Origin of the sequence: Flavobacterium sp. (genome assembly GCF_031422135.1) — a bacterium.
Classification (GTDB): domain Bacteria; phylum Bacteroidota; class Bacteroidia; order Flavobacteriales; family Flavobacteriaceae; genus Flavobacterium.
Genome location: NZ_JANOQD010000115.1, coordinates 1 through 56,569 on the forward strand (window position 1 = coordinate 1; position 56,569 = coordinate 56,569).

Annotated in this window: 45 protein-coding genes; 25 read left to right on the forward strand and 20 right to left on the reverse strand. The window is 33.2% G+C overall.

Annotated elements, in window-relative coordinates; genetic code table 11:
- A partial coding sequence (locus tag RMO70_RS14775; RefSeq protein ID WP_310557253.1) for a class I tRNA ligase family protein occupies positions 1–139 on the reverse strand: 139 nt, incomplete at its 3' end.
- A 439-nt stretch (positions 140–578) separates the two neighbouring features.
- Between RMO70_RS14775 and RMO70_RS14780 the strand changes: the two genes are divergently transcribed.
- Both RMO70_RS14780 and RMO70_RS14785 read left to right on the forward strand, forming a co-directional pair.
- Positions 579–1,535 (forward strand): LD-carboxypeptidase, encoded by a 957-nt coding sequence (locus RMO70_RS14780; protein ID WP_409025094.1) that lies wholly within the window; start codon positions 579–581, stop codon positions 1,533–1,535.
- A 39-nt stretch (positions 1,536–1,574) separates the two neighbouring features.
- Positions 1,575–1,934, forward strand: a complete 360-nt coding sequence (locus RMO70_RS14785) for a YraN family protein (RefSeq protein ID WP_310557210.1) — start codon at positions 1,575–1,577, stop codon at positions 1,932–1,934.
- Between the two features lie 56 nt (positions 1,935–1,990).
- Here RMO70_RS14785 and RMO70_RS14790 read toward each other — a convergent pair whose 3' ends face one another.
- The gene (locus RMO70_RS14790; protein ID WP_310557211.1) at positions 1,991–2,356 is read right to left on the reverse strand and encodes a helix-turn-helix transcriptional regulator; all 366 of its coding nucleotides are present in this window, start codon (positions 2,354–2,356) and stop codon (positions 1,991–1,993) included.
- A gap of 106 nt (positions 2,357–2,462) precedes the next feature.
- Between RMO70_RS14790 and RMO70_RS14795 the strand changes: the two genes are divergently transcribed.
- The 4 genes from RMO70_RS14795 to RMO70_RS14810 all read left to right on the forward strand — a co-directional run bounded on the left by RMO70_RS14795 (position 2,463) and on the right by RMO70_RS14810 (position 7,050).
- Positions 2,463–2,696: a hypothetical protein gene (locus tag RMO70_RS14795; RefSeq protein ID WP_310557212.1), complete on the forward strand. Its 234-nt coding sequence runs from the start codon at positions 2,463–2,465 to the stop codon at positions 2,694–2,696.
- A 106-nt stretch (positions 2,697–2,802) separates the two neighbouring features.
- Positions 2,803–3,588, forward strand: a complete 786-nt coding sequence (locus RMO70_RS14800) for a GLPGLI family protein (protein WP_310557213.1) — start codon at positions 2,803–2,805, stop codon at positions 3,586–3,588.
- Positions 3,589–3,649: 61 nt separating this feature from the next.
- Positions 3,650–4,435 (forward strand): GLPGLI family protein, encoded by a 786-nt coding sequence (locus RMO70_RS14805; protein WP_310557214.1) that lies wholly within the window; start codon positions 3,650–3,652, stop codon positions 4,433–4,435.
- On the forward strand, positions 4,435–7,050 hold the full coding sequence (locus RMO70_RS14810; RefSeq protein WP_310557215.1) for a carboxypeptidase-like regulatory domain-containing protein: 2,616 nt from the start codon (positions 4,435–4,437) through the stop codon (positions 7,048–7,050). Before RMO70_RS14805 ends, RMO70_RS14810 begins: the two co-directional genes overlap by 1 nt.
- On the opposite strand, the gene mfd is transcribed toward RMO70_RS14810, so the two are convergent.
- The 3 genes from mfd to RMO70_RS14825 form a co-directional block, all read right to left on the reverse strand.
- Positions 7,047–10,334 (reverse strand): transcription-repair coupling factor, encoded by a 3,288-nt coding sequence (gene mfd / locus RMO70_RS14815; RefSeq protein WP_409025095.1) that lies wholly within the window; start codon positions 10,332–10,334, stop codon positions 7,047–7,049. The two genes, RMO70_RS14810 and mfd, sit on opposite strands and share 4 nt — an antisense overlap.
- A 155-nt stretch (positions 10,335–10,489) precedes the next feature.
- Positions 10,490–12,169, reverse strand: coding sequence for a T9SS sorting signal type C domain-containing protein (locus RMO70_RS14820; protein WP_310557217.1), 1,680 nt, complete (start codon positions 12,167–12,169; stop codon positions 10,490–10,492).
- Between the two features lie 21 nt (positions 12,170–12,190).
- Entirely contained in the window at positions 12,191–12,802 is a 612-nt protein-coding gene (locus RMO70_RS14825) for a hypothetical protein (protein WP_310557218.1), read from the reverse strand.
- Positions 12,803–12,929: 127 nt separating this feature from the next.
- Between RMO70_RS14825 and RMO70_RS14830 the strand changes: the two genes are divergently transcribed.
- Positions 12,930–13,883 (forward strand): L-threonine 3-dehydrogenase, encoded by a 954-nt coding sequence (locus RMO70_RS14830; protein WP_310557219.1) that lies wholly within the window; start codon positions 12,930–12,932, stop codon positions 13,881–13,883.
- Positions 13,884–13,900: 17 nt separating this feature from the next.
- Here RMO70_RS14830 and RMO70_RS14835 read toward each other — a convergent pair whose 3' ends face one another.
- Positions 13,901–14,392, reverse strand: coding sequence for a nuclear transport factor 2 family protein (locus RMO70_RS14835; protein ID WP_310557220.1), 492 nt, complete (start codon positions 14,390–14,392; stop codon positions 13,901–13,903).
- Positions 14,393–14,517: 125 nt separating this feature from the next.
- Here RMO70_RS14835 and RMO70_RS14840 point away from each other — a divergent pair, with 125 nt between their 5' ends.
- The 3 genes from RMO70_RS14840 to RMO70_RS14850 all read left to right on the forward strand — a co-directional run bounded on the left by RMO70_RS14840 (position 14,518) and on the right by RMO70_RS14850 (position 17,424).
- Positions 14,518–15,282 (forward strand): exodeoxyribonuclease III, encoded by a 765-nt coding sequence (locus tag RMO70_RS14840; protein ID WP_310557221.1) that lies wholly within the window; start codon positions 14,518–14,520, stop codon positions 15,280–15,282.
- Positions 15,283–15,307: 25 nt separating this feature from the next.
- Positions 15,308–16,270, forward strand: coding sequence for an OmpA family protein (locus RMO70_RS14845; protein WP_310557222.1), 963 nt, complete (start codon positions 15,308–15,310; stop codon positions 16,268–16,270).
- Positions 16,271–16,389: 119 nt separating this feature from the next.
- Positions 16,390–17,424 (forward strand): NADP(H)-dependent aldo-keto reductase, encoded by a 1,035-nt coding sequence (locus RMO70_RS14850; protein ID WP_310557223.1) that lies wholly within the window; start codon positions 16,390–16,392, stop codon positions 17,422–17,424.
- On the opposite strand, the gene RMO70_RS14855 is transcribed toward RMO70_RS14850, so the two are convergent.
- From RMO70_RS14855 to RMO70_RS14875, 5 genes are all read right to left on the reverse strand, one after another.
- Positions 17,425–18,804: a PQQ-dependent sugar dehydrogenase gene (locus RMO70_RS14855; RefSeq protein ID WP_310557224.1), complete on the reverse strand. Its 1,380-nt coding sequence runs from the start codon at positions 18,802–18,804 to the stop codon at positions 17,425–17,427. It abuts the gene before it with no gap.
- Positions 18,805–18,817: 13 nt separating this feature from the next.
- Positions 18,818–20,365, reverse strand: coding sequence for a T9SS type A sorting domain-containing protein (locus RMO70_RS14860; protein WP_310557225.1), 1,548 nt, complete (start codon positions 20,363–20,365; stop codon positions 18,818–18,820).
- 85 nt (positions 20,366–20,450) lie between these two features.
- Positions 20,451–22,088: a DUF4139 domain-containing protein gene (locus tag RMO70_RS14865; protein ID WP_310557226.1), complete on the reverse strand. Its 1,638-nt coding sequence runs from the start codon at positions 22,086–22,088 to the stop codon at positions 20,451–20,453.
- Between the two features lie 90 nt (positions 22,089–22,178).
- The gene (locus RMO70_RS14870) at positions 22,179–23,354 is read right to left on the reverse strand and encodes a VWA domain-containing protein (protein WP_310557227.1); all 1,176 of its coding nucleotides are present in this window, start codon (positions 23,352–23,354) and stop codon (positions 22,179–22,181) included.
- 26 nt (positions 23,355–23,380) lie between these two features.
- Entirely contained in the window at positions 23,381–24,700 is a 1,320-nt protein-coding gene (locus RMO70_RS14875) for a prenyltransferase/squalene oxidase repeat-containing protein (protein WP_310557228.1), read from the reverse strand.
- A gap of 153 nt (positions 24,701–24,853) precedes the next feature.
- Between RMO70_RS14875 and RMO70_RS14880 the strand changes: the two genes are divergently transcribed.
- The gene (locus tag RMO70_RS14880) at positions 24,854–26,677 is read left to right on the forward strand and encodes a histidine kinase (RefSeq protein ID WP_310557229.1); all 1,824 of its coding nucleotides are present in this window, start codon (positions 24,854–24,856) and stop codon (positions 26,675–26,677) included.
- Positions 26,678–27,418: a LytTR family DNA-binding domain-containing protein gene (locus tag RMO70_RS14885; RefSeq protein ID WP_310557230.1), complete on the forward strand. Its 741-nt coding sequence runs from the start codon at positions 26,678–26,680 to the stop codon at positions 27,416–27,418.
- 2 nt (positions 27,419–27,420) lie between these two features.
- On the opposite strand, the gene RMO70_RS14890 is transcribed toward RMO70_RS14885, so the two are convergent.
- The 7 genes from RMO70_RS14890 to panC are packed head-to-tail and all read right to left on the reverse strand — an operon-like array spanning position 27,421 to position 34,773.
- Complete coding sequence (locus RMO70_RS14890) at positions 27,421–29,388, reverse strand: transglycosylase domain-containing protein (RefSeq protein WP_310557231.1); 1,968 nt, start codon at positions 29,386–29,388, stop codon at positions 27,421–27,423.
- Positions 29,389–29,402: 14 nt separating this feature from the next.
- Entirely contained in the window at positions 29,403–29,915 is a 513-nt protein-coding gene (locus tag RMO70_RS14895) for a hypothetical protein (protein ID WP_310557232.1), read from the reverse strand.
- A 14-nt stretch (positions 29,916–29,929) separates the two neighbouring features.
- On the reverse strand, positions 29,930–31,291 hold the full coding sequence (radA, locus tag RMO70_RS14900) for a DNA repair protein RadA (protein ID WP_310557233.1): 1,362 nt from the start codon (positions 31,289–31,291) through the stop codon (positions 29,930–29,932).
- On the reverse strand, positions 31,291–32,550 hold the full coding sequence (locus RMO70_RS14905) for an alpha/beta hydrolase-fold protein (RefSeq protein ID WP_310557234.1): 1,260 nt from the start codon (positions 32,548–32,550) through the stop codon (positions 31,291–31,293). Before RMO70_RS14905 ends, radA begins: the two co-directional genes overlap by 1 nt.
- A gap of 44 nt (positions 32,551–32,594) precedes the next feature.
- On the reverse strand, positions 32,595–33,557 hold the full coding sequence (locus tag RMO70_RS14910) for a lysylphosphatidylglycerol synthase transmembrane domain-containing protein (protein WP_310557235.1): 963 nt from the start codon (positions 33,555–33,557) through the stop codon (positions 32,595–32,597).
- Positions 33,558–33,560: 3 nt separating this feature from the next.
- Positions 33,561–33,911 carry an aspartate 1-decarboxylase gene (gene panD, locus RMO70_RS14915; protein ID WP_310557236.1) on the reverse strand — a complete coding sequence of 117 codons (351 nt, stop codon included), beginning with the start codon at positions 33,909–33,911 and terminating at the stop codon, positions 33,561–33,563.
- A gap of 13 nt (positions 33,912–33,924) precedes the next feature.
- Positions 33,925–34,773, reverse strand: a complete 849-nt coding sequence (gene panC / locus RMO70_RS14920; RefSeq protein WP_310557237.1) for a pantoate--beta-alanine ligase — start codon at positions 34,771–34,773, stop codon at positions 33,925–33,927.
- A 107-nt stretch (positions 34,774–34,880) separates the two neighbouring features.
- On the opposite strand from panC, the gene RMO70_RS14925 reads away from it, so the two are divergent.
- From RMO70_RS14925 to RMO70_RS14955, 7 genes are all read left to right on the forward strand, one after another.
- The gene (locus RMO70_RS14925; RefSeq protein WP_310557238.1) at positions 34,881–35,690 is read left to right on the forward strand and encodes a glycogen/starch synthase; all 810 of its coding nucleotides are present in this window, start codon (positions 34,881–34,883) and stop codon (positions 35,688–35,690) included.
- Positions 35,691–35,694: 4 nt separating this feature from the next.
- On the forward strand, positions 35,695–37,368 hold the full coding sequence (locus tag RMO70_RS14930; RefSeq protein ID WP_310557239.1) for a DUF4270 domain-containing protein: 1,674 nt from the start codon (positions 35,695–35,697) through the stop codon (positions 37,366–37,368).
- 6 nt (positions 37,369–37,374) lie between these two features.
- Positions 37,375–39,222, forward strand: coding sequence for a glutamine--fructose-6-phosphate transaminase (isomerizing) (gene glmS, locus RMO70_RS14935; protein ID WP_310557240.1), 1,848 nt, complete (start codon positions 37,375–37,377; stop codon positions 39,220–39,222).
- Between the two features lie 291 nt (positions 39,223–39,513).
- Complete coding sequence (locus RMO70_RS14940; protein ID WP_310557241.1) at positions 39,514–42,360, forward strand: TonB-dependent receptor domain-containing protein; 2,847 nt, start codon at positions 39,514–39,516, stop codon at positions 42,358–42,360.
- Between the two features lie 31 nt (positions 42,361–42,391).
- Positions 42,392–43,873 (forward strand): G-D-S-L family lipolytic protein, encoded by a 1,482-nt coding sequence (locus tag RMO70_RS14945; RefSeq protein WP_310557242.1) that lies wholly within the window; start codon positions 42,392–42,394, stop codon positions 43,871–43,873.
- A 207-nt stretch (positions 43,874–44,080) separates the two neighbouring features.
- Complete coding sequence (atpD, locus tag RMO70_RS14950) at positions 44,081–45,592, forward strand: F0F1 ATP synthase subunit beta (RefSeq protein WP_310557243.1); 1,512 nt, start codon at positions 44,081–44,083, stop codon at positions 45,590–45,592.
- A 70-nt stretch (positions 45,593–45,662) separates the two neighbouring features.
- A complete protein-coding gene (locus RMO70_RS14955) occupies positions 45,663–45,944 on the forward strand; it encodes a F0F1 ATP synthase subunit epsilon (protein ID WP_310557244.1) in 282 nt (93 codons plus the stop codon).
- An 81-nt stretch (positions 45,945–46,025) separates the two neighbouring features.
- Here RMO70_RS14955 and RMO70_RS14960 read toward each other — a convergent pair whose 3' ends face one another.
- The gene (locus RMO70_RS14960) at positions 46,026–46,178 is read right to left on the reverse strand and encodes a hypothetical protein (protein WP_310557245.1); all 153 of its coding nucleotides are present in this window, start codon (positions 46,176–46,178) and stop codon (positions 46,026–46,028) included.
- Positions 46,179–46,529: 351 nt separating this feature from the next.
- Here RMO70_RS14960 and RMO70_RS14965 point away from each other — a divergent pair, with 351 nt between their 5' ends.
- The 5 genes from RMO70_RS14965 to RMO70_RS14985 all read left to right on the forward strand — a co-directional run bounded on the left by RMO70_RS14965 (position 46,530) and on the right by RMO70_RS14985 (position 51,488).
- Positions 46,530–47,030, forward strand: coding sequence for a hypothetical protein (locus RMO70_RS14965; RefSeq protein ID WP_310557246.1), 501 nt, complete (start codon positions 46,530–46,532; stop codon positions 47,028–47,030).
- A gap of 39 nt (positions 47,031–47,069) precedes the next feature.
- Positions 47,070–48,218 (forward strand): pyridoxal phosphate-dependent aminotransferase family protein, encoded by a 1,149-nt coding sequence (locus tag RMO70_RS14970; protein WP_310557247.1) that lies wholly within the window; start codon positions 47,070–47,072, stop codon positions 48,216–48,218.
- A gap of 60 nt (positions 48,219–48,278) precedes the next feature.
- Complete coding sequence (gene bioD, locus RMO70_RS14975; RefSeq protein WP_310557248.1) at positions 48,279–48,896, forward strand: dethiobiotin synthase; 618 nt, start codon at positions 48,279–48,281, stop codon at positions 48,894–48,896.
- 43 nt (positions 48,897–48,939) lie between these two features.
- Positions 48,940–50,211 carry an adenosylmethionine--8-amino-7-oxononanoate transaminase gene (gene bioA, locus RMO70_RS14980; protein ID WP_310557249.1) on the forward strand — a complete coding sequence of 424 codons (1,272 nt, stop codon included), beginning with the start codon at positions 48,940–48,942 and terminating at the stop codon, positions 50,209–50,211.
- A gap of 131 nt (positions 50,212–50,342) precedes the next feature.
- The gene (locus RMO70_RS14985) at positions 50,343–51,488 is read left to right on the forward strand and encodes a beta-ketoacyl synthase N-terminal-like domain-containing protein (RefSeq protein ID WP_310557250.1); all 1,146 of its coding nucleotides are present in this window, start codon (positions 50,343–50,345) and stop codon (positions 51,486–51,488) included.
- 484 nt (positions 51,489–51,972) lie between these two features.
- Here RMO70_RS14985 and RMO70_RS14990 read toward each other — a convergent pair whose 3' ends face one another.
- Positions 51,973–52,467, reverse strand: a complete 495-nt coding sequence (locus RMO70_RS14990) for a regulatory protein RecX (protein WP_310557251.1) — start codon at positions 52,465–52,467, stop codon at positions 51,973–51,975.
- Between the two features lie 323 nt (positions 52,468–52,790).
- On the opposite strand from RMO70_RS14990, the gene RMO70_RS14995 reads away from it, so the two are divergent.
- Positions 52,791–56,569: hypothetical protein (locus RMO70_RS14995; RefSeq protein WP_310557252.1), on the forward strand; the 3,779-nt coding region annotated here is incomplete at its 3' end.

Sequence of the window (56,569 nt, forward strand, 5' to 3'; positions counted from 1 at the left end):
CATCTTTTCCTTGCAGTCGCAAATAGCGTGCATAAATGTCTGATGGCACATAAACACCGGCTAAATGCCCAATGTGAATAGGCCCGTTTGTATATGGCAAAGCTGCCGTAATCGTATATCTTTGTGGATCTTGAATCATAAATCAATTAAAAATTAAAAATTAAAAATTACGAATTAAAAATTATAATTCGTTTTCATAAAATGAAATGCAAAAATAAGCAATAGAATTTTTATTTGGAGCTTTTTCCCGCTTTACACTTCAATCTTTTTTAAATTATCCACTTCGACAAGCTCAGTGTGACAATTTAAAAAAGGATTTCCGTTTCAATCGGGGCTAGGGTATTCCGTTTTAATTAAAAAATCTGTGTAAATCCGCAAAAACAGGATATGCAATTCAGAAAGATTTCACAAAGACATTAGGATGAAAATTATAAAGGTTAATGAGTCTTTGCGTTTTTTCTTTATGAAACTTTGTGAAATCACTTTTTAAAAACACATTGTAATCATTAAAATTAGGGTCATCAGAGTTTCAATACATAAATAACTTTTATACATTTGTAACAATCGTATTTCAAAAAATGAAAAAATCTTTTACAATCTTATTTCTATTATTCTCAACTTTTATTCATTCACAAACCAAAATGATAACACCACCTTATTTAAAAAAAGGCGACACCATCGCTATAGTTGCCACTGCTAGAAAAAATATAGACGATAATTTGAAATTCGCTACTGATTTGTTGCAAAGTTGGGGCTTGAATGTAAAAGTGGGTTCAACAATAGGACTTGACTTAAATCAGTTGGCTGGAACCGACGAACAACGCGCCAAAGATTTTCAAGATCAAATGGACAATCAAAACATTAAAGCCATTTGGTGTGTTCGTGGTGGATACGGAACGGTGCGAATGTTAGATTTGTTAGATTTTACTAAATTCAAACAAAATCCAAAATGGATTATCGGATTTAGCGATGTGACCGTTTTGCACAACCATTTGAACACAATGGGTTACAAATCGATTCACGGGATAATGCCAGTGAGCTCTAAAGCGACTGAAGAAGCGAAAGAGTCGTTACGAATTTCGTTGTTTGGAGAAAAATTGAAATACGAAATCGACACACATTCTATGAATAAAATAGGAAATGCGTTGGGCGAATTAGTAGGCGGAAATCTATCGATTTTATATAGTTTAATGGGTTCGCCATCGGCAATAAATTGCGATGACAAAATTCTTTTTATGGAAGATTTAGACGAATATTTGTACCATATTGATAGAATGATGATGAATTTACGCAGAAATGGTTGTCTGGAAAGCATCAAAGGAATTATTGTGGGTTCGATGACCAAAATGAAAGACAACGACATTCCTTGGGGAAAAGATGCTTTGCAAATCATTGAAGATGTGACTAAAAAATACAATATTCCAGTAATTTATAACTTCCCAGCAGGTCATATATCAGACAATCGCGCTTTAATTATGGGAAATAAAGTTTCGATTAGTGTGGATTCGGTTTGTAGTAAAGTTACTTTTGAATAGATTTTTCTTTCGTCGAAATGACAAAAATCAGTAATTATTATGGCAGAACACAACGAACTTGGCAAACTTGGCGAAGAACTTTCGGTTGAATTTCTTCAGAAAAACGGTTATGATATTTTGGAAACCAACTGGACTTTTCAGAAAGCCGAAATTGACATTATTGCCCAAAAAGGGAATATTCTAGCTGTAGTTGAAGTAAAAACCCGTTCTAGTATCGATTTTGGTTCGCCACAAGACTTTGTAAAACCAGCAAAAATTCAACTTTTGGTTAAAGCCGTTAACGAATATGTAATTTCAAATGATTTAGATCTAGAAATTCGTTTTGACATTATTGCCATTAGTAAAGAGGGTAAAAAATTTAATATTGAACATTTGGAAGATGCGTTTTATTATTTTTAAACCATCTCCATCAATTCTAACACTTTTCAGATTATTGAACGATAAACGAAGTATAATTATTTTGTGTTTTTCAACAAATTTTCTAGTTCTTTAACACGAAGATCCTTTTGTTTATTGTCTTCTATGAGTAGTTTAAGTTGTTCGATAATGTTTTCTGGAAAATTATTCACAGTCTCAATATTAAATGCAATTGCACCTTGATTTGTTTTAACTCTATTAATCTGTTTACCTTCTAAAAAATATTCAAAATCAACATCAAACTCTTTACATATTTTATCCATTAAAAGAAAATCAAGTTTCTTGACAATTCCATTCTCAATGTGCGATAATGAGGTTTGTGAAATGCCTAAAATTTCTGCTAAATCTGGTTGAGACATTTTTCTTTTTTCTCTTAACTTTTTTATTTTGTATCCTACATTCATAAATTTATTGTTTATCCAATATGGATTATTGCTTTTCCAATAGGTAACAAATATACTTTTTTTAAAATTTGCATCTAAATTATTCAATAACATAATTCAAAAAACTATGAAAAAATTTCTTTTAGTATTGTTTCTTTCCGTAGGAGCAACTACATTTGCTAGTACTGGAAAAGTTGCAACAAAAATCGTTAAAGTTAAAACTACAAGTGAAGTAGTTGCAAAACCCGTTTATTACAGAACATCTTGTGGTGGAGTTGATTTCGGATTTTGGGCTGGTAGTGCTTCTCAAGCTGTTGCTATAGCTAGTGGTTTTTGTGCTGGGGGTGTTATATCGCACTAGTAATTTATAAATAAATTACTAACTATTTAAATTAACAAGTTAAAAAAATCTTTTTGGCATCTTTTTAGCTTGTTTCTTTTTTTAATATTTAAAATACGAATGTTATATGAATAAATTTAAATTGTTTTTTGTTTTTTTAATCACCTCATTTTGTTTTGCTCAAAATGCAACGGATAAGGGGGTTGTATTATATATTCAAATAGAAAGTCCACACATAGGAGGAAAAAATGGGCCTGCTGAAAAATCCAGTTTGGTATTTAACAAACTAGAATCCAGCTATGCTACCAGAAAAGATTCGCTCAATAATTTAATTGCTCCAGAATCGAAAGATAGTTACGAGAACAAAGACGGTAGTGTTGTAGTCATGAATATGGGAAATTTAATGTCCTATAAACACGGTTTTCAAGTATACACTTCCTTAAAAAAGGATACCGTTTGGAGTAGTTGGAGTTGGGATAAGTTTGCTTACGTGAAAGAGAAAAAAGCGACTATTAACTGGAAATTGCTTGCTGAAACTAAAAAAATAGGAAATTTTGAGTGCCATAAAGCCAAAGCATTTTTTAGAGGGCGAGAATATACAGCTTGGTATACTAACGAAATTCCTGTTCCTTTCGGACCATGGAAACTACAAGGATTACCAGGACTTATACTAGAAGCCTATGATACTGACGAAAAATTTTATTTTTGTATGCGTAAATTAGAGTATCCTACTCAAAATCCTACACCAATATCAAAAATAATGCTGGAAGCAGGTAAAAAATGGTTTACTGTAAAAGAATATTTTGATTGGTGCGATAACAACTTACTTAAAGTCTATGAAAAAGGAATACTTCTTGGAGTTGATATGGTAAAAGATTCTAAAGAAGATCTTTTCAAAGAATTTATGGAATAATGTTTAAAAAAGTTATTTTTGATTTTTTTAGCCTACAACTAATTTTAAACAGTAATACTTTATGAATAAATTTAGATTTATTTTTGTTTTTTTGATTGCCTCATTTTGTTCTGCTCAAAACGCTATAACTAAAGGAGTAGTGTTTTACAGTCAGATAGAAAGCCCACATATTGGAGGAAAAAATGGACCCGTTGAACCGTCTTGTTTGGTTTTTAATAAATTCGAATCCAGTTATGTAACTAGAAAAGACTCGATAAATAACTTAATTGCCACAGAATCAAAAGAAAGTTATGGGAATAAGGAGGGTAGCGTTGTGGTACTAAATACTGGAGGGGTAATGTCCTATAAACATGGTTTTCAAGTTTACACTTCATTGAAAAAAGACACCGTTTGGAGTAGCTGGAGTTGGGATAAGTTTGCTTATGTAAAAGAAAAAAAAGCAGTCATTAACTGGAAACTGTTTAATGAAACAAAAAAAATAGGGATTTTTGAGTGTAAAAAAGCTATAGCTTTTTTTAGAGGACGAGAATATACCGCATGGTATACTAATGAAATCCCCGTTCCTTTTGGTCCATGGAAATTACAAGGGCTACCAGGTCTTATTTTAGAAGCCTATGATACTGATGAAAAGTTTTATTTTTGTATGCAAAAATTAGAATATCCTACTAAAAACGCTGCTCCAATATCAAAAGTTGTATTGGAATCAGGTAAAAAATGGTTTTCTGTAAAAGAATATTTAGCGTGGTGCGACAATAATTTGCTTGCCGCATACGAAAAGGGGATATTGTTGGGTATTGATGCAATAAAAAATACCAAAGAAGAACTTTTCAAAGAATTTATGGAATAATGTTTAAAAAAATAATTTTTGTTTTTTTATTTCAAACGTTAGTTTTTTCCCAAGAGATAAATATATCGGGTTTAGTAAAAGATAATTTAAACAGAGGCATTGTAAGTGCTTCTGTTTTAATTTTAGATGAATCCAATGCCACCATTGCATATACATACAGCAATGATTTAGGATTTTTTAATTTGCGTTTTACAAAAAGGAATACAATCTATAGAGTAGTTGTTTCCAGTTTGGGATATCAAAAAAGGGAGTCTGAACTTTTAATTTCTGAAAATAATATGAAACTTAATGATATTATTTTAAATGAAAAAATGGAAACGCTTACAGAAGTATTAATTGAAAACAAACCTATAAAAAAAGAAGGAGACACAACAACAATTAAAATTGCTAAATTTATTAATCAAACGGAGCAAACCATAGAAGATATATTAAAAAAAATTCCTGGAATTGAAGTTCAAAAAGACGGATCTATCAAGGCTCACGGGAAGTATATAGATAAACTTCTGGTAGAAGGAGACGATATTTTTGATAAAAACTATAAACTATTATCAAAAAACCTAGATGCAAAGGTTTTAGATGCTGTTCAAATTTTAGATGATTTTGAAGACAATCCTATTTTGAAAAATATGGTTAGTTCAAATAAGGTTGCCATTAATTTAAAACTCAAAAAAAATAAAAAGAACATATGGTTTGGAAATATAAATCTTGGAGCTGGTGTGGTTTCTGAAAACCGCTGGAAAGAAAGTATTAACTTAGGTTTATTACGAAAAAAAGTTAAACTTTTTTATTTTGCTGATTACAACAATTCTGGTGAGAAAGCAACAGATTTGATGATCGAAAACATAAATAACAATAATTTATTTGGTGAAGATCGTTATGAGAAAAAGACGAAACCATTTTACAACATCAGCAGTAACGAGAACAATACGTTTAGCAAGTCTCAAAGTATTTTTAATAAAGCACTATTGAATTCCTTAAGTTTTACAACAAAGCTGCAATCTAATCTCACTATGAGGGGACAGAGTTTTTTTACAAATGATAATCAAATTCAAGATTCATTTCTAGAAACAAAATACAACATCGATAGTACGCCTATCGTTTTTTTGGAAACAAATAAATATAACGAAAAAAAAACAGTAGCAGCAGTTGAAATAGAATTGAAATATTATCCAAACGTCAAGAATTATTTTACCAATTCGTTTATTTATAGAAACAATCCAAATACTATTTTTAGCAATACTATTTTTAACAATAGTCAAATAAATCAGTCTTCAAAAGTAAAAAATCAAAGTATGTATAACCATCTATATCATACTTTTAAAATTAGTAAAAAAAGTATACTAAATAATTATTTGTATTTTGGTAATGATAAATTGGTTAATAGGAATAAACTTTTATCTCCATTTTTAAATGATTTTTTAAGCGTTAATAATACTAGTGTAAGCAATCAAACTTTTGATCACCATCTATCTTATTTTGGATTAAAAAGCAAAATAATTTCAAAACATAAAAAAATAAATTACGTATTAGATTTTAATTCTGAAAACAATTTTGAGACAGTTAACAACGATTTGATAATTAATAATTCTAATAGAAATGAATATGAAAACAGACTAAACTTAAAGCAAAATATCCTATCGATAGGAAATAGTTTACGATACAGTTTTTCCGAAAAAATAAATTTAACAACAAACGTAAATTATATTTACAACAATTTTGATGTGTACTCTAATAAAGGTAGTGTTTATTTATTTAATCCTCAAATATCGTTGAATATAAAAGACAAAAGTCTTGGTTTTTTTCTTTTCTCAATCTCAAAAAATAGTAAGTTACCAGAAATTAATTTTTTAACGAATAATTTTGCATTAAACAATTATAATGGTTTTACGAAAGGAACTACATTTGATAAAATAACTAAAAACATTTCATATTTATTAAGTCACTCCTTGTTGAATGATGAGAAAAGATTCGCAGTTAATACAACAATTTCTTATGTTGATGTAAAATCCACAATAGGAAAAGAAAGTGAAATTAATGAAAATTTCACTTTTTCTAAATATATGTTAGTTAATGGCGCTAAAAATCATAGTATTAATTTTAATTTTATAAATTACTTTAGAAGTTTAAAGTTGTCAGTAAAAATTGAGACTAATCAAGCTTTTGGTATCAACCCAACAAAAGTAAATGATGATGAATTTGTAAACCTTAAAACCTACTCTGGAAATTACAAGTTTTCAGGAAATAGTTACTTTAGCTTGCCTGTTAACTTTGATTTTGGATTAACATATAATTTTTATAAATCTAGCTTTAAATTTATAAATTCAAATAATATAACTAAAGATGCATTTTTTAATTTAAATTATAAAATTTCAAAAACCTGTTTAGTGGAATTTAATAGTGTATTTTATCAATTAAATAGTGTTAATTATTCTTTTTTAAATACGGTTGTAAATTATACACCTGTGGCAAGTAAGTTGTCTTATAGAATTCTATTAAATAATATTACTAATGAAGATAGTTTTGCTATATCAACACTAGATAATTACACATCAAGTACATCCAGTATCAAACTAATTCCAAGATATTTGCTTTTGAATATAAAATATAGATTCTAAACCATCTCCATCAATTCTAACGCTTTTTTAACACTTTTCACATTCTCGAAAGTCAATAACAATCGCAAACCGTTTTTGGTTTCTTTCTCTTTCATTTTACAAAGTTGAGGTTGTTTTTGTACAAATTGCAATACTTTATGGAAACTGTTGGATTGGTAATAATCACTTTGCTGGTCGGAAACAAAATAACAGATCATTTTGCCTTGTTTGAGGATGAGTTTCTCGACGCCCATTTTGGTGGCAATCCATTTGATGCGTAAACTATTGAGTAAGGCGATGGCTTGTTTTGGTAACGCTCCAAAACGGTCAATCAGTTGTTTTTCATATTCTTGCAAGCCATTTTCATCTTTTATAATCGCTAAAGCATTGTATAAAGCCAGCCTTTCGGTTACACTATTGATGTAATCGTCTGGAAAAAGCAACTCAAAATCGGAATCTATTTGTAAATCTTTTACATATTCTTTTTCGGTAGTATTTTCATCATCAGAATACAATTCTTTAAACTCGTTTTCTTTGAGTTCTTCGATGGCTTCGTTTAGTATTTTTTGATAGGTATCAAAACCTATTTCGTTTATAAAACCGCTTTGTTCACCGCCCAATAAATCGCCTGCACCACGAATTTCCAAATCTTTCATAGCAATATTCAACCCACTTCCCAGTTCAGAAAATTGTTCCAGAGCTTGAATTCTCTTTCGAGCATCATCCGTCATTACAGAATAAGGCGGACATATAAAATAACAAAATGCTTTCTTATTGCTTCTTCCCACACGACCTCGCATTTGGTGCAAATCAGAGAGTCCAAAATTATTGGCATTATTAATGAAAATAGTGTTTGCATTAGGTACATCTAAACCACTTTCGATGATGGTTGTAGCAACCAAAACATCAAACTCACCTTCCATAAAAGCGAGCATCAGTTCTTCGAGTTTCTTACCATCCATTTGTCCGTGACCAATTCCAACTTTGGCATCAGGCACCAATCGTTGAATCATTCCAGCCACTTCCTTTATATTTTCTATTCTATTATTAATAAAAAACACTTGTCCGCCACGTTCAATTTCGAACGAAATAGCATCGCGAATGGTTTCCTCATTAAAACCCACTACATTAGTTTCGATAGGATATCTGTTGGGCGGCGGCGTTGTGATGACTGATAAATCTCTTGCTGCCATTAGCGAAAACTGTAATGTTCTCGGAATAGGTGTTGCGGTTAATGTCAGCGTATCCACGTTTGCTGTAATCATTTTGAGTTTGTCTTTGACATTGACACCAAACTTTTGTTCTTCATCAACAATAAGTAATCCTAGATCTTTAAAAATTACGTTTTTGCTCACCAACTGGTGCGTTCCTATAATAATATCTACTTTTCCTGATTCTAAATCTTTTAATGTTTCGGCTTTTTGCTTAGCGGTTCTAAATCGATTTAAATAATTGATAGTAACTGGCATCTCTTTTAACCTTTCAGTAAATGTTCTGTAATGTTGGTAGGCTAGAATGGTTGTTGGTACCAAAATAGCGACTTGCTTGCCATTATCCACAGCCTTGAATGCTGCACGAATAGCCACTTCTGTTTTCCCGAAACCTACATCGCCGCAAACCAAACGGTCCATTGGACGATCGCTTTCCATATCGGTTTTTACTTCTTGAGTAGATTTGAGTTGGTCTGGGGTGTCTTCATAAATAAACGAACTTTCCAGCTCGTGTTGCAAATAGCTATCAGGTGCAAAAGCGAAACCTTTGTCTAATCTTCGCTTGGCATACAACTGAATTAGGTTGAATGCAATGTGTTTTACTCTGGCTTTTGTTTTTTGTTTTAATGCTTTCCAAGCACCAGAACCGAGTTTGTAAATTTTGGGTGGCGCACCATCTTTCCCTGTATATTTTGAGATTTTGTGTAATGAATGAATGCTTACATACACAATATCATTGTCGGCATATGCCAGTTTTATAGCTTCTTGGGTTTTGCCTTCGACTTGTATTTTTTGTAGTCCACCAAATTTTCCTATTCCGTGGTCAATGTGTGTCACATAATCTCCAACTACCAGTGAAGTCAGTTCTTTGAGCGTTATGGTTTGTTTTTTTGAATACCCGTTTTTGATGGAGAATTTATGGTATCGTTCAAAAATTTGATGATCGGTGAAACACGCTATTTGGTTTTCTTCATCAATAAAACCTTGATACAATGGCAAAACAATGGTTTCGTATTGCTTGGCAATGGTTTCGTGATTTTGTTCGTCGAGACTCTCAAATATATCATCAAAGCGTTTTGCTTGTTGTGCATTAGAACAAAAAAGATAATTCTTGTATTGATGTTCGTGATTTTCCTTCAAATTATTCAATAACAAATCGAATTGTTTGTTGAAAGAAGGTTGCGGTTTAATATGAAATTCGAAATTTTCCGAAGCTCTAAATGTGGGTTTAGAAGCCAATTCTATGACACAAAAATTTAAAGCTTGCTTTATAAATGCTACCTGATTTAAAAATAATTGTTCAGGCGAGGCGTGCTTGATGTCTTTATTTAACTTCTCAAAAGTTTCTTCGGCTTTGCCAAATAATTTATCCAAATGAGTTAGTAATAAATCGGTGTTTTGAATAAAAATAGTTGTTTTTCCGTTTATATATTGCAAAAAACTCTCTCGATTTTCTTGTAAAAATTTATTTTCAAAATTGGGAACAACAGCAATTTTCTGCTTTTTTTCGATAGAAAGCTGTGTTGCCACATCAAACGTTCTAATACTATCGACTTCGTTGCCAAAAAACTCTATTCGATACGGATTCTCGTTCGAAAAAGAAAACACGTCTAATATTCCGCCACGAACAGAGAATTCTCCCGGTTCGGTTATGAAATCCACACGTTTGAATTCATATTCAAATAACACTTCGTTGATAAAATCGATAGAAACTTGATCGCCAACCGAAATTTTTAAAGTGTTTTTCTCCAACTCTTTTTTAGTGACTACTTTTTCAAAAATAGCTTCAGGATAGGAAACAATAATGGCTGGTTTTTGACGAGAATTAATTCGGTTTAAAACTTCCGAACGTAGTAAGATATTTGCATTATCAGTATCTTCAATCTGGTAAGGTCTTCTGTACGAACTTGGATAAAACAAGACGTCTTGATCGCCTACGAGCTGTTCTAAATCGTTTAAAACATAGGCGGCTTCTTCTTTTTCGTTGCATAAAAGCAAAAAGGAATTTTCGCTTTTTTCAAACAAAGCTTGCACCACAAACGAAAGAGATGAACCTATTAATCCTTTGATATGAATTTTGTTATCGCCTTGAATTGCTTTTGAAACAGCAAGCGTTTTAGGATTTTCGCTATATTTTTGGGTAATGATTTTGGTGCTCAATGGAAATTATTTTATGCAAATATACCTTGACTTTTTAAGCAAAAAAAAATCCTCTTGTACTTTTTAACAACAACAGTTTAATTAGAAATTTAGAAAATTAATTTTTTAGAAACTATCTGTCCGTTTTCTAATTCGGTTTTAACAATTAAAGCTTGATTTTGTTTTGCTACTTTTGAAATAAAAAATTTGTTTAAGTTACTATTTTTTTGTTCAAAAAGCAGCTGTCCCAAGATGTTGTAAATCTGAATGTTTTTTATTTTAATCAGAGTTGAATTAATTTGAATTTCATTATCTTTTGAAGTTACATAAACTGAATTTGAATTTGTAAAAAAACCATTGTTAGACAAAGTTGGATTAACATAATGAATTTTAAATCTGGAATTAAACGTCCCAATAGCAGTATTAAAATTATAAGATCCATTTTTTAAATTATGGAAAACAGCTAAAGTGGTGTCTTCTAGAAAAATATCCTGTGTGTTAAAAAACGCATCCGTGTGATCAATACTAATATTAAAACTATCAGCAATTGTAGAGGAATATCCTATGGGAACAACATCGTTTATGTTCCAAGGATAAGAGCGTCCTTGAACAGCAAATGCATCATTACCAATTAAGGAATAGAAATTAATAGAGGTTCCAGCTGCGGCACCAGCATCAATGCCAAAATCATATCCATTAGTGGCATTATCTTGATAGCCCAACGACATTTGTTTAAATGCACCTCCTATGTTGGTCATATTTAACCAAAAATAATAATTCAATGGTGGGTTTTGAATACTAAGATTTCCAGTTCTAAAAAATTGAGAATTAAAATTAGCAACTCGCATCGAGTTGTTGAAATTGATAAAACCTGTTGTGCCTGATGATGCAAAAAATCCTTGACCAGCGGCAATATAATCGCCAGGAATTGGATCACCCAAATAAGCAGCTGTTCCTGAAGTTTGTGTTCTTATGGCATAATCTGCATTTGTAAATACATTGTTTGTGATGCCAGTTTTATGTGTCCAAAAATACATAGGGCCAAGATTGCTATTTGCTGCATACAAACTGGGAATGCTAATGGCTGATGGATATGGATTTCCTATTAAATTACTATTTTTTAAAGCTAAACTATATGCATTTACCGAGGCAGAATAGTTACCGTTATTTGGAGTTCCAACGAATTCTCCGTTGAATGTTTGTTTCGTCGCAGTATAATTTTCCGGAGCACGAATTACATATCCTGTAGTAGGAAACATAGTGTTGTTAGGACTTGCAGAAACATAATTATTAACTAATGGATCTGCATTGAATGTATAATACCTATCGCTTCTAGTTAAAGGTGAAAACCCTACTAATGTCTGATTTGTAACTGGAGAGCCCCAATAGGTGTATTCGTATTGTTGCATTGGATTTGCATCTCTTTTATAAACAATGTTATCAGTATTGATTATAGAAGCATTAATTTGCAATAAACTAGCATTATTTTCAAAAATCAGTTTAGAGTTGGCTCCAGTTATAGAAATATTATCTTGCACAGTAAGTGTGTGTGGACTTATTCCGCCTTGAATTATAACTACGGCATTATTAGATACTGTAATTGACTTGGCAGTAATGTTAACTGTTGAGGTATAATTTGCAATGAAAAATACATCTTTTGTACTATCAGGTTCATTATTATCCCAAGAACCATTCCAAGTTGTTGTTTGGGCTTGGATTACGTTCGAAAATAGAACCAGCAACAACAAGATGCGTATTTTACAGTATTTTTGCGTGTAATTTTGGGTCATAGCCTTTAGGTTAGATAGGAATTATTTATATTGTTGGTTTTCAATCGAATTGATATCGTTTTTCATAGGGAGTACTTCTTTAACTCCTTTTAAAGAATTTAGCATTTCACTTTCTCCTTCTTCCAATTGAATGTTACCCCTACGAACGATTTCTTCTATCTGATCTTGAATACCAATTACTTCAATATTCAAATCTGAAATTAATAAAAGTACTTTTTGTTCAGGAATTCGATTTAGATTTATAAATGTATGTAAGGCTTTAACTTTAGTGACCATTGCCATTATTCGGCTTTTAATTTGCGGTTTGTTTAGTTTTGCTGGAATCGTATTGGATAAAACCGCTGCTTTTTGAACTAAACTTTTTGTTTTTCTTTGAAAAGCGCCAATAGTTCCTTTGGGTTTTTGATTTAATTCTGAAGTAAACAATCTCCATTCGTTCCAGTTTGTGGTTATGGCTTGTGATTCAGGCGATAGATTTCGTGGGGAAAAGCTCCAAGCATTGTTAATGTTAGTAAAAACCAAATTTTTTTGTTTGGATGCTTTTAAAATTTCTACTTGATTGATTTTAGTATCGTCCTTACAAGACAAAAAACTAATGAGAATCAATAGGCAAAAGGACAGTTTTAATTTCATATTTTAAACCTAAAAATAACTAAAGTAGCAAATGTAGTTATTTTGTTTTTTGGTTTCTTAAATCTGTTAAAGTTCTTAACGCTATAATTTACGAAAACCTTATCTTTGTGCATCAAGATTTCAAAAAATGGAAACAAAAATATTAATTATAGGTGCTTGCGGACAAATAGGAACCGAATTAACACATAAGTTAAGAGCTATTTATGGAAATGAAAATGTAATAGCTTCAGATATTAGAAAGCTAAACAATGATATTGTTAACGAAGGAGTTTTTGAGGTTGTAAATGCTTTAGATTACAATCAAATCGAGCATTTGTTAGAAAAATATCAAATTACAGATGTGTACTTGATGGCGGCATTATTATCAGCAACTGCCGAAAAAAATCCAGCTTTTGCATGGGATTTGAATATGAATTCACTTTTTCACGTTTTGAATTTGGCGAAATCTGGAAAAATAAAAAAAATATTTTGGCCTTCAAGTATCGCCGTTTTTGGCCCTACAACACCACGAGAAAATACGCCACAATATACCATTATGGAACCTTCAACGGTTTACGGAATTAGCAAGCAAACTGGGGAACGCTGGTGTGAATATTATCATACACAATATGGTGTTGATGTTCGAAGCATTCGTTATCCAGGTCTAATTTCGTGGTCAACTCCGCCAGGTGGAGGAACTACAGATTATGCTGTAGATATTTATCATAAAGCCATTACGGACGGAAAATTCACATCGTTCTTGTCTGAAAATACAGGATTGCCTATGATGTATATGGATGATGCGATTAAGGCAACAGTAAGTATTATGCAGGCCGATGGAGATAAAATCAAGATTAGATCTTCGTATAACTTATCTGGAATGAGTTTTACTCCTGCTGAAATTGCAGAAGAAATCAAAAAACACTTCCCTAATTTCACTATTGAATATGCCCCAGATTTTCGTCAGAAAATTGCGGACTCTTGGCCTGCTAGTATTGATGATGCTGAAGCAAGAAAAGATTGGGGTTGGAAAAATGATTTTGATATGGAGAATATGACGGTGGAAATGATTAGTAAACTAAAAGAGACTGTTTACAAATAAAAAAACGATTCGTTTTTTTATTTTTTAAATTTCTCAATAATTGGATTTTCAATACTTTCTTTTATTTTAATTACTTGATTTGTAACTTCATTTGGAATGGTCATAGACAATACATAATGTTGAATTTTCCATTGTGAGCTCACTTTAATCATAACTCCAGAACCACGACAAATTTTCATTTGTGTGTTTAATAATTCGTCAAACCAAGCTGTTTCTTTATCTTTAGAAATGTAAATATGTCTTTCTAATGCCGTAAAATTCCACGCTTTTCCTTTGTCAAAATACGGTTTTGCAAATGCCATAAAATCCTTTTTGTTCCAGTTTTCGGTGGCGTCTGTACCTATATAGATTGCGTCAGAAGTCATAGCATTCATATAGTCATCAAAACGGGCTTCGGCAGCTGCTTTGTGCCAAGAATCTAGAATGTTATTAATTTGAATTGTTTCTTCGGTTTGTGAGAAGCAAAAAAACGTTGTCAATGTTAGGAATAATGTGAAAGTATTTTTCATTAGGAATCAATATATAACAATTTTATGTAAATATACACAATAATGATTTTTGTCTAGTTAAATTAAATAATTAAGGAGTAAATATCCCTTTTTTTATTACTTTTGAAAAAAAGTAAAATCGGATTATGAAAATCATTTCATACAATGTAAATGGAATAAGAGCTGCAATCACTAAAGGTTTTTTAGACTGGTTGCAAAGTGCAAATCCAGATATTATTTGTCTGCAAGAAATAAAAGCAAACGAAGATCAAATACCAGTAGATGAAATTACCGCAGCTGGGTATCCATATCAATATTATTTTTCGGCACAAAAAAAAGGATATAGTGGTGTGGCTATTTTGTCAAAAACAAAACCTAACAATGTGGTTTTTGGAACAGGAATTAAACACATGGATTTTGAAGGGCGCAATGTGCGTGTTGATTTTGATGGGATTTCGGTGATGAGTTTGTACTTACCATCAGGAACAAATAGTGACAGATTAGATCATAAATTTATGTTTATGGATGATTTTCAAAATTACATTAACACACTCAAAATAGAATTCCCAAATCTCGTTATTTGTGGTGATTATAATATTTGCCATCAGGCAATTGACATTCACGACCCCATTCGAAATGCAAAAGTTTCAGGATTTTTGCCCGAAGAACGCAGTTGGATAGATGGTTTTATGAAATCGGGTTTTGTGGATAGTTTTCGTCATTTTAATAAAGAACCACATCAGTACAGTTGGTGGAGTTACCGTGCTGGCGCAAGAGGCAATAACAAAGGCTGGCGAATCGATTACAACTTGGTTAGCGATAACTTAAAACATAAAATGACAAGAGCAATCATATTGCCTGAAGCAAAACACTCTGACCATTGCCCAATTATGGTTGAAATAGAAGATTAATAATAAATTAGATAACATTAAAAAAATGATTAAAAAACTCTCACTAGGATTACTCCTTTTAGCCATAACAACATCTTGCGTATCTAAAAAAGTATACGCTGATTTAGAAAACAAATTGACCGATTTGAAAAAAGAAAATCGAACTCTTGCTGATGAAAATGAAGCATTGAAATTAGGTAAAAATCAATTTGAAACAGACAATGCGACTTTAAAAACGGAACTTGAAAAAGCAAAATTAGACCGTGACAAATTGGCAAATGAGTACACTGCTTCTGATAATAACTTTAAGGCTTTGCAAAGTGCTTACAGTGCTTTAGAGAAAGATAGCGGCGAAGCGTTGCAATCGAATTTAGGTAAAAACAGGGATTTGTTAGCACAACTACAAGCTAAAGAGAAGGCATTAGCTAGCGAAAAAGACCGTTTGGCAAAACTAAATGCAGATTTAAAAGACCGTTCTAACAGAGTTAACGAACTTGAAGTTTTGATTGCTGCCAAAGAAGCTGCAATGAAAAAACTGAAAGAAACTTTGTCAAAATCATTAAAAGCTTTTGAAGGAAAAGGATTGACGATACAACAGAAAGACGGGAAAGTATATGTTTCTATGGAGAACAAATTGCTTTTTGAATCGGGTAGTTGGGCGGTTGGTGCTGAAGGAAAAAAAGCTGTGGTTGTTGTAGCAAAAGTATTAGGCGACAACCCAGATTTATCGGTTTTAATTGAAGGTCATACCGACAATGATAAATTCTCTGGTGCTGTGGGACAAATTGAAAACAATTGGGATTTATCGACCAAACGTGCTACTGCAATTGTAAATATAATGGGTGAAAATGCCAAAGTTAAAAAAGAAAATCTAACGGCTGCAGGTCGTGGCGAACACTCCCCTTTAATGAGTAATGATACTCCAGAAGGAAAAGCAAAAAACCGTAGAATCGAGATTATTCTGACTCCAAAACTAGATGAGATTTCTAAAATGTTGAATGAAATATAAAAGGTTCTAAAGCACAAATTTTATAAGGTTCTAAGATTTTCTTAGGGCCTTATTTTTTAAAAAACTTTGTACCTTTGCGCCTTTGTCACCCTGCAACTCTAAACCTCAGAACCTTCAAAATGAAATACACAACACTCCCAAACACCAACATAAAAGTCAGTAAAATATGCCTTGGCACGATGACTTTTGGGGAACAAAACTCTGAATCTGAAGCGCACTCGCAATTGGATTTTGCTTTTGAAAGAGATGTCAATTTTATAGATACTGCCGAAATGTATCCTATTGCTGCTCGAAAAGAAACGTTAGGATTAACAGAAAAATATATTGGTAACTGGTTTAAAAAATCGGGTAAGAGAGATAAAATCGTTTTGGCAACTAAAATAGCTGGCCCAAATCGCGGCATGGGTTACATAAGAGAGGATTTGAGTTTTTCTAAAAAAAACATCATTGAAGCTGTTGACAAAAGTTTAGTCAATTTGCAAACCGATTATATTGATTTGTATCAAATGCATTGGCCTGAACGGGTTATGAATATGTTTGGTCAGCGTGGTATTTGTGATATTGATTTAAAATGGCAGGATTCTATTTTTGATGTTTTAACTACTTTTGATGGATTAATAAAGCAAGGGAAAATAAAACACATAGGAGTTTCTAATGAAAATTCTTGGGGAGTGATGCGCTATTTGATGGAAAGTGAAAGGCACAATTTGCCTAAAATTGTCACCATTCAAAATCCGTATTCGTTATTAAATCGTTTGTTTGAAGTAGGGTTATCAGAAATAAGTATACGCGAAAATGTAGGTTTGTTGGCTTATTCTCCTTTAGGCTTTGGATTTTTATCTGGAAAACATTTATCCGGAGTTAATGCTAATTCTCGCATTGGCTTGTTCCCTCAATTTACAAGATATACTAACGAAAATTGTCATAAAGCTACAAAATTATATCTAAATTTAGCTCACGAAAATGGATTGACATTAACCGAAATGGCCATTGGGTTTGTAAACCACCAACAATTTGTAACGTCAACAATTATTGGAGCAACCACTTTGGATCAACTAGAAGAAAACATCAATTCAGAACTAATCTTATTATCGGAGACTATTATTAACGAGATAAATAAGATTCAAGAATTAGTGCCAAATCCTGCGCCATAATTATTCAATCACTAATTTATGAGTGGAAATAGTTTCTCGATTGTCTTTAATATTCATAAGATAGAACCCGGATGCTAAAGCTCCTGTATTGATTGTATTTTTTTGAATGTTTTCCGTTTTTTGTTGTGCGATAATTTTCCCATTCAAATCAAAAATGGTTACTTCTGTTGGAAAACTCCCTTCAGATTTTTCCACATAAACTTGATTTTTTGAAGGATTGGGATAAATTTTGTATCCGTTTTTAGCAAATTCTTGGACTGCTAATGAAGTGTCAATAATTCTATAAATAGTTCCATTGCCTATATCTCCAATATAGAGTTCACCAGTATTGGTTTCTCCAAAAGTAACAAAACTTCGACCCGCAAAATCTTGTGAATAAGTCAAAGTACCCACAGCGTTAATAATTCCTATTTTTGAATTACATAAATCGGTAAAAAGATATTTATTTTGCAAATTTGGATAAGTAGAACCCGTATAAACATATCCTCCTGTTATTGAACAGTTATTGTCAGGAGCAGAATGTGTAGGAGCTGCAATAGGTGCATAAGTAGCAGATTGTGCAACACAACCAGAAGTAATAGCACCTATATCTCCCTCGTAGCATCTCCAACCAAAATTTGCAGTTGTAGGTAAAGGGCTTGGAATTTTATTCACTTCTTCTCTAGCGTCTTGACCAACATCGGCAATCCATAAGTCGCCATTCAATCGATTGAAAGAAAATTTCCAAGGATTACGCAATCCAATAGCCCAAATTTCGTCATTTCCAGCTATGCCTACATAAGGATTTGTTGCAGGAATACCATATTGCAGCGCCCCAGTAGTCGAATTAACATCTATGCGAAGCATTTTACCTAAATTTTCATTAATATTTTGGGATCTATTTTCAGGATCATTTCCACTGCCACCATCGCCCATACCTATATATAGATAACCATCAGGTCCAAACTTGATACTACCACCGTTATGATTCGCATATGGCTGATTAATGGTAAGTAATATATTTCCAGTAGCATTTGCTACATCTGGATTTGCACCTACTCCAGAACTTCTAGAATATCTTGCAATTACTGTATTTCCTGATAGATTAGTATAATTCACATAAAAAAATCCATTGGTTACATAATTAGGGTGAAAGGCAAGTCCTAACAAACCCCTTTCGCTATTGGTTGTTACTAATGATGATAAGTTTAAAAAAGGAGTAGCATTAACTGCTCCAGCTGCATTAATAACTTTAATTCTTCCGGTTTTTTCCACTACAAACAAACGAGTATCACCAGCGTTTTCTATATCAACAGGTTGGTCAAAACCTGTAGCAAAACTTTGTATGTTTATGGTTTGTGATATCCCAAAAAAAGGAATGAGTAATAATAAATATTTCATAATCAATAATTTTTTAATTAACAATCATCTTTTTAGATTTGGTATAATAATCGGTTTTGATTTTGTATAAATATTCGCCAGGTTTTAGAACTTGATTTTTTATAGTCAAGATGTGTTTTCCTTCAGGATATTTTTTGTTGGTTACATCTTGTATTTCTTTACCAGACAAATCAAATATTTTTACAGAAACGTTACTTTCTTTATACAATTTAAACGAAACATAACTATCGCTATTGCTAGGATTGGGATAATTTGAAATTAAATTTTCTTCAGAATTGTTTTTTTCAAATTCAGGAGTATCTAAAGTGCTTTGAGACACCAAGGCTGTCCATATACTTTTAACACTACCATCTTGTCTGCCCCAAATAGGTCTAATAACGCCATTGTGGGCTGAAATATTGCTATAATCTCCAAAGAAAACTGTGGATGATGGAATAAATGGAGTAGTGCTTATTTTTGTATTTGTAAAATTCTCACCTCCATCTATAGAATGTGCTAAATAAACATCAGTATTGTTGTCCGTATGATTTCTTCGGTCATAAAAAACAATATAAATGTAACCGTTAGTTTGATCTACAGTCATCCAAGAAAAAAACTGATGTTTTCCTGTCGTATCATTATTAACACGTTTTGAAGCACTCCAAGTCACACCTCCATCGGTTGATTTTTTTAGGAATATATCGGTATCGTTAACACCATTACTTTGATCAGACCAGTTTATGTAAATCGTTCCGTTGTTAGCACCTCCACTTCTGTCACAGTCTGTGATTGGAAAACCATTGGTTCTATCTACTCCAGGAATTGTAAAATCCCATCGATGCGTTGGTAAAATAGGAATCTCAGTGGTAGTCCAAGTAGTACCTTGATTTAAAGATTTTTTGAAAACAATTCCAGCTGGTCCAGTCCAAGAAACATATATTTGTCCCGCTGAGCCAACTGTTGGTACAGCACCTTCAGTAGTATCACTTTCATCCACACAATTGCCATCTGTATTGTTTATTTTTAAAGCAGTCGACCAAGTAGATCCAAAATCAGTCGATTTGGAAAAACGAATATTTGATTTATCTGACGGATTGCTACTACCATAGACATCAAACTCCGTCCAAGTTACATAAATATTATTTGTAGAATTATCAAAAATCGCCCATTGTTTGTCTTGTGCTTTGGATCCATTAAGTCCCATAAAAGTTCCAGTACTCCAAGTTAATCCGTGATTAGTGGTTTTTTGACAAACAATCCGATCTATCCAACTTCCTGAAGTGGGAGGATTTGATAAATGAAAGAAATAGAAATTATTGTTGTTGTCACAAATTATTGCAGGATCTCCCCAAACACCATAGGCAGAAGTTAATGTTTTTCTTGACCAAGTTGCACCACCATCGTCACTTTTGTAAACATTATTTATATTACTTCCTGCAATAAGTTGATTGGTGTTGGTTGGATTTATACAGATTGATGGTTCTGTTGGATTGTTTACATCACTTATCTTTACATTTAGTTGTCCAAGACATAATGTAGTAACTAATATAAATAAAAGAATGTATATTTTTTTGAAAATCATACGAAGTTTAGTTTTTAGTAAATATAAAAAAAATAGCTACAATTTCTTATAACTATTTAACTTTTAATTGTTTATTAACGCTTGTTTACAAATTTCCAATTACTTGATCCTTCGGATATCTGACTTTATAACTTATTCTAATTTTCCTAGTCTCACTAGGTTTGAGTTGCAATTGCCAAGTTAGAATTCCGGTTTCGGTATTTATTTTGGCACCATCACTTTGCAATAATTCAATTTCAATGGCGGTGTCTGTACTTAACGGGTATTGATCTTTTAGCAACAAATCGATAGTTTCTTTCTTGTTGTTTCTTATAGTGATATCGTAGGTGAATGTTTGTTCTTTTTTGGACGATAAAAATTTAGTTCCTGACTTGTCCACTACTTTTTCACGTTTTATAGACACTTTTTTATCTCGACCCATACTTAAATTTAAAGTATCTGCTGTTTGCGACGGATTAATAGTTGTTTTACCCACATACATACCTTCAAAAATAATATTGGCTTCGCCTGGCAAGAGATTGTATTTTGAATAATCTGCAATTTCTGCCAATAAAAATGCTTCTTTTTCTACTTTTGGCACTGCATAATATTTATAAGATGCTGGAAGTTTGATATCTTTCAGAGCAACGCTATGTACTTTTCCGTTCGAAAGAATATCGTAAGGAATATCTATGTCAAACGAAATATTAAGCTGATTTTCAGCAACGGTTGTATATTGAGAAATTGATTTTTTAACCATTGGGGCAGGCGCAGACTCAACTATCATTTCAAGATTGGCTTCTTTATTTTTTCTTGAAGATTGCAATTGATTTCGTTTATCCATCTGATTCATATAGCCATAAGCATTTTGATTTTCGCCATAGCGTAAAAACCAACTGCTTAATAATGGTGCTTGATTATTCTGATTTGGGTTTCCTGATGACAGGGTTAACTTGACTTTTTTCCAATCGACACCTGTATTTTGAATCACTTGTGCTTTGTACAACATATTGATAGGATCTTTCACGTTTTCGACCCTTAAATCATAAAAAGGAGACCAAGTTGCTGCATTTGAAAGATACGAAATCTCAAGCGGCACATTGCCTGCAACATCGCTCATAACTTGTACAATGAGTTTTCCTGACGATGATTTTTCTTCTTTGTTGGCGTCGATTTCGAGTTTATTACTTAATTTTTGAAGTGTTTCGTTTAGCTTTTGTTCTTTCTCTGAAAGTGTGTTTATATTATTGGTCAACTCGGTATGTTTTGCCTTATAATAATCAACCATTTTCATTAATTCCAACACATTTAATCCAGAATTTACGCCAGAAACTTGCTGGTTTTTATCTAATAAGTCTAATGTCTTTGCTTCAGAATTTTTTGCGTTTGCTACTTTCAATATTTCTTTTTGAACGAGTTTAATACTATCACGTACTTTTTTGATGGCTGGCGATTTGTCATCAATTTCGTATTCTGAAATATAATCGTTTGTAAACTGCACCGAAAGCACTGTTAATGTTGATGGTGCGCCTATTTGAACTGAACTTTCATTCAAATCGTTGGCTACGTTTTTAATCACGATTTCGCTTGTTCCTGCTGGAATTATTGCTGATGCGGTTTGCGAAATTTCGGCAGCATTAAAATAAACAGTTGCCGATTTGACTTTGGCTGTTGTAAAAACTGGTTTTTGTGCTAATGCAATTATTGAAAATAAACTTGATAAAACGAGGAATAATTGTTTCATAATGAATTTTTTAAAATATAAATTTAGGGTTTTTTACCGCTAATTCACGAATTTCTTGTTTAAAATTAGCAAATTAGCGGTAAACCCTTTTTATTTTTCAACCGTATATCCTTTTACTTTTGCAAAAGAAACTATAGAGGTGCTTATAGCATTACCTAAATCATCTTGAGACTTGGTTTTCTTAGCTTCTTCATCAATATAAGCTTGGCGTTTTTTAGACAATTCTCCAATTTCTTTTTGAACCGTTTCGCGCTCTTTGGTTTTTTGGTCAACAATTACCTTTATCTCGTCTTTGGTTTTGTTTTGCAATTCGGCAGGAAGTTCTTCTTTTTTAAGTTTTCCGATGGCTTCTTTGTCATATTTAGCTTTATCGACTAAATCCCAACTGTCATTTTTATAAGCAGACTTAGATTTGCTTACCGCTCTAGCCGCCATATTAGCAGACGAAATCGTTTTGGCATTATCGTCTTCTTTCATTTGGCTGCGTTTTTTTTCATAACCTTTAGACCCATAATTAATATAAGTATTGTTCATTCTATCATTGCATTTAGTAATTTCAACATCATAAGGCGTAACTATATATTGAATTACCTTGTTTGAATCGATGTTAAAAAATTTGCCTTTTCCATAATCGGCGCCATCTTTCCAGTGGGTGTTTACGCCTTCGGTTTGGTTTCCGCAGAAAATAGTGTTGATGTAAATGTCATTTTTCAACGCATCAGAAATGGCTTCTTTATAATTAATGCCACCTTGATTAAAGGCTTCGTTGCCACACACATAAATCAATTTCATATTGTTACTATCTTTTCCCCAAACGAGATTTTTGGTGGCATCTTGAATTACCGCGCCACAATATTCATTACCACCATTGGTTTTTAGCGTGAATAGTTTTTCTGAAATCAAATCTAAATCGGTTGTTAATGGAGCTACTTGACGAATAAAATTGGTCGTTGCCGAAAGACCATCGTTTCCGTATTCGTATAAGCCAATTTCTATTTCGGGAGTTTTACCATTATATTTTAAAGTAGTCAACGTGTTTACAATATTCCAAAGTCGCGATTTGGCTTGTTCTATCAAACCATCCATACTATTGGAAGTGTCTAATAAAAGCGCCACCTGAATTTTGGTGTTGCCATCAGCAGTTGGTTTTTCGATAGCTGAAGTTTCCTCAACATTATTAGCTATTGGTTTAGCGTTTGAATTTTGACAACTTGCCAATGAAATTACTGTTGCTAGAATTGTTGTGATAAAAATTGATGTTTTCATATCTTCTATTTTTTATTTAAAGTAAATTATTTTTGTAAATTCTGAATGTCATTTTCGATACTCAAAATAAGCAAACTTGTAGCCGTACAAAACGCAGGACTTGTAATGCAATGATGACCGTTCCAGCTTCCGTCTTGGTTTTGAATTTTGATTAATTTGCCCGCCATATTATCATACCATTTTTTCCAATCGTTGTCTTTTTTTACCACCATAGATTCGCCCGTTTGAAGAAAACTCAAAAACTCTTCGCCGCCATTGTTTCCAAAACCGTTCATCACATCTTCGCGCATTGCTTTTACTTTTGCCGATTTATACACTTTGTCGGCCACATCATATTCGGCTGCTTTCGCGGCCGGAACTCCTATCTTTTCCAAATTTGCTTTATTTAATTTGGCATCTTTTTCAATTTTACCAGATTTTTTAGCATCATCCATTAATTGTTCTGCTTCTTTGGCTTCTACGGCGCTTCCTCTTACAGAGCTACTTACCGCATAAAGCATGACACCTGCACCGTCATCAGATTTTACGTTTTCGGTATTGGCATCATAATTGCTTTTTTGGTATTTTCTAGCGGCATCAAGTTTGGATTTATTCACTTTTATTTTACCATTTTTCGAAGCTTCTTCCAATCCAGAACTAGCAAATGACGATTGCAAAACACCAGCCCAACCAGCACCGGTAACTTTTCCAGCAGCGTCTGACGATTTTTCTATTTTGTCAACACATATTTGTATAGCGTCTTCAACACGTTTTAGCATTTTCTCGTCTTTTACTTTTGCTACTACTTGATTTAGAAACTGTAATGCTAAAACAGCGTCAATATTTTGACCCAGTTTGCTTTGTATTTGTGTGCCTCTTATTTTGGTAATATAAGCTTCGTCTTTGTTGTTTTCTATTTCGTTTAATAAAAAATTTAAAGCATTTTTTAACGTTTCGCTATATTTTCCTCCATCAATAGAATAACCACAACGGTATAAAGCCATTGCCGTCATTGCTGTTGTTGCAGGATCTGAACTCACAGCGTGCGGATTCATTTCTCCTTGATTGCTGTGTGAACCTGCGCCCCAACCACCATCTTTATTTTGGGCGGCAACAATCCATTTTTCGCCTTCTTCAATTTTTTTAGCATACACATTTTCTGTTTTAGAACTTGCATATCCTTCAACCGATTGTTCGCCCATAAGCGACATAAACACGCAAGGTTTTTCTTCGATGGTATTAGATGCCAATACTTTTTCAGTTTTTACAACATATTTATCCTGTATTGTGTTGTTAGTTTTCCAGGCTAAAGCTGTAAATAAAATAGTGGTGCCAATTCCTAATACTATTGCATTTTGTGATTTCATAATTTCTAGTTTTAAAGGTTTATGAGTCAAAATTATTCAGATATTCAATTCCATTTTTCTACAAATGGTGAAACTGGCTTTTCACTTGGTGAAAGTGTTTGTATTTGCTTTTTTAAATGATTTACTTTACATTGTTAAAATAAAGATTTGAAAATGCGCTTAGTATCATTATATATAGGTTTGATTTTTGGACTGTTATTGCTTCCCTCCGAAGCTTTAGCACAAGATACTATTAGAAAATCTAAAGCAAAAAAAATCTCCAAAATGAGTAAAGCAGCTGAAGAATTAAAAAGTTCTTTAGTTGAAAACGACGAACTCAAAATCGCTATGAGTTATGAAAAATTAGCCGAAGAGTTTAAGAAAAAAGGAGACAATGCTAAAGCTGAAGAATACCTTAAAAAAGCGCAAGCCATTTATGCCCGAAAAAAAATAGCGTCTAGTAATGCAGTTGTAACTAGAGGTTTGGCAAAAACACAAGAATCGCAAAATAAATATGACGATGCCATAAAGAGTTATGAAGCTGCGGGTGCTATTTCTGATAAAAAAAGTGAAGAAAAAATAAATTATAATGATGCAGAAAGACTCAAAAACGCCTCCAGCCCAAAAGCACAAGCTGTTTTAGCCAAACAAAAAATCGAGATATTAGAAAAAGACATAAAAGCTGAAAAAGAAGAAGTTTCAGACGCTTATAAACAACAAGCTGAAGCCAATTTTAAACTAAAAAATAGCGACGAAGCAATTCAGAATTATAACAAAGCCATTGGTTATGCCAAAGATAAACCTGACGAAGTAATAAAAATTAAAAACGAAATCGCCAAGGTTTATGTAGCCGAAAATTCCTTTGAAAAAGCCATCGCCATAAACGAAAAGTTGCTAACTGACGCACAATCTACCAATGATTTTGATACCCAAATAACACAACTGCAAGAATTGTCTTCAATCTATTTTAAGCAAAACAAGACTGAAAATGCCTTATTAATGCTTAAAAAGGCTTACGCTATTGCTAACAAAACGGGTAAGACATCCGAAGTTAAAACAACCGTAGCAAAACTATTGGAATATTACAAAGCCAACAATAATGATAAAGAAAGTATGGCTTTGTATGATGATTTTTTTAAAAATTTTGATCAATTAATTCAAAAAGACACCACGCTAATTGACGCCAAAACCTTTCAAGTTACCGAAGAAAAAATACGTCAATTAGAAAAAGAGAAATCATTGAAAGATGAATTAATAACTCGAAAAAACAAATTCAATTATGTTTTAATTGGTTCAATGGCATTGCTATTATTGTTTTTAGGATTTATAGCAAAAGCATTGTTTTCGATTAAAAGAAAAAATAAAGAAATTGCTTTACAATCGTTGCGAAGAGAAATGAATCCACATTTTATTTTCAACAGCTTGAATAGTGTCAATCAATTTATTTCGGAAAATAAAGAATTGGAAGCAAACAAATATTTAACCAATTACTCTAATCTGATGCGAAATATGATGGAAAATTCCAATCGCGATTTTGTAACATTGTCTAGCGAAATTGAGCAGTTAAAAAAATACTTAGATTTAGAACATTTGCGTTTTCAAGATCAGTTTAATTTTGAAATTATTATTGATGAAAATCTCGATACCGAAACTACTTTAGTGCCTAATATGATTGTTCAACCACATCTTGAAAATGCTATTTGGCACGGTTTACGTTATATAGAAAAGAAAGGATTGTTGCTATTAAAGTTTCAGGTTAATAGAGGGAAATTAGCGGTGATTGTTGATGATAACGGTATTGGTCTAACAAAAAGTCAAGAGCTTAAAACATTTAACCAAAAAGCTCACATTTCTCGAGGAATGAATAATACCAATGAACGAATCGCCTTGTTGAATGATTTGTACAAAAAAGAAATTACTTTTACTATTAGCGAAAAAAAATTACCAGAAACAGGAACAATAGTAGAGATTAATTTTCCGTTGATGGATAAAATATAGATGCAAAAAATAAAAAGTGTTATCGTTGAAGATGAAGTTGCGGCTCGGGAAGTGCTCAAAAATTATTTGAGTAAATACTGTCCGCAAGTAGAAGTTATTGGCGAAGCACAAAACATCAAAGAAGCCGTTCCGTTGTTGCATGATTTGCAACCGCAACTGGTTTTTCTAGATGTCGAAATGCCTTTTGGCAATGCTTTCGACGTGCTTGAAGCCTGCAAAGATTTGCAATTTGAAACTATTTTTGTAACTGCTTTTTCAGAATATTCACTCAAAGCTTTAAACCAAAGCGCCGCTTATTATTTGCTCAAACCTATAAGTATAGAAGAGCTGATTGTTGCAGTAAACAAAGTACATCAACAAGTTCTGAATCACGAAATTTTTAATAGAAACAAAATTATTGTCGAGAATTTTAGAGAAACTAAACCCGAAAAACAACAAGTTATTTTGCCAACACTAGAAGGTTTTGAAGTGGTCAAAATGGAAGAAATAATTCGCCTTCGTGGCAACGGAAATTTTACGGATTTGTATCTTCAAAACGGCAATAAAAAAATGGTTTGCAGGTTTTTAAAACATTTCTCAGAGATTTTACCACTACCTTTTTTACGAGTGCACAAATCACACATTGTTAATTTGAATTTTGTAAAATCATACAATAAAGGCGGTTTTTTGACACTAAAAGACAATTCAGAAATTGAAGTTTCTCCCACTTATAAAGAAGAGTTTTTGAGAAATTTCAAATAACCTTACTCAAACATAGGCTCTTCCACAATAACAGTATCTCTAAAAATAGTGTCTTTCTCCCTAAGATGCAACAAATGTCTAGCTCGACCAGATATGTAAATAGGTGTTTTTTGCCCAATGGTATCATCAGGAGTTAGCAAACCACGACGAAACATAATTTTACTGATAAATTCTTGATGCCTGTCGGCTTTTGATTTTTGATTTCCCAAATCGTCAAATTGTTGCATAAATTTTTTAGGTTTTGGTACAATCGATGCTAGGAATAAGCATTCTTTTAGTGTTAAGTCGATAGGTTGTTTTTGAAAATAAAAAGCAGCGGCTTCGCCAATTCCGTATACATTTGGTCCCCATTCAATTACATTAAAATACACTTCGAGCATACGTTCTTTACTCGCAATTCGGTTATTTTCTAGAATATAAACCAATAAAATTTCTTCCAATTTTCGGGATAGTGTTTTCTCACGTGTTAAGAAAACATTTTTGACCAACTGCATACTTATAGTGCTTGCACCACGAGCAAATCGTTTGTCTCTAATGTTTTTTACTATCGATTGTTTAAATGCTTCACTTACAAAACCACGATGAGACATAAACGATGGGTCTTCGGAAGTTAAAACACATTTTTGTAAATAAGGCGAAATCTGAATAAGAGGAGTGTAAAAAGAATTTCCTGAACCCACTAAAACAGAGCGTTGTCGTTTCCCATTTTCTATAGCACTATATACAAATTCTGAATTTAGTTTATTTAGATTTGCCTCACCATATTTTGTAATTTTTAGTCCGTATTTATTAAATTTGCTATCAAAAACTAATTTCCAAGGCTTGTCTAAGTTAACTTTAAAATCTAGTTTATAATCAAATTCGCCTTCGGCTTCCATTCCTTGAAAGTGTGAAAACAAACCTTTGGGTAAAGAGTTGATGAAATCCTGAGCTTTCATTTTTGGGATAGTCGCTTTTAGGGTATAAACCTTATCGCTTTCTGTATTATATTCAAAATAGGGATTAAATCTTATGTCGTTAAAAATCACTTCAGAATCTTCGGTCACACTTATAAAATCTGATCCTAAAAGTAATTTAAAATTAAAAATTGCTTTTTCAAAAACCACATCTTTTTTAGAAATTCTAGAATTGTTGACGGTGAAATTTTCTACAGATGTACTTCCATCAATATGCAAATCACCAAAATCAGTTTCAATGTTGTCAATTTTTAAATGTAGGTTGTCAAAACTTGTAGGCAACTTGAATTTTTCATCAATATAAGGTAATCTAATTTTTGTAGTATCATTGTTTTTTATAATCAAATCAGCAATTTTACTTCTTGGATTAACGAGTCCTTTGATGCTCCATTTTTGAGTAAACGAATTGGTTTGTACATTAAGCAATGTTTCAAATTGCTCATTTTTTAGCGTCAAAACATCCGTTTTAAAATTAACTTTTTTGCCCATATCATCAAATCGAAAGGCAAAGTCATTGATCGTAATGTTTTCTGGAACTAAGTTTAAAACTTTTGAAATCAGGTTGTAGGCTAGATCTGCATAATCTTTTTTTTCTTCTGTTTCAGTGGTTTGTTCTTGGGTTTTTTTCTTAAAAAAAGAAGCGAAATTTTTTCCGTCTTTATTCTTTATCAATTGTATAAAGCCTTTGTCGAGTTTTAAGTTTTCGAGTTGAATATCGCCCGAAATAATTTTAAATAAATTGACTTTGGTTTCTATTTTATCAATCGAAAGTAGTGTGTCTGCTTGTTTGGGAATTAGATTTATTTGTGTCATTGAAATTTCTGACAATCCAATAAATTTAGCTTCTTTTATAGAAAAATCACAATCATATTCTTGAGCAAATTTGGTTTCAGCTTTACTAACTACTTGCTGTAATATGGTGTTTCGAAACAAAAAAAGTACGATAATAAGCACCAATACAATCGAAACTGAAATAAGAGTAAAGCGTAAAATTTTTTGTTTTGTGATTCTCATTTTGTTTATAAAAATTAGTTCAGCGAAGCTACTAAATTTTCCACTTCAATTTTCTGCGCTGCATATTTTGTTTGTAAAATAGAATTTTCACCCATTTTGCTATAATAATCATTTGCTTTGTTGGCAAAAAAAAGCTTCTGGTGTTTAGGAACATCTGGAATTTGAGGATACATTTTATGAAAAAGTATCTCGTAATAGGCTTGCCATTCCCGTTCGTTTCTATCTTCTACAAAAGCACCAATCACCTTTTGAGTTACGTGAACCATTTCGTGAGCGATGAGATTGAGCATCAAAATAAATTCAAATTCAAAAGTATTTTCTGGAATTCTAATAATTTGTTGTTCGCCAAAAGTGCCTTCGGTAGTCATTAATATATAATCGGCTTTTGCTTTTTCGCGCAATTCGAAACCTTTAAAATTTGGGTGTTTTATTCCATATTGTTCTACAACATAATTTGCAGCTTGAATGGTTTCTCCAAGTTCGTGAAAGGTTTGTATGTTTTGAAGAATTTCTGAATAGGGTTTCATAAAACTATCGATTTTTAACCAAACAACTCACTTACTATATCTTCAATTTTCGCTACCAATCGAATTTTGATTCCTGTATTTTTCAACGAAATTTTATTGTATTTGGATACAAAGATGGTCGAAAAACCTAATTTTTCTGCTTCTTGAATGCGTTGATCCACACGGTTTACAGGACGAATTTCGCCCGAAAGTCCTACTTCGCCTGCAAAACAATAATCTTTATGTATAGGAATGTCTTCGTTTGATGATAATATGGCAGCCACAACTGCCAAGTCAATAGCGGGATCATCAATTGAAATGCCACCTGTGATATTGAGGAAAACATCTTTGGTACCCAATCGAAAACCAGCTCGTTTTTCTAAAACAGCAAGAATCATATTGAGCCTTTTGGCGTTATAACCTGTGGTACTTCGTTGCGGTGTTCCATATACTGCTGTGGAAACTAAGGCTTGAATCTCTATCATCAATGGTCGCATTCCTTCTAAGGTTGATGCAATTGCCGTGCCTGATAATTCTTCATTTTTATGCGAAATCAAAATTTCTGATGGATTGGATACTTCTCGTAAACCAGAACCTTGCATTTCATAAATGCCTAGTTCTGCAGTCGATCCAAAACGATTTTTTAGGGAACGCAGAATTCTATACACGTGATTTCGGTCACCTTCAAATTGCAATACGGTATCCACCATGTGTTCCAAAATTTTTGGACCAGCAATGCTTCCGTCTTTGGTGATATGACCAATTAAAATAACTGGAACGTTCGTTTCTTTGGCAAATTTGATAAGTTCTGCAGTGGTTTCACGAATCTGAGAAATACTGCCTGGGGAGGATTCAATATAATCAGTGTGCAAGGTTTGAATCGAATCGATAATCACGATTTCTGGTTCAATTTCTTGAATTTGGCGAAAGATATTTTGAGTTTTTGTTTCCGTCAGAATGTAGCAATTATCGCCTTTTGGTGTAATGCGTTCGGCACGCATTTTTATTTGCTTCTGACTTTCTTCGCCCGAAACATAGAGGGTTTTATAAGGTAATTTCAAAGAAATTTGAAGTAAAAGTGTACTTTTTCCGATACCAGGTTCGCCCCCCAGAAGTATTAATGATCCGGGTACAATTCCGCCTCCTAGAACCCGATTCAATTCGCCATCACAAGTATCCATTCGGATTTCTTGAGTGGAATCGATTTCTTTTATTAATAACGGTTTAGAAGCTTTTTTAACTTCGGAAGTTTCAGGTTTCCAAGCCGCTTTTTCTTCTTTTTGAATAATTTCTTCTACTATTGTATTCCATTCTTTGCAAGCATTGCATTGTCCTTGCCATTTGGAATATTGTGAACCGCAACTTTGACAAAAAAACGACGTTTTAACTTTTGCCATTATTTTGGTTTTTGCTCTTCAGTTGGCGTTTCAGCAGGAACTTCGCTAGGAACTTCAGTTGGTGTTTCAGTAGGAACTTCTTCAACTACAGCTTTTCTATTGCCTTTTATTTTCTTAGGAAGTTTGCCTTTTATTTCTTCAGCTTTGTTGAGCATCATATCTTTTGTTAAATCCCCAATTTCTTCTTTTATAAAGGCGTTTTGATAGTTTTTTAGAGCACGAGGTAGCTCATTTCGTTTTTCATAATACATAGCCATATGGTAGTCATACATCATTGATTTAGGATATTGTTGACCAGATATTTGTGCTAATTGTTCAAATTCAGTATACGCTTCGTTTTTAAGAATTGCGGTTTCAATTACTTTGAAATCACTCAATCGAACATTCATCTTTATTCCTAAAGCTTTTTCAATAGTATCATATTTATTTTTTAAATAATCAGCATAACCTTCTTTTAAGACAACAATTTTATCATTGTATTCAATAGAAGATATGGGTTTGTACACAGAGAAAATTTGATACAAAGCATTTGGGATTGCGTTTAAAACTAACGAATAGTGCGAAGCGTTTTTAAAATCGTCGAACTTGTAATTCAACATTGGATTTTTTACTGTTTTAATATTAGCATCTAAAGCTTTTATTTTTAACTGAAATTTTTTTAAATCTCCATCGGAAGTGGCGTGGTAGTAGTATACTGGTTTTTTGAAAGCAGACAATCTTGCCGCAATGCGTTCTTCCATACCTGTTGCTAAATCTGGACTTAACGATATGTATCCGTTAAATAATGGAATGTCTTTGTATAGAAAAGTATTTAAAAAACCCGCAGTTGAATCTAATCCAGCTATAATTTTAAAATTTGAAACAGGGTATTTTTTTTCTAAATGAGGAAGTAATTCACCGCCAATAAACTCAAAAAAAGCACCCCCTTTTTTAACAGGCAAACCAGAAGCGCCGTCAATTTCAGAGTCGTCGTAGCGTTCTTCGTTTTTATTTTGATTAATACCTACAATAATTACTTCTGGAGTGTCGTCCCAATAGTTTCCGTAAGCAATATTTCCTTCGAATGGTTTGAATAGGTATTCGCTGTCTAATACAAGTACTAAAGGGTATTTTCTTTCTGAATCAGCTTTGTAAGAAGCAGGAAGCTTAACTGTTATTTCCCGGGTAGAATTTAACTTTTCAGAACGAATTCGCTCGATGGTTTGCGAGAAAGTTACCGTTGAAAATAAGAAAACTATGGATAAAACTGTGTTTTTCATAATGAGTAGGTTGCCGTTAAAAATTCTAAAGCCAAGGTACAAATTTATTTGTTTCTACCCACAATTGGCAAAACTAAAAAAGCAATAACGCCAAGTACAACTGTAATAAGTAGTTGTGAGATCCACACAATCCAGCCAAATGCATTTCCGGCTTCGATAGGAATTTTATACAAAAATAAAATTTCAGCAATTAAAACTGGGAAAAATCCAAATCCACCATTAGTAAATGTCATCGTTAATCCTCCTATTACAAATGCCACAATTACAGTTGATAAACTTATTGATTTTGTAGCTTCTAATGAAAAGATTACCAGATAAAACATTAAAAAGTAAGACAGCCAAATGAGCAATGTTAATCCTAAAAAACGAAATTTATTAGGCATTTGATACACACTTAAAACCCCTTCTTTTAAACCTTCAAATTTAGATTTTATAAGTATTACAAATTTCCAAGTTGAATATTTGTAAATTAAAATAGCAGCAACAAATCCTACGCATCCTATAACAGCAACTAAAATTAGTTTTTGTACTGGAATGTGTTGTAAAAGAAATGTTTTAAGGGTTTTGAACTCTAATAGTAAAGCAATAGCTATAAATGTTAATAGAAGAAAGAAATCCACAATTCTTTCCGCAATAATTGTCCCGAAGGCTTTGTCAAAAGGAACTTCTTTGTATTTTTTTAGAACTAAAGCCCTGGAGATTTCTCCAGCTCTAGGTACAGATAAATTAACAAAATAAGAAACACTAACCGCTAAAAAATTAATTACAAAACCAGGATAACTTCCTATTTGTGCCAAAGTATATTTCCAACGATAGGCTCGCAACGCATAGCTAAAAATGGCTAAAAATAAAGACCCTAAAACATAGTTGTAATTTGCAGAAATAAAATAAGTTTTCATTTGCGCTCTTTGCACATCTGAAAACGAAGCATAGGTGTAATAAGTTAATCCTGCCCCAAGTAATATTGGAATCAGGACACTCGCATAAGTACCTATTTTATTTTTCACAATTTAAGTAAGTGAATTGTCATTCTCGTTAGGAAATACCAACCACGGTTTGAATGTTTTTGCTTTTTCAAAATCCATTCTAGCATAGGACATAATGATGATAACATCGCCTTTATGAACTTTACGAGCCGCTGGTCCATTGAGGGTAATTTCGCCAGAGTTTTTAGGTCCTTTTATAGCATAAGTCTCAAAACGCTCCCCATTGTTTATGTTTACAATATTTACTTTTTCGCCTTCAATAATGTTTGAAGCATCAAGCAATGCTTCGTCAATGGTTATGCTACCAATATAATTCAAATCGGCACCTGTGACTGTAACTCTGTGTATTTTAGATTTTACTACTTCTATTTGCATGGTACAAAGGTAATTATTTTAATGAAATGTTATCTATCAATCTTATGTTGTTCACAAAAACGGCTATAAAAGCACGAAATTTTTTATTCTTATTTTTCTTTTTACATTTTAAAAGTGTGGCTTCATCAGCAATTTCAAAGTATTCAAGGGTAAACATTTTTTGTTTACCAAATATTTTTGTGACCCAATCCGTCACTTCTTTAGCACTTTTCGTGCCAAAAAGTTTTTTAGCTTCAATAAGTGTTTGATAAATAAATGAGGCGTTTGCTCTTTCATTTGCCGCAAGGCGTTCGTTTCGGGAACTCATTGCAAGATTGTTTTCTTCTCTATAAATTTCACAACCTATTATATTTACTGGAATATGGTGTTTTTGAACTAATTTTTTAATAATGGCTAATTGTTGAAAATCTTTTTCACCAAAATAAGCATTTGTTGGCTGTACAATTTCGAACAATTTTTTCACAATGGTTCCAACACCGTCAAAATGTCTTGGTCGGTGTTTGCCTTCCATTTGAAATTCCAAACCATCGAAATCAAAAGAATTTGAGATGGTTTTTCCTTCATATATATCATCAATTTCAGGAGCATAAACAATAATACTTGAGTTTAGATTTTTTATTTTTTCTATATCACTTTCAATAGTTCTTGGGTATTTTTTTAAATCTTCAGGATTATTAAACTGAGTAGGATTTACAAAAACACTAACCACAGTAACGCTGTTATTGGTTAAAGATTCTCGCATTAATGACAAGTGTCCTTCGTGCAATGCGCCCATAGTAGGTACAAAACCAATGGTGTTTTTAGCTTCTAGTAAAGAGTTCAAAAGCGGTTTTAGTTCACTTTGTTTGTTGTAAAAAGACATTTTCAAAACATTATAATTCCATGCAAACTTACTATTTTAGTCGTAATCTGCATAAATTTTTGTAAATTTGCAGGATTTCTATACTGTAAATAAACAAAGTTAAAAATATGGAGGATAAAAGGATTTTATATGTATCGTCCGAAGTAGTGCCCTATCTTGCTGAAAATGAGGTGTCTTTAATGTCATACGACATACCAAAAATGATAAACGATCAAGGTGGACAAATAAGAATTTTTATGCCACGTTATGGAAACGTAAACGAAAGAAGACATCAATTACATGAAGTAATTCGTCTTTCTGGAATGAATCTTGTTGTAAACGACGTTGATATGCCGTTAATTATTAAAGTGGCATCCATACCAAAGGAGCGTATTCAAGTATACTTTATTGATAACGACGAATATTTCAAACGAAAAGCGACATTTACTGACGAAGAAGGAGTGCTGTTTCCAGATAATGATGAGCGAGCTATTTTCTTTGCTAAAGGAGTAGTTGAAACGGTCAAAAAACTCAATTGGGTTCCAGACATCATTCATGTTCAGGGGTGGATGGCTGCAATGCTACCTATATATATGAAGCATTTTTATAAAGACGAAGCGTTGTTTGCAGATACAAAAATTGTAACATCGGTTTTTAATCAATCTTTTGATGGAAGTTTAGATGCTGGAATGAGTAAGAAAGTTCAGTTTGATGGCATTCCTCAAGCGGCTATTTCAGAACTAGATATTCCGACTTTTGAGAATATTATGATGGCATCAATCAATCACTGTGATGGGGTTGTTATAGCATCAGAAAACGTTTCTTCAAATTTAACAAAATATATAGAAGCTTCCAAAAAACCTTTTTTACCTTTCGCCACCAAAGATAAGTTTGCAGAAGCTTATACGGAATTTTATAAAAATCAAATATTAGGTTAACATAATGAAGAATACCATTTTTTTAAAAAAGCTATCAGTGGTTCTGATCGCGTTGCTTTTTGCCTCTTGTGACAAAGATTACAATAGTTTAGGTTCGGATATTGTAGGAAACGAAAATTTTACTTTTGAAAACGAAACCTTCGATGTGATTTCGTATAATCAAGGAGTAGGTGCCGTTGAAACTGGAAATCTTGAAGTAAACTCGTTAGGAATTCGCAACAGTGCAATTTTTGGAAACACAAAAAGTAATTTTGTAACTCAATTATCATTAGCGACTTCAAAACCTGTTTTTGGAGCAAATATAGAAATTGACAGTGTTATTTTAAGTGTACCTTATTTTAGTAAAGAACTTTCTACTGAAACTAGTGGACGAAAAACCTATAAATTAGATTCAATATACGGAACTGCTCCAATAAATTTGAAAGTCTATGAAAACGGATATTACCTTACTGGAAACGATCCAAGTTCAAGTCTTCCTAAAAAGTATTATTCAAATCAAGATTCCGATTTTAATGGTCTTAAAATAGGAGCTTATCTTAATGATTTTACCGATATTAACATCAGTGACAATATTCCACCAGAAAACATAGGTTTTACACCAGACAAAAGAGGATTCGTGAAGTACAAAATAAAATCAGAAACACAATTAGTTTCTGGAATTAATTATGAGATAAAGCACACACCAACTACTGATGTAGAATCTAGAGCTGTGCCAAGTATGAGGATGCATTTGAATAAAGTATTTTTTAAAAATAAAATCACCGATGCGCTTTCATCAGTACTTGATAATAATAATGCTTTTCAAAATCATTTTAGAGGTTTGTATTTTGATGTTGACGATGCTTTAAGTGGAACGATGATGTCCTTAAATTTTAATAGTGGTACAGTTACTGTTTATTACAAAGAAGATAAAATAACCGAAGTAAAAACTGGAACTGTAGTTACAAAAAGAACAAACGAACGCCCAATGAAAACCTTGGTTATGAACATGGCGGGTAATAAGGTCAATTTATTAAAAAACACAAACCTCTCTGCGGATTATACTAATGCACTTGCAACTTCAAATCGTGTAGTTGGGGATAAAAAACTTTATTTAAAAGGAGGAGAAGGATCTAAAGCCTTTTTAGAAATTAAAGATTCAGACATTGCATATTTAAAATCAAAAAAAGTTTTAATAAATCAAGCTACCTTAACATTTACTATTGATAATAGCGCTATGATTAATGAAACGGAACCAGAGCGAATCTATGTTTTTGACGCGGACAATAATAGAGCTCTTTTGGATTACGTCTTTGATCAAACACAAAACGTAACCTATCCAAAATTGAGCAAATCCATACACGATGGGATTATAACCAAAAACTCGGAATCGGTTAAAAAAGGAATAAAATATGTAGTCAATATTACAGAACACATAAATAATCTTGTAAATAAAGACTCTACAAATGTAAGATTAGGAGTTGTGTTAACGGAAGGAATCAATTTATTGGGGAATGGGTTTTTAAAAACACCAGTTTCTGATCCAACTACTACAAATCCAAACAGAAAATTCGACAGAATCCCTAGAGCAACAGTAATGAGTCCATTAGGAACTGTTTTGTTCGGAAGTGTCCTGTCTACAGATCTAGATTTTGAAAAAAGAATTAAATTTGAAGTTTATTATACAAAACCTAATTAGTAAAATATGTGTGGAATTGTCGGATATATAGGTTATAGAGAAGCGTACCCAATTGTAATAAAAGGATTAAAGCGATTAGAATACCGTGGGTATGATAGTGCTGGAATTATGCTTTATGATGGGAATCAACTTAAAATTTCTAAAACAAAAGGGAAAGTTATTGATCTTGAAGAAAAGTCTTCAAAAGAGATTACTATAAATGGAACCATAGGGATGGGTCATACTCGTTGGGCAACACATGGTGTTCCAAACGATGTCAATTCACATCCACATCTTTCCAATTCAGGAAATCTAGCTTTAATTCATAACGGTATCATTGAAAACTATGAGCCCTTAAAAAAAGAATTAATCAAAAGAGGTTATGTTTTTAAATCGGATACAGATACGGAAGTATTAGTAAACCTTATAGAAGATGTTCAAAAAACACATACTCTTAAACTTGGAAAAGCAGTTCAAATAGCACTAAACCAAGTGGTTGGTGCTTATGCAATATGTGTTTTTGACAAACAAAAACCAGACGAAATTGTTGCAGCCCGTTTAGGAAGTCCATTAGCAATAGGAATTGGAAAAGATGAATTTTTTATAGCATCCGATGCCTCTCCATTTATAGAATATACTTCAAACGCTATTTATCTTGAAGACGAAGAAATGGCAATTGTAAGATTGCATAAACCAATGAAAGTTCGTAAAATTAAAGACGATACTTTAGTTGATCCATACGTTCAGGAGCTTCAAATGAATTTAGAGCAAATTGAAAAAGGGGGTTATGATCATTTTATGATTAAAGAAATCTACGAACAACCTAATGTGATTAAAGACACCTATCGCGGTCGTTTGCACGCTAATGAGGGCTTGATTAAAATGTCAGGTATTGAAGATAATATTGAAAAATTTACTAATGCACAACGAATCGTTATAATTGCTTGCGGAACATCTTGGCACGCAGGACTAGTAGCCGAATATATTTTTGAAGAGTTTACAAGAATTCCTGTGGAAGTAGAGTATGCCTCAGAATTCAGATATAGAAACCCAATTATTAACGAAAAAGATGTGATAATTGCGATATCACAATCTGGAGAAACCGCTGACACATTAGCGGCAATAAAATTAGCGAAAGAAAAAGGCGCATTTGTTTTTGGAGTATGTAATGTAGTTGGATCATCAATTTCAAGAGAAACACATGCGGGAGCTTACACTCATGCGGGACCTGAAATTGGAGTAGCTTCAACGAAAGCATTTACAACACAAATTACCGTATTAACTATGATTGCTCTTCGTTTAGCGAAAGCGAAAGGAACTTTAAGTACATCGGATTATCACAGGTATTTGCTTGAACTGGAAATGATTCCTGAAAAAGTTTTGGAAGCATTAAATACTAACGATAAAGCAAAAGAAATTGCGGCTGTATTTAAAGATGCAACGAATTTTTTATATTTAGGGCGTGGATACAATTTTCCAGTTGCATTAGAGGGAGCATTAAAATTAAAAGAAATATCATACATCCATGCAGAGGGCTATCCAGCTGCTGAAATGAAACACGGACCCATTGCTCTAATCGACGAACAAATGCCTGTTGTGGTTATTGCGCCAAAACAAGGGCATTATGACAAAGTAGTAAGTAATATACAAGAAATAAAATCCAGAAGCGGGAAAATTATTGCAGTTGTAACCAAAGGAGACCAACAAGTTCGTGCTCTTGCAGATCATGTTATTGAAATCCCTGAAACTTCGGATGCGCTTTCACCATTATTAACAACAATCCCATTACAACTATTGTCTTACCATATTGCGGTAATGAGAGGTTGTAATGTAGATCAACCACGAAATTTGGCCAAATCTGTAACTGTGGAATAATCAAAAAAGGAACTTTTTTTTATCAAAAGCGAGATTTTCCTCGCTTTTTTTATTGAAAATTTATATTTTTCATTTTTTTTGAATTGATAAAGATTGGTTAATTATGATGCACGCATAGCATTTATACGCGTGATAAATGTTAAAATTTTATTAAAAATCTAAAAATAATTGCTATTTCGCCTTGCTTTATTTGTTAAAAAAAAAAATTCAACCCGAAGTTTTTTCATAACTTTTTATTTTTCTCAAATTTTATTGTATTTTTCCACTCTAAACCAACAAAATTCAAAACGAATGAGAATGTATTTTATTATTTTGTCGTTGTTTTTTTGCGGACTTTCGTTTGCACAAAACACAATTTCAGGAAAAGTCACAGACGCAACAAATCAGCCGATACCCGGTGTTAACGTAACCGTTGAAGGTTCATCAAATTCAACATCAACTAGTTTTGATGGGAGTTTTAGTTTAAAAGTGATTAGTTTTCCAGTAACACTTAGTGCTTCAATGATAGGATTTGGAAATCAAACTCTTGAAGTAACATCAAGTGGACAATCAATTACAATTGTATTGTCTGAAGAATCTACAGCTCTTAACGAGATTGTAATATCTGCTTCAAGAGCCCCAGAACGTCTTCTTGAATCGCCTGTTACTATCGAAAGAATGGGTCTAAAAGACATCAAAAACACAACTGCTGCTACATTTTATGATGGGCTAGAAAACTTAAAAGATGTGCATTTTAACACCAGTAGTTTTTCTTTCAAATCAGTAAACACAAGAGGTTTTGCAACTGTTGCAAACACTCGTTTTATGCAGTTAGTAGATGGGATGGATAATTCATCGCCAGCACTTAACTTTGTACTAGGGAATTTAATTGGACTTTCTGATATAGACGTTGCTAATGTTGAGATTTTACCAGGTGCTTCTTCAGCATTATATGGTGCAAATGCTTTTAATGGAATTATGTTTATGAATAGTAGAAGTCCTTTCACAAAAGAAGGAATTTCAACCTATTTTAAATATGGTAGAACTTCTCAAAAAACGGCAGGAGACAATCCTTTTTATGACTTCGGAATTAGAGCAGCCAAAAAATTCACTAAACATTTCGCAGCCAAAGCAAATTTCTCTGTATTATCTGCTAATGAATGGATAGCTTCTGACGATAGAAATGTTGTAGATGGAGAATTTGATGGTTCAGGAATTGGTCACAATGCAAATATCAATTACGATGGATTAAACACGTATGGAGATGAAGTTACAACTAATATTAAAGGAGTTGGATCTACATTAGCTGGACTAGGATTAATTCCAGTAAGCGCAGTGAATTTATTGCCGAATACAAATGTTAGTCGTACAGGCTATAAAGAATCAGAATTAACAGATAATAAAATCGAAAGTGTAAAAGCTGATTTCTCAATGCATTTTAAGCCTTGGGCTAATGATTTTGAAATTATAGCACAACATAAATTAGGTTTTGGTAATACCATATACCAAGGAGCTAACAGATATGCTATGAAAAACTTCTTTATGGATCAAACCAAATTAGAGGTTAAGGGTAAAAATTTCTTTGTAAGAGGTTACATGACAACTGAAGATGCAGGCGATTCTTATGATATGCGTTTTGCGGCTTGGAACGTGAATAGAAAGTGGAAAAGTGATAGCACTTGGTTTGGAGAATATGCTGGGACTTACGTCCAAGCAACTTTGGCAGGGCAAACACCACAAGTAGCTCACTTGCTAGCTAGACAAAAAGCAGATACAGGAAGATTTTTGCCAGGAACTTCACAATTTCAAAATGCCTTAAGCGAAGTTACTCAAAATGCCGATTTGACAGAAGGAGCAAAATTTAAAGACCAATCTAAATTGTATCACGGTGACGCAAATTATAACCTAAAAGATTTAATTTCTTTTGGAGAAATTCAAGTTGGAGGGTCATATAGAAGATATGTTTTGAATTCAGAAGGAACAATATTTACAGATTTTGATGGACCATTAAAATATGATGAATATGGTGTTTACACACAATTTCAAAAGAAATTTGCTGATGATAGAGCAAAATTCACAGGGTCTGTTCGTTACGATAAATCTCAAAATTTTAATGGAAGCGTTTCTCCAAGATTGTCTTTAACCTATACAGCAGGAGCAAACAAGCAACATAATTTTAGGGGTTCATACCAAACGGGTTTTCGTAATCCTACAACTCAAGATCAGTATATTGGTCTAGATCTTGGACCATTCGCATTAATTGGATCTGCTCCAGAAAATTTAGCTCGATTTGTTGAAACAAGAGCAGTTAGTGTTGCTGGTGATGCATTGCCAGGTGTTGATTCAACTGTTTCTTTATCAGGAGTAGATGCCTATAATAATTCTTATGGATTGTCTTCAGTGCAAGCATTTTCTGCTGCGCCTAAGAGCACTCCTGCTGAATTAGTAGCGGCTGCTTCTTTGTTAAAAGTAGCAACAATAGGTTTAGTAAAACCAGAACAAGTTCAAGCAATTGAACTAGGTTACCGTTCAATAGTAGAAAAAATGTCTATTGACATTTCAGGTTATTATAATATTTATAAAGATTTCTTGAGTCAAGAAAGAGTAATTACACCATATTATGGAAACGTAAAAACAGCTTTTGATTTTACAAATCCAGCAACACTTTACACATTATCTGCTCTTGCAAATGGCGATAGACGTGTTTATCAAGTATATACAAATTCAGAAGCTAAAATTTCTTCTGCTGGATTTGGAATTGGTTTAACTAGAAAAGTAATTTCTAATTTTGAAGTAGCAGTAAGTTATAATTTCGCTGATTTTATCTTTGATGAAGCTTCTGATCCGGATTTTGAGCCAGGTTTCAATACACCGAAGCACAGAGTTAAGGGGTCAATAGGTAATGATAAATTATTTAAGAATTTCGGATTTAATACCAATGTAAGATGGAATTCAGAATATTTATGGCAATCATCATTTGCAAATGGAATGGTTCCTGAAAACGTAGTTTTTGATGCGCAAATAAACTATGCAATACCAATGTTGAAATCTGTAGTTAAACTTGGTGCAGCAAATTTAGGAGGTAAAGATTATATACAAGTAGTTGGAGCAGGTTCAATAGGACAACAGTATTATGCTTCTTGGACTATTAATCCTTAATAAATAAATAATTAACTTTATATAAAGAATTATGAAAAAAAATATAAAATGGCTATTTTTAGCTTCTATAAGTTTAGTTGCCTGTAGTGACGATGATGTTACTGTAGTAGAAGTCCCTGTATCTGCGGGAACTGCAAATTTTTCAAAATACATTGCATTGGGAGATTCTTTTGCAGCAGGATTTAGTGATAATGCTTTATTTATTAACGGGCAAGACAATTCATATCCATCTATTCTTGCTTTGCAGTTTGCAAATGCGGGTGGAGGAGATTTTAGCGTGCCATATATGACGGATAATATTGGAGGATTTTCTTCTGGAGGAACTCAAATAGCAATGTTTGGACCAAGGCTTTATCTAAACGGTCAAACCCCTACACCAGTTTCAGGAGTTTCAGGAACGGATATTAGTACTAAATTAACAGGTTCATACAGTAATTTAGGTATTCCAGGAGCAAAAAGTTTTCATCTAGTCACACCAGGTTATGGTAGTGCTGCTGGAAACCCTTATTTTGCAAGATTTGCTTCTGCAGCAAGCACTACGGTACTAGCAGATGCATTAAGTCAAACTCCAACCTTCTTTTCATTATGGATAGGCGGTAATGATGTTTTAGGCTATGCGACTTCTGGTGGTGATGGATCAAATCCAATAACACCATTAGCAACTTTTGATGCTGCATACAATGATTTGACAACTCAACTCTCTAGTGGAGGTAAAAAAGGCGTTGTAGCTAATTTACCTTATATAAATTCATTGCCATACTTTACAACCGTTCCTTTTAATCCTTTAACATCAAAGGTTTTAGGTGCTGGAAATGTAGCTGTAGGTGATGCAACAATAGGGCAATTAAACAGTTTGTTGTACGGGCCATTAAAACAAGCGCTTACAGCTTTTGGAGCTGGCGAACGAATTAACCTGTTGTCTACAACAAGCGGTAATCCATTGTTAATCAAAGATGAATCATTATCAAATTTATCCGCTCAATTAACAGCAGCATTTACACCATCATTAGGAGCTGCAACAGCAGCGTTCTACGGTAGCGTTTTTGGTCAAGCTAGGCAAGCAAATAATACTGACTTGGTGCTTTTGCCTACTCAATCTGTAATAGGCACAGCTCCAGTAGGTGTTCCATCTCCACTAAATAAATTTGGCATTACATATCCATTACAAGATAAACATGTATTAGTGCCTACTGAGGTTGCTGAAATTAAAGCGGCTACAGATTCTTATAACATCACAATCAAAGCAGCAGCTGATACCCATAATTTAGCTTTTGTGGATACTAAAGCGGTTATGGATAGATTGGTTTCTGGAGGAATTGTCTCAAATGGATATACAATGACATCAACATATGTTACAGGAAACTCATTTTCTCTTGATGGAGTTCACCCTGGAGCAAGAGGTTATGCATTAATAGCAAACCAATTTATTTTAGCTATAAACGCTAAATATGGTTCTACTTTCAAAGGCGCAAATTTAGGAGATTATCAAATCTTATACCCAGCTTCTTTTTAAAGACTATAAAACAGAATCAAAACCACCTTCAAAAGAGGTGGTTTTTGCTTTTCAATCAAAATTTTTTAAAAAAAACATTTATTTTAGAAATTCATTAAAAAACATTTAAAAAAAATATTGATATTTTATTTTAAAAAATTATCTTTGCACTCTGAAAATAGACATATTTTCTACAAACACAAATAGCTATTTAATAAATACATAAGCATGTCTAAAGTAATAGGAAAAGTTGCGCAAATCATTGGACCAGTTGTCGATGTAATTTTTAACACTGAAGGTGTTGAACTTCCAAAAATTTATGATTCATTAGAAATCACTAAAAAAGATGGTACAAAACTAGTATTAGAAGTACAATCTCATATTGGTGAAAACACCGTTCGTACCATTTCTATGGATTCAACAGATGGTTTAAGCCGTGGTTATGAAGTAGTTGGAACAGGAAACCCAATCAAAATGCCAATTGGACCAGATGTTTACGGACGTTTGTTCAACGTTATTGGTGACGCTATTGATGGTTTAGGTGATTTACCTAAAGATGGTGAGAATGGAATGTCTATTCACCGTCAAGCTCCAAGATTTGAAGATTTAGCTACTTCTTCTGAAGTTTTATTTACAGGTATCAAAGTAATCGATTTGATTGAACCTTATGCAAAAGGAGGTAAAATTGGATTGTTTGGTGGTGCTGGAGTAGGTAAAACAGTATTGATTCAGGAATTAATTAACAATATTGCCAAAGGTCATGGTGGACTTTCTGTATTCGCAGGAGTCGGAGAAAGAACACGTGAAGGAAATGACTTGCTTCGTGAGATGTTAGAGTCGGGTATTATAAAATATGGTGACGATTTTATGCACTCTATGGAAAATGGAGGATGGGATTTGTCTAAAGTTGATAAAATGGGAATGAGAGATTCGAAAGCGACTTTCGTTTTCGGACAAATGAATGAGCCACCTGGAGCAAGAGCTCGTGTAGCTTTATCAGGATTGTCTATCGCAGAGTATTTCCGTGATGGTGCTGGTTCTGATCAAGGGAAAGATGTGTTGTTTTTCGTTGATAACATCTTCCGTTTTACACAAGCGGGTTCTGAGGTTTCAGCACTTTTAGGGCGCATGCCATCTGCTGTGGGTTACCAACCAACATTGGCTACCGAAATGGGTGCAATGCAAGAAAGAATTACGTCTACAAATAAAGGATCTATTACTTCAGTACAAGCGGTTTACGTTCCTGCTGATGATTTAACCGATCCAGCTCCAGCGACAACCTTTGCTCACCTTGATGCAACAACAGTATTGTCTCGTAAAATTGCTGAATTGGGTATTTATCCAGCAGTTGATCCATTAGATTCTACTTCTCGTATCTTGACCCCACAAATTTTGGGTGATGAGCATTACGATTGTGCACAAAGGGTTAAAGAAATTTTGCAAAAATACAAGCAATTACAAGATATTATCGCAATTTTAGGTATGGAAGAATTGTCTGAAGAAGATAAATTATCTGTATCTCGCGCACGTCGTGTACAACGTTTCTTGTCACAACCTTTCCACGTAGCTGAACAGTTTACTGGATTAAAAGGAGTATTGGTTGATATTAAGGACACCATCAAAGGATTCAATATGATTATCGACGGTGAATTAGATCACCTTCCAGAAGCAGCATTTAACCTTAAAGGGACTATCGAAGAAGCTATCGAAGCTGGAGAAAAAATGTTGGCGGAAGCTTAAAAAAATTACGAATTACGAATTACAAATTAAAGTTTGTAATTCGTAATTTGAAATTTGTAATTATATAATTATGATTTTAGAAATAGTATCACCAGAAGCCACTTTATTTTCGGGAGAAGTTACATCAGTAGCCGTTCCAGGAGTAAATGGTGAGTTCCAAATGTTGAATAATCACGCACCTATCGTGTCGTTATTAAAACAAGGAAACGTAAAAATTATAGGTTCAAACTTTAAAATTGCTAAAGAATTTCAAGCAAAGTTTAATAAAGTAAACGAACAAACGTATTGGTTGGCAATAACTTCAGGAACATTAGAGATGAATGGAAATAAAGTTATTGTTTTAGCGGACTAAAATAATTTTAAATAAAAAAAAGCCAAACAGAAATGTTTGGCTTTTTTTTATAGTAATTACACTATTTTAATAATTTTTACACTAATTTTTTAGGATACTAATAAATGTTTCTTCTGCTTTTTTGATTACGAAAGGAAAAACCATTCCAACCATCACTACTTCTAAAAATGTAATACCATCTGTGTTTTTAGAATCGATACATTTTAACATACTGTTTTGTAATTTTTTTACCATTTTAAAATAAATTAGGGGTTAACAAATTTTAATGATTATATCTCAAATGTAAGATAATATATGACAAAATGCATATATAATCGATAAAATGTATAAAAATACATAAAAAATAGTATTTAGATTACAAATATTATTTACAAATCTTATTTTTTTAACTACTTCATTGTTAACAGACTAAGGATTGATTTAAATTTAGATTTAAAATATGTATATAAAATCAACTCTATTAGTGGAATTTATAGACTCACAAAACCACAAAGTAATCAGCACTAAAAAAAGTAAAAACATAATTCGCTATATTTGCTTAAACAAATAAGTAAGAAGCGTTAGATAATATCTTTTAAAATAATTATGAAAACCAACCATATTAAATATTACAGCTTACTCTTTTTAGTGTTTTTTACTTTTTCAAATTTCTGTAAGATTAAAGACAAAGAAGCAAAGGAAATAGATTGCGTAATGTTATTAGTGAATGCAAAAACTAAAAAAAGTATAAAAATTTGTGATAAAATAATTGCTGATAGAGTTGAGTTTTATTTGGGCGTTGCTAAATCAATTGATAGAGAAAATCAAGAGCGTGGAGAACAACCTTGGGTAGTTATAACTTATGATGGTTTGGTAATTGAAATGCAAGATGATTTCATAAAAAGCATTACTATAACGAATAAAAAGTGGAAACTAAATGCCTTTACAATTGGCAGCACACTTGAACAAATAGCGGCGAAACATGAAAGAATAGAAAGTAAATATAAAAATGATTTGCATTACAAAATCAAAGATTCAAAAGGAATTTTATTTGCTGAAGTAGATCCAGATAAAAAAGTTAATAAAATAGGAGTTGTATTTCATTAAATCGAAATTTACAAAATTTCAATTTGTAACTTTGTCGCTATGAATTTCCCAATACAACTTCAAGATAAACTTGAGTATCGTGAGCAAAAAAATGCCTTGCGAAAATTACCTTTTGCTAATAATCAAACAGATTTTTCGTCCAACGATTATCTTGGATTTGCAAAATCAGAAGTTATTTTTGACAAAACACATCAACTTTTAATTGATACTAATCATAAAACAAACGGAGCAACAGGCTCTAGATTAATTTCTGGAAATCATAGATTGTATGAAGAAACAGAATGTTTTATTTCTCAATTCCATCAGTCAAAAACAGCTTTAATATTTAATTCAGGTTACGATGCTAATGTGGGATTCTTTAGTTCAGTTCCACAACGAAATGATGTTATATTGTATGACGAATTGTGTCACGCTTCCATTCGTGATGGAATTGTAATGAGTAATGCCAAATCCTATAAATTCAATCATAATGATTTTGAAGATTTAGAACGGTTGATTGTCAATTTCAATGGCAATTCCAAAAACTCAATAGTTTATATTGTAACAGAAAGTGTTTTTTCAATGGATGGAGACACACCACGCGTAGAAGAATTATGCCAATTGTCAGAAAAACACAATTCCTATTTAGTGATTGATGAAGCACACGCTTTGGGAGTTTTTGGGGAAAACGGACAAGGTTTGGTTCAAGAATTTCAGCTTCAGGACAGAATTTTTGCACGGATTGTAACTTTCGGAAAAGGACTAGGTTGTCATGGAGCAGCTATACTCGGAAGTCAAGAATTGAAAAATTATTTAGTAAATTTTGCTAGAAGTTTTATATATACGACAGGGCTTTCACCACATTCGGTTGCGGCTATTTTGGTTGGGTATCAAGGATTGAAATCCGAAAAGGACGCTATTAGCAAACTTCGAAACAATATTAATTTTTTCAATCAAAAAAAACAAATGTTAGGTTTGAAGCCTCTGTTTGTAAGGAGTAAATCTGCTATTCAATCTGCTATAATCCCTGGAAATGAAAAAGTAAAAACCATTGCCAATCAATTGCAAGAAAAAGGATTTGATGTCAAAGCAATACTATCTCCAACAGTTCCTGAAGGTCAAGAAAGATTACGTTTTTGCTTACATAGTTACAATAATCAAGAAGAAATTACGGAAGTATTACGATTGTTGAGTACATTTGTATTTTAGCCCAGAGAACTCGATAGCAAAACAATAAAATCCTGTTAACTTTGCGGTTAAATAAAAACTATGAAACTATTTATCACTGGTATATCAACCGATGTAGGCAAAACCATTGCTTCCTCAATTATTGTAGAGGCACTCGAAGCGGACTACTGGAAACCTATTCAAGCAGGTGACCTAGACAATTCAGACAGTCACAAGATTAAATCTCAAATCTCAAATCTCAAATCCAAAATTTTCGGAAACAGTTATCAATTAAATACGCCAGCAAGCCCACATTTTGCAGCACAAATTGACGGAATTACTATCGATTTAAAAAATATCATTGAGCCAAAAACCAAAAATCATCTTGTAATTGAAGGTGCTGGAGGACTTTATGTTCCGTTAAATGATACCGATTGCGTTATCGATTTAATCCAACCCGATTACAAAGTAATTATTGTTTCCCGTCATTATTTAGGAAGCATAAACCATACTTTATTGACAATTGAGGCTTTAAAATCAAGAAATAGTAACATTGCAGGAATTATATTTTCAGGCAATGAAAACAAATCGACAGAAGAAATTATTCTAAACAAAACAGGTGTTAAATTAATTGGAAGAATAGATCAAGAACCCTATTTTGATAAAAATGTAATTGCTGAATATTCTGATTTATTTCGGGAAAATCTACTAAGTTTATAATAAATCAAAAATCAACATTCGTTAATCAGCAATCAAAAATCTAATGACACTTTCTGAAAGAAACCAAAAACACAACTGGCATCCCTATACCCAACACAAAACCGCTCAACCCGCAATTGCCATTACAAAAGGAGAAGGCGCATTACTTTGGGATGAAAACGGCAAAGAATATATCGACGCCATTGCTTCTTGGTGGGTGAATCCGTATGGGCATTCTAATAAATTCATTGCCAATGCTATTTACAAACAACTTACCACTTTAGAGCACGTTTTGTTTGGAGGATTCACGCACGAACCAGCGGTTTTATTATCCGAAAAGCTTATAGAAATTTTACCATCAAATCAACAAAAAATATTTTTTTCAGACAATGGTTCAACCGCTGTTGAAATTGCGATTAAAGTAGCAATGCAATATTTTTATAACAAAAATGAAAAAAGAGCCACCATAATTGCTTTCGAGAATGCCTTTCACGGTGATACTTTTGGAGCTATGGCAGCAAGCGGAATTTCATTTTGGACTCAAGCTTTTCAAGAATCATTAATACAAGTGATTAGAATTCCAGTTCCAACCATTGGAAATGAGAAAGCAAGCTACGATACTTTGGGGGAAATTATAAAAAACAATGATTGCGCCGCCTTTATTTTCGAACCATTAGTACAAGGAGCTGCGGGAATGGTGATGTATGAAGCTTCAGCATTAGACAAATTAATTTCAATTTGTAAAGAAAATAAAATTTTTACCATTGCTGATGAAGTGATGACAGGTTTTGGAAAAACAGGGAAAAATTTTGCCTGCGATTATTTATCCCAAAAACCCGATATGATGTGCCTCTCCAAAGCGTTGACTGGAGGTACAATCCCGATGGCAATTACCACATTTACTTCAGCAATTTTTGATGGTTTTTATGACGACGATATCAATAAAGCCCTGTTTCACGGACACACCTTTACAGCAAATCCAACAGGTTGTGCCGCCGCTTTGGCTAGCATCGAATTGTTGCAAACCAGCGAAATGCAAGACAATATTCAACGCATTCATCAACAACATTTACAATTTCAAGAAAAAATAAAAAAGCATCAAAAGGTGAAAACGACCCGAGTATTAGGAGTAATTTTCGCTTTAGAAATAAAAACCGACTCACAAGCCAGTTATTACGGAAATCTCCGCAACAAACTGTATGCTTTTTTTATCAAAAAGGGTATTGTCCTTCGTCCAGTAGGCAATATTGTTTATGTTTTGCCGCCTTACATTATTTCAAACGAGCAATTGCAAAAAGTATATCAAACCATTGAAGAAGCTTTAGAAATAGTTTAAATTTGTAGCTATTCCCGCTTTCCGTTGCAATCTTTTTGTTTTTAAAGAAAAAACAAAAAGGATTTCCACTACAATCGGGGCTAAAAAACCGAAAAAACGATTACAATTCTCATCATCAGCATTCCAATACATTGAATAAAAGAATCGCCATAACAGCCCTCTCATCCTTTTCTCCTTTAGGAAATCAACCAGAATTAATTTGGAATGAATATTTAAAAAACACGTCATTAATTTTCGAAACCCAAATTGGAAATCAAACTATTCCAGTAGCTAAAATTTCTCAAGAATTAAAAGAAATGGTTTTGCAATTAAGACAATCCGAAAGTAGATACAAAGCGTTAGACAACTCTGTTTTATTTGCCATTTTAGCCTCACGTCAAGCAGTTGCAAAAGCAGGTTGGAGTGCAAATGATAATTTTGGAATCAATATTGGATCTTCCAGAGGAGCAACCGAATTATTCGAAAAGCACCATCAAGAATTCATAAAAACAGGAAAAACCGAAGTTTTAGCCTCACCCACAACAACATTAGGTAATATTTCCAGTTGGGTAGCCCACGATTTGAAAAGTCAAGGACCAGAAATATCACATTCCATAACCTGTTCCACAGCATTACACGCCTTATTAAATGGAGTAGCTTGGCTGAGAGCTGGAATGGCAGGCAAATTCTTGGTTGGGGGAAGCGAAGCACCACTCACACCATTTACAATTGCCCAAATGCAAGCTTTAAAAATATATTCTAAAACCAACGAATGTCGTGCCTTCGATTTAGAAAAAACCAAAAACTCAATGGTTCTAGGCGAAGGAGCTGCGATGGTGTGTTTGGAAATAGATGAAGGGCAACAAGCATTGGCGTATATCGAAGGAGTTGGTTATGCAACGGATATTTTGGAACACAGCATTTCCATTTCTACCGAAGCAGTATGTTTTCAAAAATCAATGGAAATGGCATTGCAAAACAATAAATTATCAGATGTTGATGCCATTGTGATGCACGCGCCAGGTACTATAAAAGGTGATTTGTCAGAATACAAAGCCATTCAAAAAGTATTTGGAGCCACACTTCCATTGTTGACTACCAACAAATGGAAAATTGGTCATACTTTTGGAGCTTCAGGTATGTTGAGCATTGAATTAGCAATTCTAATGATGCAATACAATCAGTTTATTGGAGTGCCATTTGCACCAATGCAATTTCAAAAAAAACCAATTCAAAAAGTGTTGATTAATGCTGTAGGTTTTGGAGGAAATGCTGTGAGTGTTTTGTTGAGTTTGTAGGTAAACAATTGCCTGTATGTTTTTTTTTACCTTTTTTTCAGTCTGAGCTTGTCGGCAATGTCACACTGAGCTAGGCTTGTACTGACGAAGGAAGTATCGAAGACCCTTTTTATTAAAACCACTTCGACAAGCTCAGCGTGACAATTGTGTAGCTTGTTGCGTTGTTGTTATTTACTTTACTGTCAAGTCTGAGCTTTCGGCAATGTTAGTCTGAGCTAGGCTTGTTCTGACGAAGGAAGTATCGAAGACCTTTTTTATTTAAAACCACTTCGACAAGCTCAGTATGAAATTTGTTAGGCTCGTTGCTTTATTGTAAATGTTTCAATGTCACTCTGAGCTTGTCGGCAATGTCAGTCTGAGCCTGTCGAAGACCCTTTTTTATGTTTGCTAATTTATAACCACTTCGACAAGCTCAGTATGAAATTTGTTAGGCTCGTTGCTTTATTGTAAATGTTTCAATGTCAGTCTGAGCTTGTCGGCAATGTCAGTCTGAGCTTGTCGAAGACCCTAACTCCTTCATTTTCTCATACACTAAGCCACTTTCAAAACCTTTTCGCAACATAAAATCGCAAAATTTCTTTTTCTTTTTCAAGACATTATTTTCCCGAATGATTTCCCAATGATGCTCCGCAAGTTTATGAAAAGTTTCAAGATATTCCGCTTCCGATATTTCTTTTAATGCTTTGGTTATGTTGTATGTCGAAATATGTCGAAATTTTAATTCGTTTACAATCCTGATTTTGCCCCAAAACTTAATGCGGTGTTTGCCACGAGCAAAACTACACGCAAAGCGTTCTTCGTTGAGGAAATTATGTTGAATAAGATGCACCACAATAGTATCAACAACCTCAGGAATCATTTTTAATTCCCGAAGTTTAGCAACTACTTCTTGGTGACAACGTTCTTGATAACTGCAATAGTATTCCAGTTTTTGAGTCGCTTCAAGTACGGTATAGGTTTTGTTTGTTGGGGTTTTCAAAAATTAACTTTTTAGTAATGTGGTTTTAGAAATTAATTTAGATAAAGGATGTTTTTTGTTTGAATGTAACTACTTTTTTACAATACCTGTTTGGCGTTGTAATTAAATGTATTTAAAACTCAAATTTATGAAAATTAAATCACTAATAATAGTGATGTCATTCTCAAAAATAAAAGAATAAAAAACCTTCTTTAGACAATAAAAGATATCTTAACGCTAATTTTTGCTTTTCATCGATTTAATACTTATTTAATGGTAACTAAATCTACAAAATGATTTTTATTTGTAATTTTATCAACTTAAAATAAATTATAATTAAAGTTATGAAAATTAAATTACTTATAATAACAATGCTGATTTCGACGATGAGTTGGGGGCAAATATTAACATTTGAATTTGCAGGATTAGTTGGAAGTGAAACTTCTGCTAGTTCAAATTTCAATAATGCAAACTTAACGGCTTCAACAATAACTCGTGGTGCTGGTTTAACGGCACCCGCAAATGGAGATAGATTTAATGCCACAGGATGGTCATTAACTTCAATTGCAAATGCTGTTTCTGGCAATGATTATATGGAGTTTACTATTACTCCAAATGCAACTTATCAATTTAATGTTAATTCTGTTGTTATTAGTTTACAAAGATCTGGTACAGGACCAAGTGCTATAGTTTTAAGAAATTCTTTGGATGGTTACACAACAAATTTGGATACTCAATATCCAATTATTGATAATACATCCACACAAACCTTCACATTTACTTTTTCGCAAGCAAATTCGACAACCCCTGTAATATATAGACTCTATATGTTTGCAGAAGTAGTGACTGGAACTGGGGGCCCTGGTGATTTTGCTGGAAATGATATTATAGTTAACGGAGCAGTCACCCCAACCTGCACACCACCAGCAGACCCATTAGGAACAATTTCTGGAACAACTCCAGCCTGTAATAGTACAATTTTAAGTTATTCTGCGCCAAGTGCATCTTTATATTGGCAAACAACACCAACAGGAACATCGATTGCAAACCCAACAACAGCATCACTTCCAGTAACTACCTCTGGAACGTATTACGTAAGAGCTTTTGATGGAACGTGTTGGTCAACGGGGAATGTTTCATACATTGTTGTTGTAAACACAACTCCAAGTATTACTGTACAACCAAACAATGTTACAATAAGCAATGGTAGCAACGCATTGTTTTCGGTAACAGCAACAGGTTCAGGACTAGCCTACCAATGGCAAGTTGATACCGGTAGTGGTTTTGTTAATTTAACTAATGGTGCGCCTTATACTAACGTGAATACTGCAACTTTAAATATAACTACTGCAACAGTAAGCTTCTCAGGTTATATATACCGTTGCGTGGTTTCATCTGTTAGTTGTACTTCTGTAAATTCTAACAGTGCAACCTTAACAGTAAATCCTTTTGTAGCAACAGGAACAACATTTAAACCTGGAGATTTAGTTTTTGTTGGATACGATTCTCGTTTTGGAACTGGTGGTACTTGTGCCACAACGCCTGCTAATGATAAGTTTTATATTGCTACACTTGTAGAAATAATTCCAGGAACAAGTTTTATTGTTGCTAATTCACGATATGAATCAGGCGCAGCCGCAAACATAAGAACAGATCGTTGGTTTGGAGCAGGTAGCGATCCTTATGAGGATCCAGGAACCCTTACTTTTACTTGGAATGGTCCAGGGAATATTAATGCGGGATCCGTTATCAGTTTTGTGTCTACGGCTTTATTCACAGCTTCGGCTTTAGACATAAGCGTTAATAATATTTTAGAGCCTAATTTAACACATATAGGAGGTGCTTATTCATGCAATATATCTGCTGGTGATGCAGATCAAATTTATATTATGCAAGGTACATTTACAGCCTTTGGAACAATAAGCACACCTACAAGATATAGTACTTTTGCAGGTCGTGTTTTGTATGGTTTAACCAATGGATCCGCTTGGATTCCCATTACTTCTGCCGTTTCGGCGGCAACAACAGGTGGTGCTACTAGACAATCTAGATTGCCAGATGATATTGAATGTTTTAATATAGAATCAGTTGCAAACTTAGGTGTCAGGTATTATAGAAACGATGCTTTACATACTGGAACAAAAAATCAAGTATTAAATTCTTTGATTAATGTTGGCAATTGGACAATTCCAGCCAATTCAAATTGTCTTGATGTTGTAGAGGATTTCACTGGAGCTACAAATATTGCTGTTGGTGAAAATTTTATCATAACTGTTGGAAATCCTGATGGTACTTGGACAGGAAACACTAGTACTGATTGGTTTGTGTGTGGCAATTGGGAGGGACTAACTGTGCCTAAATCTTCTGACGATGTATTTATTCCAGATGTAGTTAATGAGCCAACAATTGGCGCATCTCCTTCAAAATTTCCATTTGGTGCTTTTTCAAATAATATAACTATTGACAATGCAAGTTCACTAACTATGAACAACGCATTGAGTTTGTTAAATTTATATGGAAACTGGACTAACAATGCGGGTAGTGTCGCTTTCTCTGAAGGAAACGGTACAGTTCATTTTAATGGAACTTCACCACAAATAATTAACAATGTTACTCCTGAAGGCACTGAAACATTTCACAATGTAGTTTTAAATAATAATTTTAACACCAGTGTTTCTAACGATATTATCGCCACAGGAAATCTAACCATAAATGCTGGAAAAACAGCCACTATTGCTACTGACGATTTTTTTGAAATCACCAATAATTTCTCTAATAATGGGACATTAAACATTTTAAATAGCGGTTCACTCATTCAAATAACGGACGGCACAACAACAGGCGCAATCAATATGCAGCGAATAGCTAAATTAAAACTGCAAGATTATACCTATTGGTCTTCACCAATTTCCACATTTAATGTTGAGAATATTTCTACAGGAACGCCTGCCAATTACCTTTGGAAATGGTTGCCTACCGCTTCGAATACTGTGGGTAATTTTGCGCTTGGAAGCACGGGTAATTGGGGCAATATTTCAGGAGCAATGACTGTTGGTGAAGGGTATATAGTTAGGGCGCCAAACGGGTTTAACAATACTACAACTACAGATTTAACAGTTAGTTTTGGAGGCACTTCAAATAATGGACTGTATACTCCAACTATTACAAGAGGAACATATACAGGGGCAAATTATACAGGTAATTTTAGCATTCCTGTAACAAGTAATGATGACAACTGGAACTTGTTGGGTAATCCATATCCTTCAGCTGTAGGTGTTAATGCTTTCTTGACTGCAAATTCGACTAAGATTGATGGTTTTGTTAAAATATGGCCACACAGTACTATACCAAATACAGGAAACACAGATCCGTTTTACAACAATTTCATATCAAACTACAATGCTTCAGAATATATTACACTCAATGGAACAGGAGCTACAAGTGGTCCAGGGCTAAAACAAGTGATTGGTGCAGGGCAAGCTTTTTTTGTTTCAATGCTTGATTCGCAACCCGTAAGTGGTTCAACAGCTACTTTCAATAACGGAATGCGTAGCAGAGCTTTCGAGAACAATCAATTTTATAGAGTAGCACATAATAATAAAAACAGCGCACAAACAGAGAGCGCTATTGAACACAGAATCTGGCTTGATTTAGTATCGTCGACCGATACTTCAAGAATGCTTATAGGATATGTGCCAAATGCAACACAAGACCGCGACCAAATGTTTGACGCTTTTACGGACTACAAAAACAGTCAAAACTTATATTCATTAATTAATGAAAATATATTTGCTATTCAAGGAAGAAGCTTACCATTTGTCAACACAGATCAAGTGCCTTTAGGATTCAAAGTTCCCACTAATGGAAGTTATACCATTGCTGTTGGAGCAGTCGATGGTTTGTTTTCAGGGAATGCACAAATGATTTATTTAGAAGATAAACAGTTGAATGTAATCCATAATTTATCAGTTGCACCATATCAGTTCACAGCCAATCAAGGTATAGTAAACAATCGTTTTGTCTTGCGATATACGGATGCCGCACTGAGTAATTCTGATTTTGATTTGTCAACGAATCAAATAACTGTTTATGCCTCGAATGATGTTGTTAAAATTGATTCCAA

Bases quoted from the DNA above. Each gene is read 5' to 3' on its own strand.
- RMO70_RS14790 (WP_310557211.1), bottom strand. From the start codon at position 2,356: ATGAATGTAGGATACAAAATAAAAAAGTTAAGAGAAAAAAGAAAAATG.
- glmS (WP_310557240.1), top strand. From the start codon at position 37,375: ATGTGTGGAATTGTCGGATATATAGGTTATAGAGAAGCGTACCCAATT.
- panD (WP_310557236.1), bottom strand. From the start codon at position 33,911: ATGCAAATAGAAGTAGTAAAATCTAAAATACACAGAGTTACAGTCACA.
- RMO70_RS14785 (WP_310557210.1), top strand. From the start codon at position 1,575: ATGGCAGAACACAACGAACTTGGCAAACTTGGCGAAGAACTTTCGGTT.
- RMO70_RS14800 (WP_310557213.1), top strand. From the start codon at position 2,803: ATGAATAAATTTAAATTGTTTTTTGTTTTTTTAATCACCTCATTTTGT.
- RMO70_RS14945 (WP_310557242.1), top strand. From the start codon at position 42,392: ATGAAAAAAAATATAAAATGGCTATTTTTAGCTTCTATAAGTTTAGTT.
- RMO70_RS14825 (WP_310557218.1), bottom strand. From the start codon at position 12,802: ATGAAATTAAAACTGTCCTTTTGCCTATTGATTCTCATTAGTTTTTTG.
- RMO70_RS14895 (WP_310557232.1), bottom strand. From the start codon at position 29,915: ATGAAACCCTATTCAGAAATTCTTCAAAACATACAAACCTTTCACGAA.
- RMO70_RS14880 (WP_310557229.1), top strand. From the start codon at position 24,854: ATGCGCTTAGTATCATTATATATAGGTTTGATTTTTGGACTGTTATTG.
- RMO70_RS14835 (WP_310557220.1), bottom strand. From the start codon at position 14,392: ATGAAAAATACTTTCACATTATTCCTAACATTGACAACGTTTTTTTGC.
- RMO70_RS14960 (WP_310557245.1), bottom strand. From the start codon at position 46,178: ATGGTAAAAAAATTACAAAACAGTATGTTAAAATGTATCGATTCTAAA.
- RMO70_RS14850 (WP_310557223.1), top strand. From the start codon at position 16,390: ATGAAATACACAACACTCCCAAACACCAACATAAAAGTCAGTAAAATA.
- RMO70_RS14925 (WP_310557238.1), top strand. From the start codon at position 34,881: ATGGAGGATAAAAGGATTTTATATGTATCGTCCGAAGTAGTGCCCTAT.
- RMO70_RS14845 (WP_310557222.1), top strand. From the start codon at position 15,308: ATGATTAAAAAACTCTCACTAGGATTACTCCTTTTAGCCATAACAACA.
- RMO70_RS14805 (WP_310557214.1), top strand. From the start codon at position 3,650: ATGAATAAATTTAGATTTATTTTTGTTTTTTTGATTGCCTCATTTTGT.
- RMO70_RS14965 (WP_310557246.1), top strand. From the start codon at position 46,530: ATGAAAACCAACCATATTAAATATTACAGCTTACTCTTTTTAGTGTTT.
- RMO70_RS14885 (WP_310557230.1), top strand. From the start codon at position 26,678: ATGCAAAAAATAAAAAGTGTTATCGTTGAAGATGAAGTTGCGGCTCGG.
- panC (WP_310557237.1), bottom strand. From the start codon at position 34,773: ATGTCTTTTTACAACAAACAAAGTGAACTAAAACCGCTTTTGAACTCT.
- RMO70_RS14970 (WP_310557247.1), top strand. From the start codon at position 47,070: ATGAATTTCCCAATACAACTTCAAGATAAACTTGAGTATCGTGAGCAA.
- RMO70_RS14890 (WP_310557231.1), bottom strand. From the start codon at position 29,388: ATGAGAATCACAAAACAAAAAATTTTACGCTTTACTCTTATTTCAGTT.
- RMO70_RS14830 (WP_310557219.1), top strand. From the start codon at position 12,930: ATGGAAACAAAAATATTAATTATAGGTGCTTGCGGACAAATAGGAACC.
- RMO70_RS14855 (WP_310557224.1), bottom strand. From the start codon at position 18,804: ATGAAATATTTATTATTACTCATTCCTTTTTTTGGGATATCACAAACC.
- RMO70_RS14870 (WP_310557227.1), bottom strand. From the start codon at position 23,354: ATGAAAACATCAATTTTTATCACAACAATTCTAGCAACAGTAATTTCA.
- RMO70_RS14955 (WP_310557244.1), top strand. From the start codon at position 45,663: ATGATTTTAGAAATAGTATCACCAGAAGCCACTTTATTTTCGGGAGAA.
- atpD (WP_310557243.1), top strand. From the start codon at position 44,081: ATGTCTAAAGTAATAGGAAAAGTTGCGCAAATCATTGGACCAGTTGTC.
- RMO70_RS14780 (WP_409025094.1), top strand. From the start codon at position 579: ATGAAAAAATCTTTTACAATCTTATTTCTATTATTCTCAACTTTTATT.
- RMO70_RS14860 (WP_310557225.1), bottom strand. From the start codon at position 20,365: ATGATTTTCAAAAAAATATACATTCTTTTATTTATATTAGTTACTACA.
- RMO70_RS14840 (WP_310557221.1), top strand. From the start codon at position 14,518: ATGAAAATCATTTCATACAATGTAAATGGAATAAGAGCTGCAATCACT.
- RMO70_RS14930 (WP_310557239.1), top strand. From the start codon at position 35,695: ATGAAGAATACCATTTTTTTAAAAAAGCTATCAGTGGTTCTGATCGCG.
- RMO70_RS14905 (WP_310557234.1), bottom strand. From the start codon at position 32,550: ATGAAAAACACAGTTTTATCCATAGTTTTCTTATTTTCAACGGTAACT.
- RMO70_RS14865 (WP_310557226.1), bottom strand. From the start codon at position 22,088: ATGAAACAATTATTCCTCGTTTTATCAAGTTTATTTTCAATAATTGCA.
- radA (WP_310557233.1), bottom strand. From the start codon at position 31,291: ATGGCAAAAGTTAAAACGTCGTTTTTTTGTCAAAGTTGCGGTTCACAA.
- RMO70_RS14810 (WP_310557215.1), top strand. From the start codon at position 4,435: ATGTTTAAAAAAATAATTTTTGTTTTTTTATTTCAAACGTTAGTTTTT.
- RMO70_RS14940 (WP_310557241.1), top strand. From the start codon at position 39,514: ATGAGAATGTATTTTATTATTTTGTCGTTGTTTTTTTGCGGACTTTCG.
- RMO70_RS14795 (WP_310557212.1), top strand. From the start codon at position 2,463: ATGAAAAAATTTCTTTTAGTATTGTTTCTTTCCGTAGGAGCAACTACA.
- bioA (WP_310557249.1), top strand. From the start codon at position 48,940: ATGACACTTTCTGAAAGAAACCAAAAACACAACTGGCATCCCTATACC.
- bioD (WP_310557248.1), top strand. From the start codon at position 48,279: ATGAAACTATTTATCACTGGTATATCAACCGATGTAGGCAAAACCATT.
- RMO70_RS14820 (WP_310557217.1), bottom strand. From the start codon at position 12,169: ATGACCCAAAATTACACGCAAAAATACTGTAAAATACGCATCTTGTTG.
- RMO70_RS14875 (WP_310557228.1), bottom strand. From the start codon at position 24,700: ATGAAATCACAAAATGCAATAGTATTAGGAATTGGCACCACTATTTTA.